At 69.8% G+C, this 55,292-nt stretch carries 56 protein-coding genes and 1 riboswitch (2 of these 57 running past the window's edge); of the genes, 28 read left to right on the top strand and 28 right to left on the bottom strand.

The window, feature by feature from the left end; genetic code table 11:
* A protein-coding gene (gene kstD, locus B116_RS0119585) for a 3-oxosteroid 1-dehydrogenase (protein WP_027661054.1) crosses the window boundary here: on the bottom strand, positions 1-290 show its 5' end (the start). It extends 1,360 nt beyond the left edge of the window; 290 of the gene's 1,650 nt are visible here — the first part of the coding sequence; its start codon is at positions 288-290; its stop codon lies beyond the left edge, outside the window.
* 278 nt (positions 291-568) lie between these two features.
* Between kstD and B116_RS0119590 the strand changes: the two genes are divergently transcribed.
* Positions 569-1,249: a PaaI family thioesterase gene (locus tag B116_RS0119590; RefSeq protein ID WP_018720022.1), complete on the top strand. Its 681-nt coding sequence runs from the start codon at positions 569-571 to the stop codon at positions 1,247-1,249.
* Positions 1,250-1,288: 39 nt separating this feature from the next.
* Here B116_RS0119590 and B116_RS0119595 read toward each other — a convergent pair whose 3' ends face one another.
* Positions 1,289-2,029 carry a hypothetical protein gene (locus B116_RS0119595; protein WP_018720023.1) on the bottom strand — a complete coding sequence of 247 codons (741 nt, stop codon included), beginning with the start codon at positions 2,027-2,029 and terminating at the stop codon, positions 1,289-1,291.
* 486 nt (positions 2,030-2,515) lie between these two features.
* Positions 2,516-3,133: a cholesterol catabolism transcriptional regulator KstR gene (gene kstR, locus B116_RS0119600; protein WP_033665115.1), complete on the bottom strand. Its 618-nt coding sequence runs from the start codon at positions 3,131-3,133 to the stop codon at positions 2,516-2,518.
* 148 nt (positions 3,134-3,281) lie between these two features.
* On the opposite strand from kstR, the gene B116_RS0119605 reads away from it, so the two are divergent.
* The 5 genes from B116_RS0119605 (at position 3,282) to pip (ending at position 9,162) form a co-directional block, all read left to right on the top strand.
* Positions 3,282-5,531 (top strand): acyl-CoA dehydrogenase, encoded by a 2,250-nt coding sequence (locus B116_RS0119605; RefSeq protein WP_027661055.1) that lies wholly within the window; start codon positions 3,282-3,284, stop codon positions 5,529-5,531.
* Positions 5,532-5,572: 41 nt separating this feature from the next.
* A complete protein-coding gene (locus tag B116_RS0119610) occupies positions 5,573-6,565 on the top strand; it encodes a bifunctional MaoC family dehydratase N-terminal/OB-fold nucleic acid binding domain-containing protein (protein ID WP_027661056.1) in 993 nt (330 codons plus the stop codon).
* Entirely contained in the window at positions 6,562-6,951 is a 390-nt protein-coding gene (locus tag B116_RS0119615; protein ID WP_018720027.1) for a hotdog family protein, read from the top strand. The genes B116_RS0119610 and B116_RS0119615 overlap by 4 nt, the downstream gene beginning before the upstream one ends.
* Complete coding sequence (locus B116_RS0119620; RefSeq protein WP_027661057.1) at positions 6,948-8,135, top strand: lipid-transfer protein; 1,188 nt, start codon at positions 6,948-6,950, stop codon at positions 8,133-8,135. Before B116_RS0119615 ends, B116_RS0119620 begins: the two co-directional genes overlap by 4 nt.
* 64 nt (positions 8,136-8,199) lie before the next feature.
* Positions 8,200-9,162, top strand: a complete 963-nt coding sequence (pip, locus tag B116_RS0119625) for a prolyl aminopeptidase (protein ID WP_027661058.1) — start codon at positions 8,200-8,202, stop codon at positions 9,160-9,162.
* Here pip and B116_RS0119630 read toward each other — a convergent pair.
* From B116_RS0119630 to B116_RS0119645, 4 genes are read right to left on the bottom strand one after another with little or no spacing between them, the layout of a single operon-like run.
* Positions 9,153-10,244, bottom strand: a complete 1,092-nt coding sequence (locus B116_RS0119630; RefSeq protein WP_027661059.1) for an acyl-CoA dehydrogenase family protein — start codon at positions 10,242-10,244, stop codon at positions 9,153-9,155. The genes pip and B116_RS0119630 overlap by 10 nt on opposite strands.
* The gene (locus tag B116_RS0119635) at positions 10,241-11,248 is read right to left on the bottom strand and encodes an acyl-CoA dehydrogenase family protein (protein ID WP_027661060.1); all 1,008 of its coding nucleotides are present in this window, start codon (positions 11,246-11,248) and stop codon (positions 10,241-10,243) included. The genes B116_RS0119630 and B116_RS0119635 overlap by 4 nt, the downstream gene beginning before the upstream one ends.
* A complete protein-coding gene (locus tag B116_RS0119640; protein WP_033667745.1) occupies positions 11,245-12,495 on the bottom strand; it encodes an acyl-CoA dehydrogenase family protein in 1,251 nt (416 codons plus the stop codon). Before B116_RS0119640 ends, B116_RS0119635 begins: the two co-directional genes overlap by 4 nt.
* A 14-nt stretch (positions 12,496-12,509) precedes the next feature.
* Complete coding sequence (locus B116_RS0119645) at positions 12,510-13,355, bottom strand: enoyl-CoA hydratase (protein ID WP_018720033.1); 846 nt, start codon at positions 13,353-13,355, stop codon at positions 12,510-12,512.
* 128 nt (positions 13,356-13,483) lie between these two features.
* Between B116_RS0119645 and B116_RS0119650 the strand changes: the two genes are divergently transcribed.
* Positions 13,484-14,644: an acyl-CoA dehydrogenase family protein gene (locus tag B116_RS0119650; protein ID WP_018720034.1), complete on the top strand. Its 1,161-nt coding sequence runs from the start codon at positions 13,484-13,486 to the stop codon at positions 14,642-14,644.
* Complete coding sequence (locus tag B116_RS0119655; RefSeq protein ID WP_027661062.1) at positions 14,641-15,435, top strand: SDR family oxidoreductase; 795 nt, start codon at positions 14,641-14,643, stop codon at positions 15,433-15,435. Before B116_RS0119650 ends, B116_RS0119655 begins: the two co-directional genes overlap by 4 nt.
* Before the next feature lie 100 nt (positions 15,436-15,535).
* On the opposite strand, the gene B116_RS0119660 is transcribed toward B116_RS0119655, so the two are convergent.
* Entirely contained in the window at positions 15,536-16,699 is a 1,164-nt protein-coding gene (locus B116_RS0119660; protein WP_027661063.1) for a steroid 3-ketoacyl-CoA thiolase, read from the bottom strand.
* A 112-nt stretch (positions 16,700-16,811) separates the two neighbouring features.
* On the opposite strand from B116_RS0119660, the gene B116_RS0119665 reads away from it, so the two are divergent.
* Positions 16,812-18,038, top strand: coding sequence for a cytochrome P450 (locus B116_RS0119665; protein WP_027661064.1), 1,227 nt, complete (start codon positions 16,812-16,814; stop codon positions 18,036-18,038).
* Positions 18,039-18,074: 36 nt separating this feature from the next.
* Here B116_RS0119665 and B116_RS0119670 read toward each other — a convergent pair whose 3' ends face one another.
* From B116_RS0119670 to B116_RS0119680, 3 genes are all read right to left on the bottom strand, one after another.
* Positions 18,075-19,706, bottom strand: a complete 1,632-nt coding sequence (locus B116_RS0119670) for a GMC oxidoreductase (RefSeq protein ID WP_027661065.1) — start codon at positions 19,704-19,706, stop codon at positions 18,075-18,077.
* Between the two features lie 191 nt (positions 19,707-19,897).
* A complete protein-coding gene (locus tag B116_RS0119675; RefSeq protein ID WP_027661066.1) occupies positions 19,898-21,052 on the bottom strand; it encodes an acyl-CoA dehydrogenase family protein in 1,155 nt (384 codons plus the stop codon).
* Complete coding sequence (locus tag B116_RS0119680; protein ID WP_027661067.1) at positions 21,049-22,254, bottom strand: acyl-CoA dehydrogenase family protein; 1,206 nt, start codon at positions 22,252-22,254, stop codon at positions 21,049-21,051. Before B116_RS0119680 ends, B116_RS0119675 begins: the two co-directional genes overlap by 4 nt.
* A gap of 58 nt (positions 22,255-22,312) precedes the next feature.
* Between B116_RS0119680 and B116_RS0119685 the strand changes: the two genes are divergently transcribed.
* Positions 22,313-23,446 (top strand): acetyl-CoA C-acetyltransferase, encoded by a 1,134-nt coding sequence (locus B116_RS0119685; protein WP_027661068.1) that lies wholly within the window; start codon positions 22,313-22,315, stop codon positions 23,444-23,446.
* Here B116_RS0119685 and B116_RS0119690 read toward each other — a convergent pair.
* The 4 genes from B116_RS0119690 to B116_RS0119705 form a co-directional block, all read right to left on the bottom strand.
* On the bottom strand, positions 23,424-24,491 hold the full coding sequence (locus B116_RS0119690; protein ID WP_027661069.1) for an NAD(P)H-dependent flavin oxidoreductase: 1,068 nt from the start codon (positions 24,489-24,491) through the stop codon (positions 23,424-23,426). The genes B116_RS0119685 and B116_RS0119690 overlap by 23 nt on opposite strands.
* Before the next feature lie 61 nt (positions 24,492-24,552).
* The gene (locus B116_RS0119695) at positions 24,553-25,284 is read right to left on the bottom strand and encodes a CoA-transferase subunit beta (protein ID WP_027661070.1); all 732 of its coding nucleotides are present in this window, start codon (positions 25,282-25,284) and stop codon (positions 24,553-24,555) included.
* Entirely contained in the window at positions 25,281-26,123 is an 843-nt protein-coding gene (locus B116_RS0119700; protein WP_027661071.1) for a CoA transferase subunit A, read from the bottom strand. The genes B116_RS0119695 and B116_RS0119700 overlap by 4 nt, the downstream gene beginning before the upstream one ends.
* A 30-nt stretch (positions 26,124-26,153) precedes the next feature.
* Positions 26,154-26,900: an enoyl-CoA hydratase family protein gene (locus tag B116_RS0119705; RefSeq protein ID WP_027661072.1), complete on the bottom strand. Its 747-nt coding sequence runs from the start codon at positions 26,898-26,900 to the stop codon at positions 26,154-26,156.
* A 245-nt stretch (positions 26,901-27,145) separates the two neighbouring features.
* Between B116_RS0119705 and B116_RS0119710 the strand changes: the two genes are divergently transcribed.
* The gene (locus B116_RS0119710; protein ID WP_027661073.1) at positions 27,146-28,654 is read left to right on the top strand and encodes an aldehyde dehydrogenase family protein; all 1,509 of its coding nucleotides are present in this window, start codon (positions 27,146-27,148) and stop codon (positions 28,652-28,654) included.
* A gap of 166 nt (positions 28,655-28,820) precedes the next feature.
* Here the strand turns inward: B116_RS0119710 and B116_RS0119715 are convergent, their stop codons facing one another.
* Both B116_RS0119715 and B116_RS0119720 read right to left on the bottom strand, forming a co-directional pair.
* Positions 28,821-29,747 carry an SDR family NAD(P)-dependent oxidoreductase gene (locus B116_RS0119715; protein ID WP_027661074.1) on the bottom strand — a complete coding sequence of 309 codons (927 nt, stop codon included), beginning with the start codon at positions 29,745-29,747 and terminating at the stop codon, positions 28,821-28,823.
* A 74-nt stretch (positions 29,748-29,821) separates the two neighbouring features.
* Complete coding sequence (locus B116_RS0119720) at positions 29,822-30,496, bottom strand: TetR/AcrR family transcriptional regulator (RefSeq protein ID WP_027661075.1); 675 nt, start codon at positions 30,494-30,496, stop codon at positions 29,822-29,824.
* A gap of 99 nt (positions 30,497-30,595) precedes the next feature.
* Here B116_RS0119720 and B116_RS0119725 point away from each other — a divergent pair, with 99 nt between their 5' ends.
* Positions 30,596-31,687: a Zn-dependent alcohol dehydrogenase gene (locus B116_RS0119725; RefSeq protein ID WP_027661076.1), complete on the top strand. Its 1,092-nt coding sequence runs from the start codon at positions 30,596-30,598 to the stop codon at positions 31,685-31,687.
* Between the two features lie 108 nt (positions 31,688-31,795).
* On the opposite strand, the gene B116_RS0119730 is transcribed toward B116_RS0119725, so the two are convergent.
* Entirely contained in the window at positions 31,796-32,821 is a 1,026-nt protein-coding gene (locus tag B116_RS0119730) for an LLM class F420-dependent oxidoreductase (protein ID WP_027661077.1), read from the bottom strand.
* Between the two features lie 236 nt (positions 32,822-33,057).
* On the opposite strand from B116_RS0119730, the gene B116_RS0119735 reads away from it, so the two are divergent.
* From B116_RS0119735 to B116_RS0119765, 7 genes are all read left to right on the top strand, one after another.
* Positions 33,058-33,621 (top strand): PadR family transcriptional regulator, encoded by a 564-nt coding sequence (locus B116_RS0119735; RefSeq protein WP_018720051.1) that lies wholly within the window; start codon positions 33,058-33,060, stop codon positions 33,619-33,621.
* Between the two features lie 138 nt (positions 33,622-33,759).
* Positions 33,760-35,352 (top strand): radical SAM protein, encoded by a 1,593-nt coding sequence (locus tag B116_RS0119740; RefSeq protein WP_018720052.1) that lies wholly within the window; start codon positions 33,760-33,762, stop codon positions 35,350-35,352.
* Positions 35,349-36,164 carry a methyltransferase domain-containing protein gene (locus B116_RS0119745; protein WP_027661078.1) on the top strand — a complete coding sequence of 272 codons (816 nt, stop codon included), beginning with the start codon at positions 35,349-35,351 and terminating at the stop codon, positions 36,162-36,164. Before B116_RS0119740 ends, B116_RS0119745 begins: the two co-directional genes overlap by 4 nt.
* Before the next feature lie 104 nt (positions 36,165-36,268).
* Positions 36,269-36,439: riboswitch (cobalamin riboswitch) on the top strand.
* Positions 36,440-36,468: 29 nt separating this feature from the next.
* Complete coding sequence (locus B116_RS0119750; RefSeq protein WP_027661079.1) at positions 36,469-37,149, top strand: energy-coupling factor ABC transporter permease; 681 nt, start codon at positions 36,469-36,471, stop codon at positions 37,147-37,149.
* On the top strand, positions 37,146-37,496 hold the full coding sequence (locus tag B116_RS0119755; RefSeq protein WP_018720055.1) for an energy-coupling factor ABC transporter substrate-binding protein: 351 nt from the start codon (positions 37,146-37,148) through the stop codon (positions 37,494-37,496). Before B116_RS0119750 ends, B116_RS0119755 begins: the two co-directional genes overlap by 4 nt.
* Position 37,497: 1 nt before the next feature.
* Complete coding sequence (cbiQ, locus tag B116_RS0119760; protein ID WP_027661080.1) at positions 37,498-38,238, top strand: cobalt ECF transporter T component CbiQ; 741 nt, start codon at positions 37,498-37,500, stop codon at positions 38,236-38,238.
* The gene (locus tag B116_RS0119765; protein WP_027661081.1) at positions 38,235-39,077 is read left to right on the top strand and encodes an energy-coupling factor ABC transporter ATP-binding protein; all 843 of its coding nucleotides are present in this window, start codon (positions 38,235-38,237) and stop codon (positions 39,075-39,077) included. Before cbiQ ends, B116_RS0119765 begins: the two co-directional genes overlap by 4 nt.
* Before the next feature lie 142 nt (positions 39,078-39,219).
* On the opposite strand, the gene B116_RS0119770 is transcribed toward B116_RS0119765, so the two are convergent.
* The 6 genes from B116_RS0119770 to B116_RS0119795 all read right to left on the bottom strand — a co-directional run bounded on the left by B116_RS0119770 (position 39,220) and on the right by B116_RS0119795 (position 44,609).
* On the bottom strand, positions 39,220-39,843 hold the full coding sequence (locus B116_RS0119770) for a copper resistance protein CopC (RefSeq protein WP_027661082.1): 624 nt from the start codon (positions 39,841-39,843) through the stop codon (positions 39,220-39,222).
* 16 nt (positions 39,844-39,859) lie between these two features.
* A complete protein-coding gene (locus B116_RS0119775) occupies positions 39,860-41,086 on the bottom strand; it encodes a Dyp-type peroxidase (RefSeq protein ID WP_027661083.1) in 1,227 nt (408 codons plus the stop codon).
* Positions 41,083-41,670 (bottom strand): copper chaperone PCu(A)C, encoded by a 588-nt coding sequence (locus tag B116_RS0119780; protein ID WP_027661084.1) that lies wholly within the window; start codon positions 41,668-41,670, stop codon positions 41,083-41,085. The genes B116_RS0119775 and B116_RS0119780 overlap by 4 nt, the downstream gene beginning before the upstream one ends.
* A 96-nt stretch (positions 41,671-41,766) precedes the next feature.
* Positions 41,767-42,549 (bottom strand): zf-HC2 domain-containing protein, encoded by a 783-nt coding sequence (locus B116_RS0119785; protein WP_027661085.1) that lies wholly within the window; start codon positions 42,547-42,549, stop codon positions 41,767-41,769.
* A gap of 56 nt (positions 42,550-42,605) precedes the next feature.
* Positions 42,606-43,166 (bottom strand): sigma-70 family RNA polymerase sigma factor, encoded by a 561-nt coding sequence (locus tag B116_RS0119790; RefSeq protein WP_018720062.1) that lies wholly within the window; start codon positions 43,164-43,166, stop codon positions 42,606-42,608.
* A gap of 174 nt (positions 43,167-43,340) precedes the next feature.
* A complete protein-coding gene (locus B116_RS0119795; protein ID WP_027661086.1) occupies positions 43,341-44,609 on the bottom strand; it encodes a MalY/PatB family protein in 1,269 nt (422 codons plus the stop codon).
* Between the two features lie 87 nt (positions 44,610-44,696).
* On the opposite strand from B116_RS0119795, the gene B116_RS0119800 reads away from it, so the two are divergent.
* The 6 genes from B116_RS0119800 (at position 44,697) to B116_RS0119825 (ending at position 50,285) form a co-directional block, all read left to right on the top strand.
* A complete protein-coding gene (locus B116_RS0119800) occupies positions 44,697-44,966 on the top strand; it encodes a hypothetical protein (protein WP_018720064.1) in 270 nt (89 codons plus the stop codon).
* Positions 44,967-45,079: 113 nt separating this feature from the next.
* Entirely contained in the window at positions 45,080-45,988 is a 909-nt protein-coding gene (locus B116_RS0119805) for an ABC transporter ATP-binding protein (RefSeq protein ID WP_018720065.1), read from the top strand.
* Complete coding sequence (locus B116_RS0119810; RefSeq protein WP_027661087.1) at positions 45,988-47,646, top strand: ABC transporter permease; 1,659 nt, start codon at positions 45,988-45,990, stop codon at positions 47,644-47,646. Before B116_RS0119805 ends, B116_RS0119810 begins: the two co-directional genes overlap by 1 nt.
* A 75-nt stretch (positions 47,647-47,721) precedes the next feature.
* Positions 47,722-48,603: a hypothetical protein gene (locus B116_RS0119815; RefSeq protein ID WP_026321327.1), complete on the top strand. Its 882-nt coding sequence runs from the start codon at positions 47,722-47,724 to the stop codon at positions 48,601-48,603.
* A gap of 75 nt (positions 48,604-48,678) precedes the next feature.
* Positions 48,679-49,569 carry a bile acid:sodium symporter family protein gene (locus tag B116_RS0119820; protein ID WP_027661088.1) on the top strand — a complete coding sequence of 297 codons (891 nt, stop codon included), beginning with the start codon at positions 48,679-48,681 and terminating at the stop codon, positions 49,567-49,569.
* Between the two features lie 122 nt (positions 49,570-49,691).
* Positions 49,692-50,285: a TetR/AcrR family transcriptional regulator gene (locus B116_RS0119825; RefSeq protein ID WP_018720069.1), complete on the top strand. Its 594-nt coding sequence runs from the start codon at positions 49,692-49,694 to the stop codon at positions 50,283-50,285.
* Positions 50,286-50,288: 3 nt separating this feature from the next.
* Here the strand turns inward: B116_RS0119825 and B116_RS0119830 are convergent, their stop codons facing one another.
* From B116_RS0119830 to B116_RS0119840, 3 genes are all read right to left on the bottom strand, one after another.
* Positions 50,289-50,534, bottom strand: coding sequence for a hypothetical protein (locus B116_RS0119830; RefSeq protein ID WP_188116051.1), 246 nt, complete (start codon positions 50,532-50,534; stop codon positions 50,289-50,291).
* 213 nt (positions 50,535-50,747) lie between these two features.
* Entirely contained in the window at positions 50,748-51,323 is a 576-nt protein-coding gene (locus tag B116_RS0119835; protein WP_027661090.1) for a flavoprotein, read from the bottom strand.
* A complete protein-coding gene (locus tag B116_RS0119840) occupies positions 51,320-52,645 on the bottom strand; it encodes a hypothetical protein (protein ID WP_027661091.1) in 1,326 nt (441 codons plus the stop codon). Before B116_RS0119840 ends, B116_RS0119835 begins: the two co-directional genes overlap by 4 nt.
* 419 nt (positions 52,646-53,064) lie before the next feature.
* Between B116_RS0119840 and amcA the strand changes: the two genes are divergently transcribed.
* Positions 53,065-53,229 carry a multiple cyclophane-containing RiPP AmcA gene (gene amcA, locus B116_RS28820; protein WP_317888973.1) on the top strand — a complete coding sequence of 55 codons (165 nt, stop codon included), beginning with the start codon at positions 53,065-53,067 and terminating at the stop codon, positions 53,227-53,229.
* Entirely contained in the window at positions 53,226-53,534 is a 309-nt protein-coding gene (locus B116_RS0119845; RefSeq protein WP_027661092.1) for a hypothetical protein, read from the top strand. Before amcA ends, B116_RS0119845 begins: the two co-directional genes overlap by 4 nt.
* 29 nt (positions 53,535-53,563) lie before the next feature.
* Here the strand turns inward: B116_RS0119845 and B116_RS0119850 are convergent, their stop codons facing one another.
* A complete protein-coding gene (locus B116_RS0119850) occupies positions 53,564-55,126 on the bottom strand; it encodes an FAD-binding oxidoreductase (protein WP_027661093.1) in 1,563 nt (520 codons plus the stop codon).
* A 49-nt stretch (positions 55,127-55,175) separates the two neighbouring features.
* Between B116_RS0119850 and B116_RS0119855 the strand changes: the two genes are divergently transcribed.
* Positions 55,176-55,292, top strand: the beginning of a protein-coding gene (locus tag B116_RS0119855) for a glycerol-3-phosphate dehydrogenase/oxidase (RefSeq protein WP_027661094.1). Its footprint extends 1,410 nt past the window's final position; only the first 117 of its 1,527 coding nucleotides appear in the window; its start codon is at positions 55,176-55,178; its stop codon lies off the right edge, out of view.

Here is a 55,292-nt window from a genome sequence, read left to right on the forward strand (position 1 = left end):
GGCCCGGCCGAGAGGTAGGCCTCCAGGCGGGTCGCGGGGACCTCGTCCCCGACGACCGCGTCCAAGTATTCGCTGGCCTTGGCGGGAGTGTCCGGCACTCCGGCATCGAGGAGCACCTCGTTGTTGGGTATCCAGATTCCGGCCCCGGAGCGGGCGGTGGAACCGCCGTAGACGTCGGCTTTCTCCACCACCACGGTCTGCAGGCCGCGTTTCGCCGCGGTAAGCGCACCCACCATGCCGGCCGCACCGGCTCCCACCACCACTACGTCGTACTCGACCACGGTCGTCATCGGACCCCCAGCCCAGCGGAAACAGATGGTGGAACACGTTACTGTATTTAGATCGGTGCCGGGAGGTATTGCATGTACGAACTTCAATTTGAACGTTGATCTTGATTGCGTCAACCGGTGGTCGCGGGGATGCCCGGTCCGGATCGCCGCGAGCGACACGGACGCGATCGAGCCGGCATCAGAACGGTGTCATGATGGCCGTCAACGGCTCAAGAACGAGGTGCACGACGGTGACGATGAGTAGGTCGAACCACGAGCGTTGGCGCAGCCATCACCCCATGCGGGAGCAGCGGGACGCCAGCCCCTCTCTGCTGGACCGGCGGGAGGCCATCGCGGAGTTGGGAGATGCCTTACGCGACCTGGTTGAGCAGGCGGTCACCACGGAGGTTCCGGCAGACCAACTCCGCCAGGTCACCGCCGACCTGCGCCGAGCGGCTCGTCCGTTGGCCACGCGCGAGCGGGAGGTTACCCGGATACCGAGCGCCGACGACCTGTTGGGTGGCGTCCGGATGTACAACCCGGTTACCGGCGTCGGCAGTGCGCTGGCCCCGCCGATGCGCATCGACCTGGTCGACGGGGTCGCGGTGGGCGCGTGCACCCTTGGGCCGGCCTTCGAGGGGCCGCCCCGGTACGCCCATGGCGGAGTCAGTGCCCAACTGCTGGACCAGCTACTCGGTTACGTGGCGAGTGCCACCGGCAACGCGGGGATGACCGTCCGGCTCGACACCCGGTATCGAGCACCTATCCCGTTGCGTACTCCGCTGCATCTGACGGCCCGCGTCACCGCCGTGGACGGCCGAAAGACCACCGCCCATGGCGGCATCGCGACCGCCGCCCACCCCGACGACCTGTTGGTCGAGGCGACCGGGGTGTTCGTCGCGCCACGACCGGAACAGTCCTGGCGGCTCTTCGGCGCGGCTCATTGGGACACCGTCGACCGAGCCGTCGAGTACGACTGACGCCGCCGCGGAGCCGCCGTGGTTTGTGGAGGCGGCCGGCTATGCCACGACCCCGGTGCGGCAGAGGAGCATGAGCTGCTGGAGGGTGAGCTCCTGCGTGTACGCCGCAGCGTGACTGCTGGCCCAGCTGAAGACAGTCTCGGCTGGCTGTTGGTTTGGCGTGCCCGGCGTCACGTCGTAGCCGTCGGAGGCGACGATCTTCTCGATCATCCTGGCGAGTTCGGCGGGACCACTGCCCGGGTAGCCGGTGCTGTAACCGGCGGTCTGCTTCTCGGGCAGGATATGCAGGGTGCCGCGGTCGGTGCGGGCCCAGACCATGTCGGCCTCTCGGTCGATGATGAGTGCGGCCAGCTGCTCGCCGTCGGGAAGTGCCAGGGGAGCGTAGGTGTGATGCTCCCAGTGCTCGTGGTTGCCAGTGACCGTCCGATAGTGGTGCACGGCGACGGGTAGCCAGGTGATCGGGTCACGGAAGGCTCGCCAGCACACGCAGCCGTCGCCCGCGACCGCGGAGGGGGAGTCGGGGTCGTCGTAGACGCAGGGATGCCAGAGCTGGGGCGCCTCGTCCGGGGTGAGGAGGGTGACGTGCAGGGCGTCCGGGGTGCAGGGCGTGAGTCGGTCCCGCCATTCGGACGCGTATCGGCTGGCGTAGGTATCGAGCTGCTGCCCCGCGTTGATGGCGCCACCGATGTACGCGGGTGGTTCGATGTAGAGCATGAAGTGCCAGTAGCCCCGCTCCGGGCTGTGGGCGAGATGCAGGTCCCGGTCGTGCTGATAGGTCATTGTGGGTGCTCTCCTGTCCTTCCCGGCGGATACCCTGCATCGGCAACGCCAGACCGGCTTCCTACCGGCGGATCCGACGTGACAGGCCCACCAGCGGAGAGCTCAGCCCGCTCGGCGCCGCCGTTGACGGCGGCGTCGCGGACGAGAAGAACGGAAACGCCGTCGTGGGCAACGATCGCATCATCCGGGTAGTCCCTCCCCGTCACATTGTTGACCCAGCCGGGAGTGTGGCCCGCATGGAGCCCGTGGTGCGCTTCCGACCTTCGCCCAGCACCGTAGGACAAGCCGAGTGACTGCGCCACCACCTAAGGTGAGTATCTATCGATTACTGGGAATCGACCCCTGGTCACCTTGTGGACCGGGGGTCGGTGTCGTCGCGACCCGAAGGTGGCGAGCCCAGGCTTCGCCGCCGTGGCCGACGATCCAGGCGTTCGCCGTCAGCCACGTCTCCGTCGATCCAGGCGTTCGCCGTCAGCCACGTCTCCGTCAGCGCAGCAACAGGCGGGCGGCGAGTTCGAGGTGCTCGTGCACGTCGTTGGCCGAGGCTCGCCGGGTCACCCAGGCGACCAGGCTGGATAGCCAGACATCGCCGATGACGCGGGCCTTGGCCCGGTCGTCCGCCGAGGGCTTGCCGTCGCGCATGGCCAGGATGAACATGTCTTCCATGAGTCGGGCGACGGCGTTGACCTCGGTGGCGGCGGTCGGGTCGGCGAACATGAACGCCCGGGTCATGGCTTCGGTGAGCATAGGGTCGCGCTGCATGGCGCGGGTGACCCGGCCGAGGACGAACGCGGTCCGCTCGTGTGCCGTCTCGCCCGGAATGGCGGTGCGACGGAGCCGGTCCTGCGTCCGCTCGAACTCTCTGGCCAGGGCGGAGACCAGAAGGTGGATTTTGGAGGGGAAGTAGCGGTACAACGTGCCGAGGGCGACGTTGGCGTGTTCGGCGACGGCGCGCATCTGCACCGCGTCGTATCCACCCCTGGAGGCCAGGACGAGGGTGGCGTCCAGGATGCGCCGTCGACGCTCACGCTGCGCCGCCGATCCTTGCTCGGCGTCGGTCAGGCTCCCCGCGCCCGGGCTTCTGGTGTGTGTTCTTGACGCCACCGTCTTGCCTTCCGTGATCTTGGTCGAATTGGCAGCGGTTTGCCACCCCAAGTCTAGCAACGGGTGGGACGCCGTGCGTTCAGGGCGGCTGGCGACACAGGGTAGAACATGTTCTACTAGCGTGAGATGTTCGGAGTGGGGAGGGTCGATGCCGATCGCGATGACCACCGACCAGTTGGCGCTCCAGGACGCGATCCAGCGGTGGGCTGTGGGGGCCAACGCCCTGGCCACCGTACGCGCGCTGGAGAACGGGCCGTCCGCGCAGGCCGATCGGCACTGGGCCGGCCTTGCCGGCCTTGGCTGCTTTGCCCTGGCCGTGCCGGAGCAGCTCGGCGGTGACGGTGGCCGAGTCAGCGAGTTGGCCGCCGTGCTGGAGCAGATCACTGTTGCCCTGGTCCCCGGCCCGATCATGCCCACCCTGCTCGCGACGCTGGCGCTCGCGTCTCCCGGGCCGATGCCCGCCGCGAAGAGCCTGCTGCCGGACCTCGCGGCCGGCAAGGTCTCGGTCGGGGTGGCGCTCACCCCAGGTGCGTTGACGGCCGTGCCGGCCGCCGGGGGCGGATACCGGGTGACCGGCCAGGTCAACGCCGTACTCGGCGCGGGGGGCACCAGCCACCTGATGCTGACCGCTGGCACCGGAACCGAAACGTTGTCGTTCGTGCTCGACTCGGAGCACGAGGGGGTTCGCCTCACCGCACGTACGCCGGTGGATTTCTCCCGGCCCCTGGCCGACGTGCGGTTGGCGGGAGTGCTCGTCAGGCCCGATCAGCTCCTGCCCACACCCGGGCCGGACCGACTCCGCGACTGCGCGGCGCTGCTGGCCGCGGTGGAGGCGGCAGCGGTGGCCTCCTGGTGCCTGCGCACCGCCACCGAGCATGCCAAGGTGCGGCGCCAGTTTGATCAGGCGATCGGATCGTTCCAGGCGGTCGGGCACCTCTGCGCCGGGATGCTCTGCCGGGCGGAACGGGCCACCGCGGTGGCCTGGGACGCGGCCCGCGCCTACGACCAGGCGCCGGAGGAGCTTCCCCTAGCCGCCGCCACCGCAGCCGCGATCGCCCTCGATGCAGCGGTGGACAACGCCAAAGACTGTATTCAGGTACTCGGGGGGATCGGGTTCACCTGGGAGCACGACGCCCACCTCTACCTGCGTCGAGCACTTGCCCTGCGACAGCTGCTCGGCGGCGGTGCCCAATGGCGGCAGCGTTGCGCGGAGCTGACGCTGGCCGGGTCGCGTCGGCACGTGTGGGCGGTCGGCGACGAGCTTCAGGCCGCAACGGAAGCGGCCCCACCGTCGTCCGGAGCCCGGACCGACACTGACTCCGCGGACCGGCTGGCGGTGCGCGCCCAGCTCCGGGCGATCGCGCAGCTTCCCGAGGCCCAGCGCCGTGCCCGGTTGGCGGCCGCGGGCTACCTCGCACCACACTGGCCGGCACCGTACGGCATCGACGCCTCGCCCGCCCAGCAACTGCTGCTCGACGAGGAGCTGGATCTGGCCGGCATCGTGCGCCCGGACCTGGCGATCGGCGGCTGGGCCGTCCCCACGATTCTGCACCACGGCAGTGCCGCCCAGCGGGATCGGTTCGCCGGCCCGTCCCTGCGGGGCGAGATCACCTGGTGTCAGCTCTTCAGCGAGCCGGAGGCCGGCTCGGACCTGGCCTCGCTGCGCACCCGCGCGAACCGGGTTCCGGGTGGTTGGCGGTTGTCCGGCCAGAAGGTCTGGACGTCGCTGGCGGCCGAGGCGGACTGGGCGATCTGCCTGGCCCGCACCGATTCCACGGCGAGCAAGCATCGTGGTCTGACCTACTTCCTGGTCGACATGCGCAGCCCCGGTATCGAGATTCGCCCGTTGCGCGAGATCACCGGGCGGTCGGTCTTCAACGAGGTCTTCCTGGACGACGTCTTCGTCCCCGACGAGGCTGTGGTGGGCGAACCAGGACAGGGCTGGCGGCTGGCCCGGGCGACGCTCTCCTACGAGCGGGTCGCGATGGGGCGCGGCCCCGGATTCGGTGCCGACGTGGACCGACTGGTCCGGATGGTGGGTGCCGGTGGACTCGCCAGCGAGCCGGGGATGCGGGAACGCCTGGGTGGCCACATCGCGGACGGTCTCGCTGTCTCCCTGGTGGAGTGCCGGGCCACGCTACGGCAGCTCGGTGCTGATCGAGGTGGGCCGGAGTCGGCGGTGGCCAAGTTGATTGGGGTCAGCCATCGACAGGCGGTGGCCGAGACGGCGCTGACGCTCTGTGGTCCGGACGGTGCCGCGGCCGACGGCGCGAGTCTGGAGCCGATCCACCACTTCCTCCTCACCCGATGCCTCAGCATCGCTGGCGGAACCACCCAGATTCTGCTGTCCCTGGTGGCCGAACGGGTGCTTGGCCTGCCCCGGGCAACCATGGGCTGAGTGCGGATCAGGCCAGCTACAGCGGGAGAAGGGAGGAGCCGATGGAGGGCACCATCCGCGCCGCCGCGGAGCGGATCCGGGCTGCCGGTGCGGGGCCGGCCCGGCCGGGCCGCGACCCGGTCAACCTACCGATGATCCGGAACTGGCTGGAGGCGATCGGCGACCGCAATCCGCGCTACGAGCAGGACGGCGTGGCGCCGCCAGCGATGACGCAGGTCTGGACGATGCGCGGCCTACATCCGGTCGTGGAGCCCGCCGATCCGCTGTCGGCCATGTCCGCCGTACTCGATCAGGCCGGGTTCACCTCGGTGGTGGCGACGAACTGCGAGCAGACGTACCACCGGTATCTGCGCGACGGTGAACGGGTCGAGGTGCGCAGCCGGCTGGTAGACGTGCGTGGACCGAAGCGAACAGCGCTCGGCGAGGGCTGGTTTGTCACCACCGACAGCACCTGGTACGTCGGTGCGGAGGCCGTGGCGTCGATGACTTTCCGGGTGCTCAAGTTCCGGCCGCCGGGCTCCACCGCGACCGCCCCGGCGTCCGAGCGGGCCCCAGCAGCAGCGTCCGAGCGGGTCCCGGCGGTGGTGTCCGAGCGGGCTTCGGGGGTGGCGTTCGAGCGGGCCGCGGCAGCGGTGGCGTCCGACGCGCTGCGGCCGGTCGTCACCCGGGACACCGCCTTCTTCTGGGCCGGCACCGCCGCCGGCGAGCTGCGCATTCAGCGGTGTGGCGGTTGCGGAGAACTGCGACATCCGCCGGGGCCGGTCTGCCGACAGTGCGGCGCCGACCGCCAGGACCACCTGGTCGCTCGCGGTACGGGTGAGATCTTCAGCTTCGTGGTGCACCGCCACCCGCCGGTGCCGGGGCGGCGGTTGCCGATCGTGGTCGCGTTGGTGGAGTTGACCGAAGGGGTACGGATGGTGGGCGAGGTGCTCGGAGCAGACCCGAGGCAGGTGCGGATCGGCGCCACGGTCCAAGTCGACTTCGTCCGCGTGGACACCGAGCTGACCCTGCCCGCATGGCGGCTGCTGCCATGAGCGTGGCGGTCGGCATCGTCCTGCCGGAACTGCGGATCCCGGTCACCCCGACCTTCGTGATCAGCACCGCTGTCGCCACCCGGGACTTCCAGGATGTGCACCACGATCGGGACCAGGCCGTTCGGCGGGGCTCGAAGGACATCTTCCTCAACATCTTGACCACGACCGGACTGGTGCAGCGGTACGTGACCGACTGGGCGGGAGCGACGGCGATGGTGCACAGCGTCGCGATCCGGCTCGGGGCGCCGTGCTACGCGTACGACACGCTCGTCCTGACCGGCCAGGTGACGCAGGCGTCGTCAACCGGATGCGTGGTGGCCGTGGTGGGACGGGTTACCGGGGGCGATCACGTCACCGGACAGGTTGAGGTCGGGAGGCTTCCGTGATCTCGGGGAGTGCGGCGATCGTCGGGGTCGGCGAGACCGAGTTCTCCAAGGACTCTGGCCGCAGCGAGCTTCACCTGGCAGCGGAGGCGGTCCGCGCCGCACTCACCGACGCCGGGCTGGCGCCGACCGATGTCGACGGCCTGGTGACGTTCACCATGGACAGCACCGCCGAGGTCGCCCTGGCTCGGGAGATCGGTGCGGGGGAGCTGCGTTTCTTCAGTCAGGTCGGCTACGGCGGCGGCGCGGCCTGTGCCACGGTGCAGCAGGCGGCCCTGGCGATCAGCGCCGGGGTGGCGCGGGTCGTGGTCTGCTACCGCGCGCTCAACGAACGCTCCGGCCGCCGCTTCGGCCGGGTGTCCCGGGACGTCTCGAGCGCACCGACCAGCTCCGGCGTCGACAATGGCTGGCACTACCCGATGGGGCTGGGTACCCCGGCCGCTACCGTGGCCATGGTCGCCCGGCGCTACCAGCACGTCTTCGGAGCCACCGGGGAGGACTTCGGCCGGGTGGCGGTGGCTGCCCGCCGGCATGCCGCGACCAACCCGCGAGCCTGGTTCTTCGACCGACCGATCACCCTCGCCGACCACCAGGCGTCCCGGTGGATCGCCGAGCCGCTTCGGCTGCTGGACTGTTGCCAGGAGAGTGATGGAGCGGTCGCCGTGGTGGTGGCCGGCGTCGAGCGCGCCGCCGACCTGCGGCAGACCCCCGCGGTGATTACCGCTGCCGCGCAGGGGAGCGGAGCGGACCAGTATGTTATGACCAGCTACTACCGCGACAACCTGACCGGGCTGCCGGAGCTCGGTGTGGTCGGGCGGCAACTCTGGCAGCAGTCCGGTCTCGTCCCCGACGATGTGCGGGTCGCGGTGCTGTACGACCACTTCACCCCGTACGTGCTGATGCAGTTGGAGGAGTTGGGGTTCTGCCCGCCGGGCGAGGCACGGCACTTCATCGCCGACGGTGCGATCGAACTGGGCGGACGGCTCCCGGTCAACCCGCACGGTGGGCAGCTCGGGGAGGCCTACATCCATGGGATGAACGGCATCGTGGAGGCGGTCCGGCAGGTCCGGGGAAGCTCGGTCAACCAGGTCGCCGGGGCGGGTCCGGTGCTGGTGACCGCCGGCACCGGCGTGCCCACCAGCGGCCTGCTGCTCGCGTCCTCGGGCCGCGGCTGGGTTGGGCGCTGAGTCAACTCCGGCTCCGGCTGGAGCCCGAGCGTGGGGTCAGCACTCAACTGGTTGAATCACCCGAATGACGCGTTTGTATCCCGAGATCGAACCCTTCGCAGCCGGCCTGCTCGATGTCGGCGACGGTCACCTCGTCTATTGGGAGAGCTGCGGCAACCCACTCGGCAAGCCGGCCCTGGTGCTGCATGGTGGCCCCGGTTCTGGCGTCAGCTCCGGCTGGCGGCGACTCTTCGATCCGGCCGTCTACCGGATAGTCCTGTTTGATCAGCGGGGGTGCGGGCGCAGCACACCGGACGCGGGCGACGTGCGAACCGACCTGTCGACCAACACCATGCCGCACCTGCTGGCCGACATCGAGAAGCTGCGGACACACCTGAACATCGACCGGTGGTTGCTGCTCGGCGGATCGTGGGGCAGCGCGCTCAGCCTCGGCTACGCCCAGCAGCATCCTGACCGGGTCACCGAACTGGTGCTGTTCAGCGTCGTCACCAGCACCCCGGCCGAGCATCGGTGGATCACCCGCGACCTTGGACGGATCTTCCCCGAACAGTGGGACAGGTTCCGGGATGCGGTGCCGGCCGCCGAACGCGACGGCAACCTGCCCGCCGCCTACGCCCGGCTGTTGGCAGACCCGGACGAGACGGTGCGGGACCGAGCCGCGCGTGCCTGGTGCGCCTGGGAGGACGCACTCGTCTCGAACCTGCCCGGCAGTGGACCCGACCCCCGGTTCGAGGACCCGGCGTTCCGGATGACTTTCGCCCGCCTCGTCACCCACTACTGGGCGCATGACGGTTGGTTCGCCGATGGTGAGTTGATGGCAGGTGCACACCGGCTCGCCGGAATTCCTGGCGTGCTGGTCCACGGCCGGCTCGATCTGGGCAGTCCGGTGGACGTACCGTGGCAACTGTCCAAGGTCTGGCCCACAGCGCGGCTGGAGCTGATTGCCGAGGCCGGTCATGGGGCCGGACACGGCATCGGGGACGCGGTCATCACCGCCTTGGACCGATTCGGCGCCTCCTACCGCTGAATGCCGAGGACCGCCTCCGCGAGGCGGGCGAGATGTGCCTGCGGGTGCCCGAAGAGGTGAGCGGCCCCGTGGGCCCGCTTGAAGTAGCGGTGCGCGTCGTGCTCCCAGGTGATGCCGATGCCCCCGTGTAGCTGGATCAGCTGCGCGGCGGCCTGCTCCAGTGCCTCGGCGCAGTGGACCGCGGCCCCGGCGGCGAGCAGGTGGGCGTCGGGTGCGTCCGAGTCGAGACTCGATACCGCGGCGTATGACAGGGAGCGAGCGCTCTCCACCGCGACGTGCAGGTCGGCCAACCGGTGCGCGATCGCCTGGAAGGCGCCGATCGGCCGGCCGAACTGCACCCGGGTCAGCGCGTACGCCACGGTCAGCTCCACCGCCCGGGTGGCGGCCCCGACCTGCTCGGCGCTGAGTGCGACGCAGGCGATGTCCCGGACCCGCTCCAGCGGGTTCACCTCGCCCAGCTGACGACCGGGCGCACCGTCGAGCACGACCACTCCCAGCCGGCGGGTCAGGTCCACGGTGGTGACCAAGCGTCGTTCCACGCCCGCGCCGCGGGGGTCCACCTCGAAGAGTCGGACCCCCACAGGGGTGCTCGCGGCGACCAGCAACACGTCGGCCGAGGGGGCATCGAGCACGTAGTGCGCCTCGCCGGAGAGCCGGCCGCCCTTCGTCGCCGCGAAGGCGGGTCGGTGTGGATCCCAGTCCCCGTGTTGGTCGGTCCAGGCGAGCGCGGCCAGCCGCTCCCCGCTGACCAGGTCGGGCAGGATCCGGTGGCAGGCCGCCTCGTCCCCGCTGTGCAGCAAGGCCTGGCCGGCGAGGACCGCGCAGCCGAGCATTGGCGCGGGACTGAGGGTACGGCCCAACTCGTCCAACACGATATGGGCCTCGCCCAGGCCGGCGCCGAGCCCACCGAACCGTTCGGGTACGGCGAGTCCCGCCACTCCGATCTGGCCACACAGCACCTGCCAGAGCTCGGCGTCATCTCCCGCCGTTGACTCGGTCACCTCGGCGATGGACCGGTCGGCGGTGTGCCGGGACAGCACACCACGGACGCTCATCCGAAGGGCTTGCTGCTCCGCCGTCATGTCAGATCTCCAGCGGCTAGTGCGGTCCGGATCCGATCGCGGTGCCAGGACTGGGTGCCCCAGGTCCGAGCTAGCGCCCAGACTCTGGTCAGCCAGGAGCCGAGGCCGGACTCCCGGGCGTACCCGATCGCCCCGTGCACCTGTAGGGCGGTGCGGGCGGCCCGCTGGGCGGCGTCGGCGCAGGCAATCTTCGCGGCGGAGACGTCGCGGGCAGCCGTGGACGGGTGGTCGGCGAGGGCGACGGCGGCGGCGTACAGCAGTGGCCGGGCGAACTCGAGGTCGATCGCCACGTCGGCGAGCTGGTGCTTGACCGCCTGGAACTGCCCGATCGGTTGGCCGAACTGGGTGCGTTGACCGGCGTACCGGAGGGTCGTCTCGAGCAGCGCGTGGCCCGCTCCGAGAAGCTGCGCCGCGCAGGCCAGCGCACCGGCGTTGAGGGCGTGGGCGACCGCCGGCCCGACGGCCGGGCCGCTCGCCAGCAGTGCTCCGTCGGCTACCTCGGCCACACGTCGGGTGTCGTCCACCGAGCGTCGTCGCGGCCCTGGCACCCCGAGGCGTAGCGTCCGCTCGTCCGCCCGGAGAACCAGGGACGCGACATCGGCGTCCGTCGCGTACGGCACGTGCGGTGCCACGGCGAGCGTCCCGAGCACCTCGCCGCTGGCGAGCCGGGGCAGCCAGGCGTCGCAGAGCGCGTCGTCGCCGAGCGCTGTGAACAACGCGGGCAGGGCGGCGATGGACTCGGCGGCCGGACCGGGCAGGGCGTGGTGCCCAAGCTCCTCGCACGCGACGACGACGTCCGCCGGGTGGGCGGTCAGGCCGCCCCACCGGGCCGGCACCGCCAGACCGGTTACGCCGAGCTCCGCCAGCCGGCGCCAGAGCACCTGCCCGGGAGCCGGGTCGTCGGCGGCCCACCGGCGGGCGACGGTGGGAGTGTCCGCCTCGGTCAACATCGCGTGGAGGGCGGCGGCGAACTGCTCCTGCTCCGCGGTCAGGGTCAGCTTCATCGTCGATCCCGGGGCAGGCCGAGTACCCGCTCGGCGATCACCGTGCGTTGGATTTCGTTGGTGCCGGCGTAGATCGGACCCGCCAGGGAGAACAGGTAACCGTCCAGCCAGGCGTCCGCGTCGCCGTCATCGGCCCCCCGGCCCGTCGGGTCAGTCCGGAGACCGCCGGTTTCGGCGTACGGCCCGAGCAGGTCCAGCGCCGCCTCGTGCAGGGCGACATCCAGTTCGGACCAGAAGACCTTGGTCATGCTGGCGGCGTGGTCACCGCCTCGCGACGTCGGCGAACCGGTCCGCCCGGGTCGATCGTCTCGGCCGGGGCGTGGCGGAGGCTCGGGTATGCGGTCGGCGGCTTCCTGGGTGGCCGTGCCGTAGCTGTGCAGCTGGTAGGCCCGGGCGGCGATCCAGCCATCAACGACGCGGTCGGACAGCGCCGGGTCGGCGTGCGGACCGGCCCGGCGCCACAGTCGCACGAGCCGCCCGGCGGCGGCGGTGAAGCGTCCGGGGCTGCGCAGCGACAGCCCGCGCTCGTGGCCCGCGGTGCTCATCGCGACGGTCCACCCCTGGTGCACCTCGCCGAGCACGTCGGCGTCGGGCACGAACACCTGGTCGAGGAAGATCTCGGCGAAGCCGGTCGCACCGCCCAGCTGGTGGATCGGCCGGACCGAGACGCCCTCGGCACGGAGGTCGAACATGAGGTAGGTCAGGCCGTGGTGGCGGTCCGCTCCGGTGCGGAAGAGCCCGAACGCCCGATCGGCCTGTGCCGCCCGGCTGCTCCAGGTCTTCTGCCCGGACAGGAGCCACCCGCCGTCGGCGCGTACCGCACGGGAGCGAATGCCGGCCAGGTCGCTGCCGGCCTCCGGCTCCGACCAGGCCTGCGCCCACACGTCGTCGGCCCGAGCCATCCGCGGGAGCAGGCGCGCACGCTGCTCGGCCGTGCCGTGCGTGAACAGGGTTGGGGCCAGGAGGAAGAGGCCGTTCTGGTTGATCCTGACCGGAGCCCGTGCGCGGTGGTATTCCTCCTCGAAGATCAGCCACTGCAGGGGGGAGAAGCCGCGCCCACCGTAGGCGGTAGGCCAGGCCACCACCGACAGCCCGGCCGCGGCGAGGTGCCGTTCCCACGCTCGGTGGGCCAGGTCACCCTCGGGGGTGTCAATGGGTGGCAACTGCGTGGCGGGCACGTTCGCGGCCAGCCACGACCGGACCTCCGCGCGGAATGCGCGGGTCTCGTCGTCGAGGTCGAGGTTCATCGTGCCGGCTGGTCTCACGAGCCGGACCTTGCCTTCATGCTTGCGGCGTCCATCCCGGCCAGCGGGTCGCCGGCAACCTCTGCGTTGTGGGCGTGGGCGAGGTGGTGCAGACCGAAGGCGGCGTCCATCGCCGAGCGCATTCCCATCAGGTCCTCCGCCTGGTTGACGGCCCGTTTGGTCAGGGCCAGTCCGAAGCGGGGCATTTCGGCGATTCGCTGCGCGAGACCGAGGGTGTGGGAGTGTAGCTCCGCGCGGGGGACAACTCGGTTGACCATGCCAACCTCGTACGCGCGCCGAGCATCGAATCGATCCCCGGTGAAGAGGATTTCCTTGGCGAAGCGGGGTCCCAGTGTCCACGGATGGGCGAAGTACTCCACGCCGGGAATACCCATTCGGACCACGGGGTCAGCGAAGTACGCGTCCTCGGCCGCGATGATCAGGTCGCAGACCCAGGCGAGCATGAGCCCGCCGGCGAGGCAAGCTCCCTGCACCATGGCAATGGTCGGCTTTGGAAGCTCCCGCCAGCGCCGGCACATGCCAAGGTAGACCTCCATCTCCCGGGCGTACCGTTGATCGGCGCCGGACCGGCCGACGTGGTCCCACCAGAGCACTGCCCGGCGCTCGAAGCTCTTCTCGACGTCTCGGCCGGGTGAGCCGATGTCGTGGCCCGCGGAGAAGTGCTCTCCGGCACCGGCGAGCACGATGACCGCGACCGAGTCGTCATTCACGGCCTCGGTGAAAGCGGAGTCGAGGGCGTAGGTCATCGCCGAGTTCTGGGCGTTTCGGTAGCGGGGCCGGTTCATCGTGAGCACCGCCGTTGCACCTTGGCGTTCGAGTCGTACCAACTCGTCCTGTGTCACTGCGCTGCCTCCTGCCGAAGCACCTGCTCAAGTGGTCTGTCGGTCGGGTCGTGCGGCGTGGTTTCCTGTTCGTACACAAGCAAGTGCTTGGTAGGGTGAGCCTACGCGGGCTTCGGGAGGTGACACCAGTGCACGACGATGAGTTCCGGCGGGCGGTGCGCGACTGGCTGGCGGAGAACGTCAGCGCCGAGTTGCGGGGGGTGGGCGGACCGGGCCGGGAGCACGAGGCATACCGCGAGCGGCTGGCCTTCAACCGTCGGCTAGCCACCGCCGGCTGGACCTGTCTCGGCTGGCCGGTCGAGCACGGCGGTCGGGGCGCAACGCTTGCCCAACAGGTTGCCTTCCACGAGGAGTACGCCCGTGCCGGCGCCCCGGCGCGCGTCGGATATCTGGGTGAGGAGCTGCTCGGCCCGACGTTGATCGCCTACGGCACGCCGGAGCAACGCCGGCGCTTTCTGCCCGGGATTCGGGCCGTCGAACAGCTGTGGTGCCAGGGGTACTCCGAACCGGGGGCGGGGTCTGATCTCGCCGCCGTGGCGACCCGAGCCCGACTCGTCGGTGACGAGTGGGTCATCGATGGACAGAAGGTGTGGACCTCCCTGGCGCACGTGGCGCATTGGTGCTTCCTCCTGGCCCGGACCGAGCCCGCCGGCACTGGGCCGCCCCAGGCGGGGCTCTCCTATCTGCTCGTGCCGATGCGGCAACCCGGCATTACGGTGCGGCCCATCCGCCAGCTGACCGGTACCTCGGAGTTCAACGAGGTTTTCTTCGACGGCGCGCGCACCTCGCGGGACATGGTTGTCGGCGAGGTCGGCCAGGGGTGGCGGGTGGCGATGGGTACCCTCGCGTTCGAGCGAGGCGCGGCGACGCTCGGCCAACAGGTCGGGTTCCAGCGGGAGCTGGACCGGCTGGTGGCGCTCGCTCGGCAAACCGGTGTCGCCGGCGAGCCACAGCTGCGCGACCGGCTTGCCCGCGCCGCTGTCGGGCTCTGGGCGCTGCGCGCACACACCCTACGGACGATGGCCGAGGCTGACCAGTCGGGTCCGGGGCAGACAGCGTCGGCGGTGAAGCTGCTCTGGTCGCGGTGGCATCAGCAGCTCGGCGAGTTGGCGATGCAGGTGCGCGGCGCCGCCGGAATGGTTGCCCAGGACGCCCCCTACGACCTGGACGACTGGCAGCGCCTCTTCCTGTTCAGTCGCGCGGACACGATCTACGGCGGGTCGGACGAGATCCAACGGGGCATCATCGCCGAGCGGGTTCTCGGCCTGCCGCGACAGGCCCGCGGATGAGGTCCCCGGGCCCGACGCCGCCGTTTCGCCCGGCCGGTCGCGAGCTGCTCGCGGAGAAGGTGGTGGTGGTGACCGCGGCGGCGGGATCCGGGATCGGGGCGGCCGTGGTGGAGCGCTGCCTGGACGAGGGCGCGTTCGTCGTGCTCAGCGACCGGCATGTTCGGCGGCTTGCCGAGAGCCACGAACGGCTCTCGGCTGACTATCCGGGCCGGGTTCGGTCGCTACCGTGCGACGTGACCGACGAGCAGGCAGTCGGGGCGCTGGTCAACGCCGCAGTGGCTGGCTACGGACGGCTGGACGTGATGATCAACAATGCCGGACTCGGCGGCACCGCGTCGGTCATGGAGATGACCGACGACGAGTGGTCGCGGGTGCTGGACGTGACTCTGACCGGCACCTTTCGCTGTACCCGGGCCGCGGTGCGGCAGATGCAGGTGCAGGGCCACGGTGGTGTCGTGGTCAACAATGCTTCGGTGCTGGGCTGGCGGGCCCAGGCCGGTCAGGCGCACTACGCAGCCGCCAAGGCGGGGGTGATGGCGTTCACCCGGTGCACGGCGCTGGACACGGCGCCCTACGGCATCCGGGTCAACGCCGTGGCGCCCAGCCTCGCCATGCACCCCAACCTGTCGAAGGTGACCGGTGCGGACCTGCTCGCCGAGCTGATCGACCAGGAGGCGTTCGGCCGGGCGGCGCAGCCCTGGGAGGTCGCGGCCGTCATTGCCTTCCTCGCCAGCGACTACGCCTCCTATCTCACCGGTGAGGTGGTGTCGGTCAGTAGCCAGCATCCCTGAGCGCCGCTGCGCCCAACCGCGGGCGCCGTGCCTAACGGCGGGCGTTGGGCCCAACGGCGGGCGTCGGGCCCAACGGCGGGCGTCGGGCCCAACGGGTGGGTCAGAGGCGCTCGATGATGGTCGCGGTGGACATGGCGCCGCCGGCGCACATCGTGATCAGTGCGGTGCGGGTGCCGGTCCGCTCCAACTCGTGTAGAGCGGTGGTGAGCAGCCGGGCCCCGGTGCTGCCCACCGGATGCCCGAGGGCGATCGCGCCACCGTTGACGTTCACCTTCTCCGGGTCGGCGCGGTGCACCGACAGCCAGGACAGCACGACGGCGGCGAACGCCTCATTGACCTCGAACCGGTCAACATCCTCGATCTTCATGCCGGCGCGGGCCAGCACGCGTTCGGTCGCCTGTACGGGGCCATCCAGGTGGTAGTAGGGCTCGGCGCCGATCAGGCACTGGGCGACGATCCTGGCCCGTGGGCGGAGACCGAGCGCGCGAGCCCGATCAGCCTCCATCAGCAGCACCGACGCGGCGCCGTCGGAGATCTGCGACGAGGTGCCGGCGGTGTGCAGCCCGCCCTCGACCACCGGTCGCAGTCGGTTCAGCGCCGCCAGGTTGGTGTCCCGCAGGCCCTGGTCCCGCTCCACCGTGCGGGTGGCCCCGGTCGGCTGCCCCTCGGTGTCGAGGACTGGCGCGGTCACAGGTACGACCTCGCGGTCGTAGTGCCGCTGCGCCCAGGCCTGAGCTGCCCTGGCCTGCGAGCGTACGCCGAACTCGTCCACCGCTGTGCGGGACAGTCCTCGTCGGGCGGCGATTCGTTCGGCGGCGACATACTGGTTGGGTAGGTCGATCTCCCACGATTCCGGCCGGGGTGTGCCGGCGTCAACGCCGAGATTCGCGCGCAGCGGCACCCGGCTCATCGCCTCGACCCCACAGGCGATGCCGACCTCGATGGCGTCGGTGGCGATGAGCCCGGCGACCAGATGGGCGGCGTGCTGGGATGACCCGCACTGGGCGTCGATGGTGAGGCAGCCCGTCCGGTACGGCAGGCCGGCGTGTAGCCAGGCGGTGCGGGTGATGTTGTTGGACTGCTCGCCGCCCTGGGTGACACACCCACCGATGACCTGCTCGACCGTGTCCGGGTCGAGGTCCGCGTGGGTGACGAGGGCGCGTTGTGCCGCGCCGAGCAGCGCGGCGGCGTGTAGCCCCGCCAGCCAGCCGCCGCGCTTGCCGATCGGCGTGCGAACCGCGTCAACGATCACCGGAGTGCCCATCGCACCGTCCCTTCGGATTGAGAACGTGTTCTCCGCGCCGGAGCTCACGCTGCGTTGTCGAAACAACATTTGATCTGTTTGAATATTAGAACAGGTTACAGTAGGAGGTTCGATGACTGAGCCGCGTATTCCAGCGGGATTTGATTTCACCGACCCCGCCGTCTTGGAGCGCCGTGTGCCTCGGGAGGAGTTCGCCGAGCTTCGCCGGACGGTCCCGGTCTGGTGGAACGTCCAACCGAGGGGCGCAGCCGGCTTCGACGACGACGGGTACTGGGTGGTCACCCGATACGCCGATGTCATGGCGGTCTCTCGGGACAGCGAAACCTACTCGACCCGGGAGAACACCGCGATTGCCCGATTCCAGCCGGGCACCACCAAGGCGGACCTCGAGATGCAGCGGGTCATCATGCTCAACGTCGACCCGCCGGAGCACACCAAGCTACGGGCCATCGTGTCCCGCGGCTTCACGCCCAGAGCGATCAACGCGCTGCGCGGGTCGCTGGCGGAGCGGGCCGAGCGCATCGTGCGGGACGCGGCAGTGCGTGGCACGGGTGACTTCGTCACCGATGTCGCCTGCGAACTGCCGTTGCAGGCGATCGCGGAGCTGATCGGGGTGCCACAGCATCACCGTCGCAAGGTCTTCGACTGGTCGAACCAGTTGATCGGCTACGACGATCCGGCGTACGGCGTGGATCCGTTGGCCGCCGCCGCCGAACTGCTCGCGTACGCGATGGAGATGGCGAACGAGCGACAGCGCAACCCGAGCGACGATCTGGTGACCAAACTGGTCAACGCGCAGATCGACGGTGAGCACCTGACAACTGACGAGTTCGGCTTCTTCGTGATGCTCTTGGCGGTTGCGGGCAACGAGACGACCCGGAATGCGATCACCCACGGCATGTTGGCCTTCCTCGAGCACCCAGATCAGTGGGAACTGTTCAAGGCCGAGCGCCCCCGGAGCGCGGTCGAGGAGATCATCCGCTGGGCGACCCCGGTGAACGTCTTCCAACGCACCGCGTTGGTCGACACCACCCTGGGCGGGCAGGCGATTTCCGCCGGCCAACGGGTCGCGCTCTTCTACGGGTCGGCCAACTTCGACGAGTCGGTCTTCGAGGAGCCGGAACGGTTCGACATCACCCGTAGCCCCAATCCCCACCTGGGGTTCGGTGGTAGTGGTGCGCACTTCTGTCTGGGTGCGAACCTCGCCCGCCTGGAGATTGAACTGATCTTTAATTCGATCGCCGACCATATGCCGGACATCCACAAGGTGGCCGAACCGCAGCGGCTGCGGTCGGGCTGGATCAACGGCATCCGAGAGATGCCGGTGCGGTACCGCTGAACGGGGGCCCGGCTTGCGGCCGGACCCCCGTACGGGTCAGGAGTGCGCGGCGAGGAACCGGTCCATGCAGCGTTCGGCGTTGGCGGTGATGGTCAGGGAGGGGTTGGCCAGGCAGGCCGTACCCGGCAGGATTGATCCGTCGATGCAGAAGAGGTTGGGGTAATCGACGCAACGACCGTCGAAGTCGGTGGCCTTGCCCATGACCATGCCGCCCAACGGGTGCCAGGTGTTCGCCGCGCCGAGCCCGGTGCCGACACCCCGGGCGTAGGTTGGCAGACCGTGCAGGAGGTACCCCTTGCGGCCCTCGGTCTCCCACCACAGTCGGGTAACCAGGTTGACCGCCGCCTTCTCGGAGGTGGTCTCCAGCACCCCGTACGGCCAGTGCACCTTCCCGGTCCCGGTATCCGGGTCGTAGCGAATCTCGCCTCGTTCCGGAGTCATACTGGTTACCAGGTGGGCCGTGGTACGTGGCATCCAGCGGGGGACCGGTGCCGCCTCCCACGCCATCGAGGTGGGCGCGTACGGGTTGTCCTCGTCGATGTACTTGACGTTGCCCGGACCACCCTGGGCGTAGCCGACGTCCTTTCGCAGGTTGATCCGGGTTACCAGGAAGTCGCCGTTGTTGCCCCAGCCCTTGCCCACCTCCTGGTTGACCAGGCGGGGAAGCCCGCCCCTGGCCCGGGAGGTGAGCAGCAGCGAGGTGGTGTAGACGGAGCCGGCCGCCATGAACAGGTAGTCACAGACGAAGGTCTTGGTGGACAGGACCGTGCCGTGCTCGTCGATTTGGCGGCACCGGATTTCGAACTTGTCCTGGCCGGACACCTCATGAATTTCGGTGACCTCGTGCAACGCCAGTGTGGTCACGTTGCCGGTCGCAGTGGCCCAGGCGAGGTAGTTGCGGTCCACGCTGTTCTTCGCCCCGGAGTTGCTGCCGTACGGTCCTTCGCCGATCGTGTGGCATGGCACGGCGTCACCGGCGAGTTCGGCACGGATCACGTCCCAGTCCACGGCGAACGGAATGGGCAGGGGGGTCTGCTTGAACTCCGACAGGTAGTTGAGCCAAGCCCGGGCTCCCCGGTAGGGGCCGGTGCTCTGCACATCATCGGGAATTGGCGTGGCGCCGAGCCGTTGCCGGGCCCGCGGCCAGTAGACATTGTTCATTTCGTCGTATCCGACCTCGCTCGGATACACCTGCTCCCACTCACTGCGCCGCGGCTGCGGTAGGAACATCCCGATGGCGAGGGAGCCGCCACCAACTCCGGTTCCGCTCAGCACCGAGATTCCATCGCCGTCGTGTCGGGCGATCAACCCAGCACGTTCCTCGATTCTTGAGCCGAGGTTGATGCCCAGTGGCGGGCGGTCCAGGAACCAGCCGCATCGCCAGTCCGGCTCATTGATGCCGCAGAACGTGGTGCCCGAGCCGTCCACATCCCAGCGACGACCTCGCTCTAGCACGGTGGTAGCCACACCGGCCTGGCCGAGTCGGTAGGCGGCGACCGCCCCGCCGAAGCCACTGCCAATGACCACGGCGGTCTTTCCCGCCAACGCGGGTACCGGACCACCCGCCTGGGCCGCCTGCTGGCCTAGGGCGGCCCCGGCGACGGCGGCGCCGGCGCCGAGCGTGGTGGCCCGTAATAGGCCACGTCGGGAAAAGCTCGTACCTGTCATGCTCGGCCCCTTCAGTCGCTGGTCGTAATCGGTGTTCGAGGCCGACTGGTCGCACCGGTCTTGCCGGCCGTCCCTCGGCTCGGAACCCCCGCTGGTGGTGACTGGCGTGCATTGTTTTGGCTCAGTCGCGACGGTTGTCCACGCAGTTCGGCTCGGACGCGGTGATTCCGCTTATATTCATGAATATCAATCTATTGCGTACTCTTCGCGTCGTCAACGCCTCGTGGCTCAGACCCATGGGGCAGTTGGTCGTTGCCCCCCGCGGCGAGGGCAGCCCCGATCACCCGTAGTTGGGCCGTGGCGCTACCCAACCGGAACTCGTGGTGCTTCGCGGCGAGAAAGTAGCGGTGCAGTTGGTGGTCAAGGTCGATTCCTACTCCACCGTGGAGGTGGATGGCGGTATGCGCGACCCGATGTCCGGCGTCGGCGGCCCAGAACTTGGCCGTCGCCACCTCGGTTGGGCAGGGTAGCCCTTCGGCGAGTCGCCAAGCCGCCTGCCAGAGCGTGAGCCGGATCGCCTCGACATCGACGTACGCGTCAGCTAGCCGCTGCGCCACCGCCTGGAAGGTGCCGATCGGACGACCGAACTGGATCCGGGTGCGGACGTACTCGGCGGTCAGCTCCAGCGCCCGCTCGGTCACCCCGAGTTGGGTGGCGCAGGATCCGATCATGGCCCGGTTGGTAAGCCAGCTGGCGATGGTTCTGCCGTCCGCGACGGTGCCGAGCAGTCGGTCGTCGGGAAGGGGCACCCGGGCCAGGTCCAGCCAGCCGGCCCCCTCGCCCCCCGCCACCTGCTGCGGCTCCACGGTTACCCCGGGGTCGTCGGTGCCGACCAGGAAGACCGCGACCGTGCCATCAACCTCGGCCGGCACCAGTACCAGGTCGGCGTCCGGTGCGGCTGGCACGGTCGTCTTCGCGCCGGTCAGCACCCAGCGGCCGGTGACGCGTTCGGCCCGTACCGCACCCTCCGCGAGGGCGGCGGTCAGGATCATGGCCCCGTTTCGGGCGGGAGTAACCCAACGCGTGAGTTGTCCCTCGTCGCCGAAGGTGGCCAGGCCAGCCGCCGCGGTGACGATGCTGGACAGGTAGGGCACGGGGGCGACACTCCGACCCACCTCGACCAGGATGCCGCACTGCGCCAGGAGACCGAGCCCGTCACCGCCCGCCCGGCGGGGCAGTGCAGCGGCGAGCACTCCCGCCGTGGCGAGTTCCTGCCAGAGCGGTCGGTCCAGGCGGATTTCCTTCGCCTCGATGTCCCGGAGCCGGTCGGCGGTGACCCGGTCGGTGAGGATCTGCCGGGTTAGCAGGGCGAGGTCGCGGTGACTTTCGTCTGGGGTGAATCTCATGACTGCTCCTGCCGTTGACGGCGCCGGCGGGCCGCCGGCAGACCCAGGCCGACGGTGGCGATGATGTCCCGCTGCACCTCGTTCGTGCCGCCGCCGAAGGTGAGGATCAGGGCGGAGCGGTGCAGCCGCTCCACTCGTCCGCGTAGCAGGGCGCCGCGGGACCCCTGCCGCACCGACGCGTTCGTGCCGAGCACCTCCATGAGCAGCCGGTACGCCTCGATGGCGAACTCGGTGCCGTAAACCTTGGTCGCCGAGGCGGCGGCCGGGTCGAGGCCGGTGGCGGACTCGGTGGCGAGTCGCCAGTTGTAGATCTTGAGGAATTCGGCCTTGGCGTGCACTCGAGCCAGGTGCAGTTGGACCCACTCTTGGTCGATGACCCGCTGCCCGGTTGGCAGGGTGGTGGCGAGGGCCCAGTCCCGCACCTCGCGTAACGCGTGTCGAATCGGGGCTGCCGAGGTGAGGGCGACCCGCTCGTGGTTGAGCTGGTTCGTGATCAGCGGCCAGCCCTGATTCTCCGCGCCGACCAGGGCGGAGCGCGGCACCCGGACATCTGCGTAGTAAGTGGCGCTGGTGGTTGGTCCCGCGACCGTACGCACGGGAGTCCAGGAGAAGCCGCTCGCGTCGGTGGGCACGATGAGGATGGAGAGGCCTTCGTGCTGGGGTGCCTCCGGGTCGGTGCGGCAGGCCAGCCAGACGTAGTCCGCGTACTGGATGAGGCTGGTCCACATCTTCTGACCGTTGATCACATAGGTCTCACCGTCGCGGACTGCGGTGGTGCGTAGGGCCGCCAGATCGGTGCCCGCCTCCGGCTCGGAGTAGCCGATCGAGAAGTGCAGCTCACCGGCGGCGATCCGGGGCAGGTAGTCGGTGCGTTGCTGCTCGGTGCCGAAGCGCATCAGCGTCGGCCCGATCGTGTTGATGGTCAGGAACGGAACCGGCACCCCCGCGACAGCCGCCTCGTCGGTGAAGATGAGCTGATCCAGCATGGACCGGTCGCTGCCGCCGTACTCCCGGGGCCAGCCGAGTGTCAGCCAGCCATCCCGGCCCAGGCGTCGCACGACGTCCCGGTAGACCGTGCCATCGCCGTATTCGCCGCCGGTCATCGCGAGCGCCTCGCGGACCTCCGGGTTCATCAGCTCCGCGAAGTATGCCCGCAGCTCAGAACGAAGTTGTTGCTGATCGACCGAGTAGGTGAGGTACATGGCGCTGCCCCGTTCGGCTAGATTTAGAACGTGTTCTAGCATACTGGAGGAGGCGACAATGAGCGAGGCGTACCTTGTCGACGCGGTGCGCAGCCCGGTGGGGCGGCGCGGTGGTGGGCTGGCCGGGGTGCACCCCGCAGACCTTGGCGGTCAGGTCATCGCGGCCCTGTTAGACCGAGTGGGGGTTGATCCGGCGGCGGTTGATGACGTCGTCTTCGGCTGCGTGGACACTGTGGGCCCCCAGTCCGGTGACATCGCCCGGACCTGTTGGCTGGCGGCCGGCCTCCCGGAGGACGTGCCCGGAGTGACCGTCGACCGACAGTGTGGCTCGTCCCAGCAGGCGGTGCACTTCGCTGCCCAGGCTGTCCTGGCCGGCACGGCGGACCTCGTGGTCGCCGGTGGGGTTCAGAGCATGAGTCAAGTGCCGATCGCGAGTGCGATGGCCCCGCACGGCCCGTACGCCGGCTCCGTCGGATGGGCGGCTCGCTATGGCGAGGAAGAGATCTCCCAGTTCCGCAGCGCAGACCTCATCGCCGCCCGGTGGGGGATCACTCGTCCTGAGATGGAGCAGTATGCGTTGCGTAGTCACGAGCGGGCGGTCCGCGCCCGGGAAGCGGGCCGGTTCGCCGCTGAGATTGTGCCCTGCGCGGGCTGCACGGTCGACGAGTGCCCGCGACCGGATACCTCCCTGGCGGCGATGGCCACCCTTGCTCCACTACGTCCCGACGGGACAACCACCGCGGCCCTCGCCAGCCAACTCGCCGACGCGGCCAGCGTTGTGCTGGTCGCCTCCGAGCGGGGACTACGGGTGCATGGGCTGTCGCCCCGGGCCCGCGTCCACCACCTCAGCGCCCGGGGCGACGATCCAGTGCTGATGCTGACCGCGCCGATTCGGGCAACCGAGGTCGCGCTGCGGCGGGCCGGCATGACGCTCGACCAGATTGACCTGATCGAGATCAACGAGGCGTTCGCCAGTGTGGTGCTTGCCTGGCTGCGCGAAACCGGTGCGGATCCGGATCGGGTCAATGTCAATGGCGGGGCGATCGCCCTTGGGCATCCGCTCGGCGCGACCGGCGCGCGACTGATGACCACCCTGCTGCACGAGCTGGACCGCACCGGCGGCCGGTACGGGTTGCAGACGATGTGCGAGGGGGGCGGCCAGGCGAACGTCACTGTTGTGGAGCGGCTGTAAGCCGGGAAAGGCAGCCCTCTGCCTCGACCACGATTCGGTCGATGAGCTCCACACACGAGGGGAGATCGTTGATCAGTCCCACCACCTGGCCGGCAGACATCACTCCGAGGTCGGCTCGGCCGTCCACCATCGCCGCCCGGAGGAGGACCGGGGTGTTGGCGGCCATCAGCGTCTGGGACCAGGAGAGCTCACGACCGCGTCGGGCGGCGAAGCCGTCCCGGATCAGCGTTGGCCAGGGCATTTCGGTGTGTCGGCGCAGCGCGAGGACCCGACCGAGCGAATTGATCAGGGTGCTGATCCGTCCCGATCGTTCGAGCCGGTCAACGAACCGCGTCCGGAGAACCCGGTGCGGTACGCCATCGACCTGTGTGGTGACCACCGTGTCGGTAGGGCCGCTGTCGAGATAGGTCTGTTTCACCGCTGACCCGACCGGGCTGTCACTGGTCAACAGGAATCGGGTACCCATGGCGATTCCCGCCGCGCCGTAGGCGAGGGCCGAGACCAGGCCGCGACCGTCGAAGAAGCCGCCGGCCGCGACCACCGGAATGTCGACCGCGTCCACCACCTGGGGGAGGAGCAGGCTGGTGGGGACCGTTCCCGTGTGCCCACCACCCTCGCCCCCCTGGACCAGGACGGCGTCCGCGCCCCAGGCGGCCACCTTCTCCGCATGCCGGAGGGCGCCGACCGACGGGATGGTGATCACCCCGGCGTCGCGGAGTCGGCTGATGAGGTCGCGACGCGGCGCGAGCGCGAACGAGACGACCCGGACCGACTCCGCGATGACCAACTCGACCCGCTCCCGCACGTCCGTTGCGTCCGCGCGCAGGTTGACCCCGAACGGCGCGGAGGTACACCTGCGCACCTCGTGGATCGCCGCGCGCAACTCATCGAGGTTCATCGTGGCTGAGGCGATGATGCCGAGACCGCCGGCCTTGGCCGTCGCCGCGGTCAACCGGGCACCGGAGACATAGCCCATGCCGGTCTGCACGATGGGGTACTGGACGCCGACCAGCTCGGTCAGCTGGGTGTGCAGTGCTGGGTGCATGGTTGACTCCCTGCTGTCGGCACCGGAGCGGGCTCGGCTTACCGGTGAGGCGCGGCGGGATTCACCGACCTAGCTCGCGATCTCGCAGCCCGGCCGGGTCCAGTTGGTCGCGGATGAGCCGCTGCTCACGATCGCTGGGGGTTCTGGTCTCCGGCAGCTCATCCGGCAGATGTAACGGGAAGCCAGTCGCGGCCACGACCTCGTCAACGCTGACGCCAGGGTGTACCGAGCGCAACCGCATCCCGCGATCCGCTGACTGGAAGTCGAGGACCGCCAGGTCCGTCACCACCACGCGGATTTCGTGGAACCGGTTGCCCGGGGAACCGAGGACGGCGGCCCGGTCGTAGCCGATGCCGCAGATCAGGTCGACCCGGTCCACGAAGACCCGCCGACTGTGGCGGGGCACCCAGTAACTGGTCGGGTGGTTGATGGTGTTTCCCGGGGCGCCGCGCACCCCGAGCAGCTGGGTGGTGGGTTGTGCCCAGGAGCCGATGCAGGAGATGTTCTGGTTGCCGTGCCGGTCCAGCTGGCTGGCGCCCATCATGACGTGGCGACGGCCAGCGGCGACGATGCCGAACACCGCGCGGTAGGGAAGCCACCCCTCCGCTCCGTCGTCGCCGACCAACTCGGCCTCGCCGTCACTGAGCACCAGGTCGGGAGCGAAGGTACGGCGAGCAAGCTCGGCGCCCAGGCGGGGGATCAGTCCCATGCCGCTGGCCAGGATCTCCCCGTCGCCACGCCACGCCTCGGCGCAGGCGACGATGCAGACCTCGGCGCGGCTGGCCCCGGTCACGATACGGCCCGCTGGTAGTGGGCCTCATCCCCGTCGAGGTATCGAGCCCGGAATCGGCTCCAGGCCTGTGGGCTGGCAGCGGATTTCGCGTACTCGCGCTGAAACGCCTCGTCGCGGTCGTAGTCCGGCACGCAGCTGGTGAAGTGCGCACCGTGTGGGGTCTCGATGACGCCGTTGACCATCATTCGGCTGATCAGCAGACTCTGCGCGGGACCGCCGACGCGCAGCTCGGCCGGGTCGACCAACCGTTCGCAGGAGATGAAGCTCCTGGCGGCGGCGAGGCAGAAGAGGTCGTCGAAGTACGGGTCCGGACCCAGGTACTGCCCATTGCCCTGGCGGTCGGCCCGGTTCAGGTGCACGAACGCAACATCCAGGGTGAGGGCCGGCATCGCCACCAGCTCCTCACCGTCGGAGTAGGGGGACCGCACCGTACGGAGTTCGGGGTTGACTCGCAGGACATCGGAGCCCAGCCCGGCGCGGATCGGCAGGTAGGGAAGTCGCCGCGCGGCGGCGAGCAGCCCCCAGTGCAGCATTCCCTCGTCCAGCTCGGTCAGCTCGATGGCGCCCAGCTGTCGGGCTCGTCGAAAGTGGGGTTCGAGGGCGATGCTGTCGAGGGAGACGAAACCGGTCACCACTCGCCGCACCCGCCCCGCCGCCACCAACAGGCCGACATCAGGTCCGCCATAGGAGACGACGGTGAGATCCGTCAGGGCGGACCGGGCGATGGCCCGGACCAGCGCCATCGGTTTACGTCGTGATCCCCAACCTCCGATGCCGACTGTCATGCCGGAGCGTAACTCGCCGACTACCTCCGCGATGCTCATCACCTTGTCGGCCATGGGGGCAGGCCACTCTCCTTCGTCGTCGGTTCAGCGCTTGCCTCGGTCGAAGAAGCTCCCTCTGGCCCGGTCGGACACGCCCGCGAGGTTCAGCTCGAAGGTGAAGCCCTGCTCGTAGCGGTAGGATCGCCGGAGGTCAATGGGGTCGATTCCGTTCAGTGACTCCTTTGCCCGGCGAATGATGACTGGGTCCTTGGCCGCGATCTCCTCGGCCACCCGGCGAGCGGTGGCGGCCAGTCGTTCCCGTGGCACCACGTCGAGCACCGAACCGAAGTCCCGCAACTCGGGTGCGGTGATCCGCCGGCAGGTGTAGACCATCGCCCGCATGAGTTGCTGTGGCACCAGTCGGGACAGGTGCGTCGCACCGCCCAACGCGCCCCGGTCCACCTCCGGTAGGCCGAAGGTGGCATCGTCGGTGGCCACCACGATGTCGGCGCTGCCGGCGAGGCCGACGCCGCCACCGAGGCAGAAGCCGTGTATGGCCGCCACGACCGGCACCGGGCACTCGTAGATGGCGGCGAAGGCGGCAAAACAGCCCCGGTTGACGCCGATCAGCGCCGCGTGGTCGGCGCTGTGCTGGAGCTCCTTGAGGTCCACGCCGGCGCAGAATCCTCGCCCCTCGGCGGTGAGGATTACGGCCGCCGCAGCGGGGCTGGCGGCAGCGGTCTGGATGGCATCGGCCAGCGCGAACCAGTCGTCGCTCGCCAGGGCGTTGACCGGGGGGATGGCGATGACCACCTCAATGATCCGTCCGTCGCCGCGAATGTCGATGCCCATCGTTGATGCCTCCAGATCCACCGGATGCTCCGCAACGGAGCTGACCGGATGCTCGCAACGGAACCGACCGGATGCTCTGCAACGGATAGAGATACGCCGTGGAACCTAGCGCTTGCTTGGCAGGAATCTATCACGAAGGCCGAGCAGGTATCGATGCCCACCTTGGAACCTGGCAGTGCTCACGGGTTCGGCGTATTCTGCCGAGAAATAGAACAGGTTATACCTGGTCGGCCGTGGAGGTGGGCATGGTTCTCTCGATCAAGTCACGACGGGACGCGGTAGGACTGACCCGGGGGGAACTGCTCCTCGCGGGTGACTGGCGGTCATCGCGGGACGACCGTACGTGGGTGCACCTGCATCCGGCGACGGGCGAGGAGGTGGGGGAGTTCGCGGTCGCGGACGCCGCCGACGTGGACACCGCCGTCCGAGCCGCCCGAACTGCTTTCGACGAGGGGCCCTGGCCCCATAGCCGGGCGAAGGAACGCATTCGGGTGCTGCGGCGGACCGCTGACCTCATCCGTGAGCACGCCGACGAACTGCTTGCGCTTCAGGCGCTCGACAACAGCGTTCCGTTGAGCTTTGGTGACACCTATGCGGTGTCGGCCGAGTGCGCGGCCGACATTTTCGATCACCACGCCGGCTGGGTCGACAAGCTCAGTGGCGAGACGCTGTCGCCCTACCAAGGGGGTGAGCACATGGTGTTCACCCTGCGTGAGCCGATTGGGGTGGTGGCAGCGGTCATCCCGTGGAACGCGCCCCTCCTGCTGGCGGCGCAGAAGCTCGCGCCGGCATTGGCCACCGGGTGCACCGTGGTGCTGAAACCATCCGAGTACGCCACCTTCGCCGTACTGCGACTGGTGCGGATTCTCGAGGAGGCCGGCGTCCCGCCAGGTGTGCTCAACGTGGTGACCGGGCCCGGGGAGACGACCGGTGAGGCGCTGGTCACTCACCCGCTGGTAGACAAGATCACCTTCACTGGCAGCCGTGCGGTGGGCCGGCGGATTTTGCATGCGGCGGCGGACAGAATCACCAGGGTGAGCCTGGAGCTCGGGGGGAAGAGCCCATCGATTGTCTTCGCCGATGCCGACATCTACGCCGCGGCGGCATTGACCATGGGGACAGTCACGGTGGGACTGTCGGGCCAGGTCTGTGTGGCCCATACTCGAGCGCTGGTCCAGCGAGAGGTCTATGACGACTTCCTGTCAATCGCCGCCGGTGCGACCGCCCTGGTGCACTACGGAGATCCCTTCGACGCCGAGACCACCGCCTCACCGCTGATCAACGCGCGGCAGCTGGACCGCGTGCTCGGCTATGTCGGGAAGGGGCAGGCGGAGGGGGCCCGCCTGGTCTGCGGCGGTGAGCGGGTTGGCGGGGAGCTGGCTGCTGGTAACTTTGTGACGCCGGCGCTCTTCGCCGACGTGGCCGGCGACATGACCATCGCCCGGGAGGAGATCTTCGGCCCGGTGCTCGGGGTGACGCCGTTCACCGACGAGCAAGAGGCGGTACGCCTGGCGAATGACACCGAGTACGGACTCGCTGCCACGGTATGGACTAGCGATGTGAAGCGGGCCATGCGTCTGACTCGAGCCGTGCGGGCGGGCACCGTCGGCGTCAACGGCTACCAGGTAGAGCCCCATGCGGCCTTTGGCGGATTCGGCCAGTCCGGTCTCGGGCGGGAGGGCGGCCGCGGCTCGGCGGAGTCATTCACCGAGGTGAAGACGGTCCTACTCCCCACCACGGATGAGCTTATGTAGGTGGCGGGTCGTCGTCGCCGACCGGGCGGAGTGTCCTGGTCGGCGACGGGCGGCCGCCGCAGACCTGGCGTCCGGCGGCCAGCGGCGGGTTGCGGTGCCCGGTGCCCGGCGGCGTCCGCGGCGGCGACCGTCGGTCTGCCGCCGCCGTGACCTCACCCGGGACTGGCTACCGGCTCTCGCCGAACGTGGTCGCAGCCAGCGGCAAGGTGGCCTCGCAGGCGAATCCGGCTCCGGAGGCCTGCTCGCCGAAGAGGGGTCCCAGGGCGTCGTGTAGGGCGGTAGGCGACCAGGACTCACCATCGGTGTGGAAACTTGCGCGCACGGTGGGTGGGGCCAGCACCGCGGCCACACCACCATGGATCACGAAGACCTCGCCGTTGATCGGATCGCCGGCCGGACTGGCGAGGTACCGCACGAGCGGTGCGACGTGCGTTGGGGACAATGGATCGGTCGTCTCCTCCGGGGAGGGTCCCATGAGCTCGCTGGTCATTGCCGTGCGCGCGCGGGGGCAGATGGCATTGGCCCGGACGCCGTACCGGGCGCAGCTCCGCGCGGTCGCGACGGTGAGCGCCACGACGCCGGCTTTCGCGGCGGCGTAGTTTGGCTGGCCGGGTGAGCCGAGCAGAAACGCCTCCGAGGAGGTGTTGATGATTCGGCCGTACACGGGGGCGCCGAGCGCCTTGCTGCGGTTGCGCCAGTAGGCGGTGGCGAAGCGGGTGGTGATGAAGTGACCCCGCAGGTGCACCCGCAGGACGAGGTCCCACTCCTGCGCCGACATCGTGAAGACCATCCGGTCGCGGAGGACGCCGGCATTGTTGACCAGGATGTCCAGTTGGCCGTATCTGTCCAGGGCCGCGCCCAGAAGGGACTCACCGGTCGACCAGTCGCCGATGTCGCCCGGGCACACCGTCGCCTCGCCGCCCGCCGCCGCGATCTCGGCAGCCACCGCCGTGATGGCGTCGCCGGGAAGGTCGTTGAGGATGAGCCGGGCCCCATTCGCGGCCAGTTCGAGGGCTTCCGCGCGCCCCAAGCCGTTTCCCGCCCCGGTCACGATCGCGACCGCGCCATCCAGTGTGAACTGCTGATCTGTCATTGGTGCTCCCTCGTCCGCGGGCAGTCGTAGCTCCGCCGGGCACATCGGTGACCAATCGCTTGCTTGGTAGCGTATCAGCTTCTCGTCGGCTTCGCCCGAGGCGAGCGAGTCGCCCGTGACCCCCCAGCTGACCTGCTGTCCGGGGCGAGAATGCCATCGAAGATCAGGCGAAGGACCGCGTCAGCGATCTGTTCGGCATCCCAGCCGTTACTGCCGTTCTGTCCCCACCGGGTCGGTATCCACAACACGTCCCGCAGTAGTCGGTAGGTCAGTTTGGCGTCCAGATCGGAGCGAAAGAGCCCGCGCTGCTTTCCCCGCTCCAACTGGTCGACCCAGAGGTGCTCGATCTCCCGGGTGGCGGTGCGCAGATAGTCGAAGCGGGGTACCGCGCGGAAGTGGTTCCAGTCGTTCTGCAGCATGGTCAGGGCGGCGCGATGCCGGGCCAGCGTCGCCGCGCTAGAGCGTACGAACTGCTCGATCGTGCGGCGTGGGTCGTCCGTGTCCGCAGCCGCCTCGCGATATCCGGTAAGCACCTCGTTGAGGAAGCCGGAGAGGATTTCGTCCCCGATCGACTCCTTGGAGTCGAAGTGGTGGTAGAGGCTGCCGGAGAGGATGCCGGCCGCATCGGCGATCTCACGCACGGTGGTGGCTCGGAACCCCTTCTCGGCGAACAGTTCTCCGGCGAGGCGTACGAGATGGGTGCGACGCTCCGACGGCAGGCTCGCGCTACTGGCTTTCTTTGTGGTCACGGTCGAATTATGCCGGTCGCCCCGGCCGCACCCCAGCTGCTTGCCCGGGCCCTTGTCGACCCCTAGGCTAGAACAGGTTTCACTTTCGGAGGTGATCTCGTGCGGGCGGCGATCTTTTACACAGCGGGTGACGACAAGGCCGAGATTCGCGATGACGTGACGGTGATCGGGCCGGGTGCGGGGGAGGTCCGGATTCGGGTTCGAGCGGCCGGGGTGTGCCACTCCGATCGCTCAACACGCGATGGGGTGCTGCCGCACCCGATGCCCGTGGTGCTGGGGCACGAGGCAGCCGGCGATGTCGTCGCGGTCGGCGATGGCGTGGACGACCTGGCCGAGGGGGAGCGCGTGGTGGTCAACTGGCTACCGGCGTGTGGGTCCTGCCCCTCCTGCGCGCGGGGGGAGTCCTACCTGTGCTTGACCAACGTGCTGGCCGGCTATGCCCAGCCGCGGTTCCTGGTCGGCGAGACTCCGGTCTTCGCGATGGCCGGGTGTGGCGCCTTCGCCGAAGAGATCGTGATTCCCCGTGCCGGCGCCGTGAAGGTGGCCCCCGATGTGCCGTACGAGGTGGCCGCGCTGGTCGGCTGTGGCGTGATGACCGGCGTCGGTGCTGTGATCAATACCGCCCGGGTCGAGCCGGGTGCCGCGGTCGCGGTGATCGGGTGCGGCGGCGTGGGTATTGCCGCGATTCAGGGAGCGCGGCTCGCCGGCGCCGCCGTCATTGTCGCGGTCGACACGGTCGAGGCCAAGCAGCAGACCGCGCTGCGCTTCGGGGCAACCCACGGGTGCGGCCCGGAGGCTCTGGGTGAGTTGTCAGCTCAGCTCACCGATGGTGAGGGCTTCGACACCGTCTTCGACGTGGTGGCTGTGCCGCAGACGCTGCGGGCGGCGTGGACTGCGGCACGTCGGGGCGGGACGGTGGTGGTCGTGGGTGCCGGTCGCTCCGACCAGCAGGTCACGTTCAGCCCCTTCGAGCTGTTGTTCGAGGGGAAGAGCATTACGTCCTCGCTCTACGGTGCGTCGCAGGCGCCGCGAGATTTTGACCGGATGTTTGACCTCTGGCGGGCCGGCCGACTCGATCTGAGTGAGATGATCACGCACCGCCTGCGGCTGGAGGAGATCGGGGACGCCCTCGCCGCTCTCGGTCGCGGCGACGTGATTCGGCAGGTCATCTGTTACGACGGCGCCAGCTGACCCGCCGATCTGGATTGACCCGGCGATTCCGGTGGCCCACCACCTGACTGCGGCGCGGGCCGCAGTCAGGTGCGCCAACCAGGGTCGGGCGATCGGCTGGACGGGTGCTCAGCCCACCACTTCGACGATCTGGCGTAGCTGCTGGGCGTTGCCCTGAACGAGCAGCGTGGTGACCACGGTCTCGCGCCATCGTTGCAGTTCATCGCGGACCTTGGCGACCGGGCCGATCAGGGCGATGTCCTCCACCAGCGCGGTCGGCACGGCGGCGACGGCCCGCTTCTTGTCGCCCGCCAGGTACGCCTCGGTGATGACGTCGCACTCTTTTTCGTAGCCGAGGCGGGCGAAGACATCCCGGTGGAAGTTGACTGACTTGGCTCCCATGCCGCCCACGTAGAGCGCGACGAAGGGTCGGAGCCGGTCCGCCGCCCGCTCGATGTCGTCGTGGACGACGATCGGTACGGTCGCGGCGACCTCGAAGTTGTCCAGGTCGTGGCGGGCGCCAGGGCGGGCGAAGCCCTCGGCCAGCGCGGCCCGATAGAAGCTGTCCGCCTTGGGGGAGAAGAATATCGGTAGCCAGCCATCGGCGATCTCGGCGGCCAAGGCTACGTTCTTCGGCCCCTCGGCACCGAGGAAGATCGGAATGTCGGCGCGCAGCGGGTGAACGGTGGACTTCAGCGGCTTACCGAGGCCGGTGCCGCCGCGATGCGGCAGTTGGAAGAAGTCGCCGTCGTGTGTGACCGGCCCGGACCGGGCGAGGACGGCACGGATGATCTCGATGTACTCCCGGGTGCGGGCCAGCGGTCGCGGGTACGGCTGGCCGTACCACCCCTCCACGACCTGCGGGCCGGAGACGCCGAGCCCGAGGACGAACCGGCCGCCGGAGAGGTGATCGAGGGTGAGCGCGGCCATCGCCGCGGCCGTCGGAGTGCGGGCCGACATCTGCATGATGTTGGTGCCCAGGCGGACGTTGGAGGTGCTCGCTCCCCACCAGGCGAGTGGGGTCAGGCAATCCGATCCGTATGCCTCGGCGGCCCAGATGGAGTCGAAGCCGAGCCGGTCGGCTTCGGCGATGGCCGCCGTGACGCCCTCGGGTGGCCCGGAGGACCAGTAGCCGGTCGTGTAGCCAAGCTTCATGGGGTGTCCTTCCAGGTCCCCGGGGGTCCCGGGCGCGGGAGAAGCCGGTGGAGCCGCCTCGTTCCGCGTGGTGACGGTGGGCAGGGTGCCGGTGGCCAGGATCAACGGTCAGGAGGACTGCCACCGGTAGTCCTCAACAGGAATAGTCATATCATTGAGTATGGTTCGGGGGAAGGGCCGGCGACGCGGTGCCGGCCCGCCGAACTCCGTCCTCACCCGGAGTGGGAGGTGTGACCATGGCACTGCGGCACGCGGTGTTGGCGGTGCTGCTCGATGGGGAGTACAGCGGCTATCAGCTGGCCAAAATTTTCGACGTTTCCTGCTCCAACTTCTGGTACGCGGTACCCCAGCAGCTCTACGCCGAGTTGACCAAGCTGGAACGGGCGGGGCTCATCGCCGGTCGCCAGGTCATCCAGCACGACCGCCCCAACAAGCGGCTGTTCACGGTCACCCCCGCCGGCCTCGCCGAACTGGCCGCCTTCGCCGCCGTGCCGTCGAAGCCGTCGTCGATCCGGGAGGACCTGCTCGTCATGGTCCAGGCCGTAGACCGGCTCGATCCGGCACCGGTCATCGCTCAGCTCGAAGAGCGGGCGGTCATCGCCGCCGCCAAAGTGGAACTCTTCGACCGGATGCTTCGGCAGCTGCGCGGTGACCTGACCGAGGAGACGTTCCTGCGCGAGAGCGACCGGATCGGGCCGTACCTCACCTGCCTGCGGGGGCGTGGCTTCGAGCAGGAGAATCGCGAATGGTGCGAGCGGGTGGCGGCCCTGCTCCGCGCTCGCGCGCCAGTGTCCAGCTGACCCGCCAGCGCCGGGTTGCTCTTCCACGGCCCAGCCGCCAGCGCGGGGCCAGGACCTTGCTGATCCGGTCAGCCCACGCCGGGCGGTATTCGACCAAGCCGGCGTGCCGGGGCGGCGCGTCGTGGAATGGTGAGAGCCATGAAGCGGGACCGGGATGAGGTGTTCGTCGAGTACACAAAGTCGATCTGCCCGGTCTGCAAGATCGTTGTCGACGCGCAGGTCAACCTCCGCGACGACAAGGTCTATCTCCGTAAGCGCTGCCCTGAGCACGGTCAGTTCGAGGCGTTGGTGTACGGCGACGCGCAGATGTACCTCGACAGCGCGCGATTCAACAAGCCCGGCACGATCCCACTGACCTTCCAGACCGAGGTGCGCGACGGCTGTCCGGCGGACTGTGGGCTGTGCCCGGAACACAAGCAGCACGCCTGCCTGGGCATTATCGAAGTCAATACCGGCTGCAACCTCGACTGCCCGATCTGCTTCGCCGACTCCGGTCATCAGCCCGACGGGTACGCCATCAGCCTCGCCCAGTGTGAGCGGATGCTCGACGTCTTCGTGGCGAGTGAGGGCGAGGCCGAGGTGGTGATGTTCTCCGGCGGAGAGCCCACCATCCATCGCCAGATCCTGGATTTCGTTGACGCCGCACAGGCCCGCCCGATTCGGGCGGTCAACCTGAACACCAACGGAATCCGGCTCGCCAGCGATCGCGCATTCGTGGCAGCGCTCGGCGAGCGGAACCGGCCGGGCCGGGCGGTCAATATCTACCTGCAGTTCGACGGGTTCGACGAGCGAACACACCGGGAGATCCGGGGTCGGGACCTACGCAAGATCAAGCAGCGGGCGTTGGACAACTGTGCCGAGGTCGGCCTGACCGTCACCCTGGTGGCCGCGGTCGAGCGGGGGCTCAACGAGCACGAACTCGGTGCCATCATCAGCCACGGCCTCGCGCACCCGGCGGTGCGCAGCGTCTCGTTCCAGCCGGTCACCCACTCCGGCCGACATACGCCCTTCGATCCGTTGACCCGGCTGACCAACTCCGACATTATTCACCTCGTCGCGCGGCAGCGGCCCGACTGGTTCCGGGCAGAGGACTTCTTCCCGGTGCCGTGCTGCTTCCCGACCTGCCGATCGATCACCTATCTGCTCACCTCGGGCACGCCCGGCGCCGAGGACTTCGCGGTGGTGCCGATTCCCCGGCTGCTCGATGTGGCGGACCACCTCGACTACGTCGCCAACCGGGTGGTGCCCGACCCGGCCATCCGGGAGGCGTTGGAGAAGCTCTGGTCAGCCTCGGCTTTCATGGGCACCGACACGACCAGCGCACGCCTCGCCCAGGCCGCCGCGGCGCTGGACTGCGCCGATGCGTGCGGCGTCAACCTACCGGAGGCGGTCGCGGACCTGACCGACCGAGCCTTCATGATCGTGATCCAGGACTTTCAGGACCCGTACACCCTGAACGTGCGGCAGCTGATGAAGTGCTGCGTTGAAGAGATCACTCCGGACGGCAGACTGATCCCGTTCTGCGCCTATAATTCGGTCGGCTACCGGGAACAGGTCCGCGAACAGATGTCCGGGGTACCGGTCGCCGACGTGGTGCCCAACGCACTCGCGCTGCGCGCGATGATCACCGACTCCCCGTACGGGTCGAAGGTCGCCCAGCGTTCCGACGACGCTGCCGCCCGGCGGCGGGTAGCACCGGACGCCACGAACGTCGGGCGGCGGATCCGGTGACGTCGAGGAGCGAGCCAGCGGCGTCTCCGAAGAGTTGCTGCGCCGCGGTCTACGGCTCGGACCTGGTCGCCCTCCTTCTTGGCGAGGCATACCATCCCGGGGACTCGTCGCTGACCCGCCGGCTCGCCGCCCGAACGGCGCTGACCAGCGGTGAACGCGTACTCGATGTGGCGAGTGGACGGGGCGCCAGCGCGCTGCTACTGGCGTCCGAGTACGGCTGCACGGTGACCGGGGTGGACCTAGCCGGTCCCAACGTCGCGGCGGCTACCCGGGAGGCCCGGTCGGTTGGGCTCGCCGACCGAGTGCGGTTCCGGCAGGGAGACGCCGAGCGGCTCAGCGTCGACTCGCACTCGGTTGACGTGGTGGTCTGCGAATGCGCCTTCTGTACCTTCCCCGACAAGCCCACGGCAGCGGCGGAACTGGCCCGGGTGCTGGTCCCGGGCGGCCGGCTGGGGATGGCCGATGTCATCGCCGTCCCGGACCGGCTGCCACCCGAACTTACTGGATTGGGAGCGTGGATCGCCTGCGTTGCCGATGCGCGTCCCCTCGACGAGTACGTCGCCCTGCTGGCCGGCGCGGGGTTGACGACAATCCATACCGAACGGCACGACGCCGCGGTCACCACGATGATTGATCAGATCGAGGCGCGCCTGACCGTGCTGCGGTTGACCGCTGCGGACCAGGCCGCAGCGCTCGGCCTGGACTTCTCCCTCGCCCCGGCGGTCCTGGCCGCGGCGCGCGCCGCGGTCGCCGACGGTGTACTCGGCTACGCCATCCTGACAGCCAGGAAGTCGGGTTCTGGCCTGCGCTGAACCTCTCGGCTCGCGGCCGAACGGGGCAGCGGTTCGTTGTAGCTGACCGACCCGCGCGCGTCGATTGACGGGAAGCGACAGCTTGCCGTCCGGGCGGGCGCCCGATAACCTCTCGCCGTCAAGGTGCACGGGAAGCCGGTGGAAGACCGGCGCGGCCCTCGCCACTGTGACCGGGTAGTGATCTCTGACTATGCCACTGGGCCAACCAGGCCTGGGAAGGCTGGAGTGAACGTCGATCCGGAAGCCAGGAGACCGGCCTTGACACGGATCTCATCCACGAGGTGCTGGAAGGGAAGGTCATTCGATGCATATCGCCGAGGGGTATCTCCCTCCGGAACAGGCTGCGGCATGGTTCGTCGTATCCGCGCCATTCGTCGTCCACGGTAGTCGGGCCCTGGTCCGGCAGGTCCGTGCAGATCCTGACTCGAAACTGCTGCTCGGAGCGGCCGGCGCCTTCACCTTCGCGCTATCCGCATTGAAGATCCCGTCGGTGACCGGGTCGAGTTCCCACCCGACCGGCACCGGGCTGGGGGCGGTGCTGTTCCGACCGCCGGTCATGAGTGTGCTGGGCGGCATCGTCCTGCTATTCCAAGCCCTGCTGCTGGCCCACGGTGGGCTGAGCACGCTGGGCGCGAACGTCTTCTCGATGGCGATCGTCGGCCCCTGGGTGGCGTATGGGAGCTACACCATGGTGCGTCGTGTCGGTGGTGGCCTGGACCCGGCGGTGTTCGCCGCTGCGACCCTGGGCAGCCTGGCGACGTACAGTGTCACCGTCGCCCAGCTGGCCCTGGCGTTCCCCGACCCGATGTCGGGCATCGTCGGTGCGCTGGCGAAATTCGGCGGGATCTTCGCCGTGACCCAGATCCCGCTGGCGATCAGTGAGGGACTGCTGACCGTTCTGGTGGTCCGCCTGCTGGGTCGGACCAGCGGGGATGACCTGCGTCGGCTCGGCCTGCTGCGTCCGGCTGCGGAGGTACGGGCATGAAGCGCTTCTCTCGGGTGAATCTGTTGCTGCTGCTCGCGGTGCTGCTCCTGGCGGTGGTGCCGCTGGCGTTCGGCCTCGGGTCGGGGGAGGAACCCTTCTCCGGTGCGGACGCCGTTGCCGAGCAGGCCATCGTGGACGACCACCCCGACTACCAGCCGTGGTTCTCGCCGATTTACGAGCCGCCGTCAGCCGAGCTGGAGTCGGCCCTCTTCGCTCTCCAGGCCGCGCTCGGCGCCGGCCTGCTCGGCTACTACTTCGGCGTTGCCCGGACCCGGCAGCGGCAGCGCGACGCCGCCAGTCGGCAGTGGCAGGGGCAGCGCGACGCCGCGAGTCGGCAGCGCGGCTAGCGTGTTCGCCCTCGACATCGCCGCGCACACCGGCCCCTGGCGGACCCGGCACCCCGCCGAGAAGGCACTGCTCGCGCTCGGGCTGCTGGTCTGCGCGGTGGCCCTGCCCACCTGGCCCAGCGCACTCCTGTCCGGTGGTGCGGCGGCGGTGCTGCTGGCCGCCGCACGGGTGCCGCCGGTCGTGGTGCTGCGGGCGGCCCGGGTGCCGTTGCTCTTTGTGGCCACATCGACGGTCCCATTGCTGGTGTCGATGCCGGCTCCAGCCCGGCTGGCCATTGATCCCGCGGGCCTGCCGGTGGCGGTACAGACCGCGGGCCGGTCCGTGGCGGCGTTGACCTGCCTGCTGCTGTTCACCGCCACCACGCCGTTGTCGGATGTCCTGCCCCGACTGCACCGGCTGGGGATCCCCCCGGCGGTCACCGAGGTTGCCGCGCTGACGTACCGGATGCTCTTCTTGCTGGTGCAGAGCGTGCGTGCGGTCCGGCAGGCGCAGGCGGGCCGGCTTGGCTTCCGTACCTGGCGAACCACCTACCGGTCCCTGGCCGGTCAGGCGGGGGCGGTGTTCGTCCGGGCGTTGCACCGGGCACGGCGGCTGGAGGAAGGACTGGCGGTGCGGGGCTACACCGGCTCGCTCGCCGTGCAGGTGGCGGCCCACCGGGTATCGGTGCCGTTCGTCGCGGCGACCACGGCGTTGCTCGGCGCGATCGTCATAGCCAGCACCGGGGTGGTGTCCCCTTGGTGAGCGCCCCACTGCTGGAGTTCGACGAGGTGGGCTTCGCCTACCAACCGGGTCGGCCGATCCTGACCGGGGTCAACCTTCGGGTCGCCCCGGGGCAGCGGTTAGCCGTGCTGGGCCCGAACGGTGGCGGGAAGACAACGCTGTTCCGGCTGGCGGCCGGCTCGCTGCGGCCCGCCACGGGCCAGATCGCCGTCGCCGGCACCCGGGTGCGGTACAACCGGGCCGGCCTACGGGAGCTGCGGCAGCAGGTACAACTGGTGGTGCAGGACCCGGACGATCAGCTCTTCTCCGCCAACGTCCGGCAGGATGTCTCCTTCGGGCCGGTCAACCTTGGGCTACCGGCCGAGCAGGTACGGCGACGCTGCGAGGCGGCGCTGGCGGCGCTCGGGGTGTCGGGGGTCGCCGATCGACCCACCCATCTGCTCTCCTACGGCCAGCGCAAGCGGGTGGCCATCGCCGGCGCGGTCGCGATGCACCCGCGGCTGCTCATTCTCGACGAACCGACCGCCGGGCTCGATCCGGCTGGGGTGGAAGCACTGCTGCGGACCCTGTACGACCTGCACACCGCGGGTACGACGGTGGTGCTCTCCACCCACGATGTCGACCTCGCCTTCCGCTGGGCGGACGCGGTGGCGGTGGTCTCCGGCGGTGGCGTGCGGACCGTAGCCACGGCGGATGGCCTTGCCGACGGCGGGCTGCTCGCGGCGGCACACCTGGTGCCGGCGTGGGCGCCGCTGGTGCACCGGCTCCTGGACCGGATTCCGGATCTGGCGGGGGCCCGCCCGCGCGCGGTGACCGAGCTCGCTGAGCTGCTCAACGACGCTGCGCCAGAGGAACGGTGAACACCGCCCGGCGTAGCGCCGCATCGGGGAAGCCGTCGAAACCCGGCGGGCAACACGGTCGTATCAGCGGCGCTGGTCTCGCTGGGGTAGGGCGCTCAAAGGGGGTCGGGGCAGCGCTCAGCACCGCCCCGACCCCCTTTGGTCAGGTCGTGCTGCGTCGGCGGCGTAGTAGCACCACCAGGCCGCCGGCTACCAGGACCAGCAGGATCCCGCCGCCGATCACCGCCGGCGCGCCGATCCCGTCTCCGCCGCCGTCGTTGTCGGTCGCCGCCACCGGGCTGGCCGACCCGGGCTCCGTCGGCGCCGTGGTGGGCTCGGCCGCGGGGGACGACTCCGCCGGCTCCGGGGTCGGCGCCTCGGCACCAGCGGGGTCGGCGACAGTGAACGCGTACGAGCCTTGGACCGGGTGCCCGTCGGCGGAGACGACCCGGTAGGCGACGGTGTAGGTGCCGTTCGCCAGGGTTCCGTCGATACTTATCGTGCCTTCTGCCCCGGTAACCACTGGTTCACTGGTCGGAACTTTCTGCTCCGCAGCATCGGAGAGGACGATGGTGGTGAACGCCGGATCCAGCTTCTGGAGGAACTTCAATGTGATCTCGGTCGGCGCCATGTCCAGCTCGGCGTCCTTGGCCGGTGTGGTGGCCGTCAGGGAATTGTGCGCGGCGGCCGGGGAGGCCGGCACGAGCAGCAGCGCGGCGGCGGCGAGGGCGGCGGCGAGGGCGGCGGCGAGGAAGCCGGCGGGTCTCGGGCGGGTGTTGGTCCGCATGGTTCTCCTGTCGAGGTCAGCCGAGCAGTTGCTGGCCGATCCAGCCGCCCTCGGGGCAGCCGGGTGGGATCGCGAAGACGGCAGAGCCGATCGGGGTGGTCCACTCGTTGAGTAGGTCCCGTTCGGCCAGTCGTCGTTGGATGGGTAGGAACTGACGGGTGACGTCGGCCTGGTACGAAGCGAAGATCAGGCCGCTGTCTGCAGTCCCGTCGGCGCTGGGTACGCCGTCGTAATTGTAGGGGCGGCGCAGAATCCGGAGCCGGTCCTCGGTGACGTGGGAGCGGGTCAGGTGCGAGAAGTCCGGGATGACGGTGAGCCCGTTCGACCCGAGGGCGTTGAAGTCGGGCTCGTCGTGTTCCTCCGCGCCCGTCAGTGGCGCGCCGGTGTCGAGCCGGCGGCCGACGGACAGCTCTCGGTCGGTGCGGCCGAGCAGGTCCCATGTCTCCAGGTTCATGCTGATCCGCCGGACGACCAGGGTGGTGCTGTCACGCAGCCACGCCGGCCCGTCCGGTACCCACACCGCGGTCTCCAGGGGGGCGCCTGGCTTCGGGTTGGCGGTGCCGTCGAGTTGGCCGAACAGGTTCCGCTGGGTGCGACCCGGCTCGGCCCCGGCCGCGCGTCGGAAGCCTTGCTGCACCCAGGCGACGGTGGCGAAGGGTCGGCTGTCCTTCACCAGCACCCGCTGGGCGTGCGCGACGGTCAGCGGGTCGTCGGCGCAGATCTGCAGCAGCAGGTCCCCGCCGGACCAGTGGGGGGAGAGCCGGTCGATCCGGAACGCCGGGAGGGCGGCCACCGATGGTGGCCGCCGCTCGTCGAGGTTGGCCGCCTGGTAGAAGCCGGGACCGAAGCCAAAGGTTACGGTCAGCCGGGCTGGCAGCAGCCCGAGCTCCGGCTCGGTGTCGGCCAGGGCGGGACGGCCTTGGGTGAGGCGGGCGGCGTCGTCAGAGAGCAGTCGCAGCATCCGCCCCAGCGTCTCTCGGTCCGTCTCCGGCCGGAGGGCGAGGGCGACGAACGCCGCATATGCCTGCGGTTCGGTGGCGACCCCAGCTTGACGGGTCCCGTGGAACGGTTCGACGGCGAGCCCGATCTCCGCCACCGGTGTTGTCTTGGTGGGGCGGGTCGCGGATTCATCGGAGCCGACGGCGGTGACCGCCACGGCGGCACCGAGCGCGCCACCGGCAGCCAGGGCACCGCCAGCGAGTAGACCGCGTCGGCTCACCGCGCGGGGACCGCTCCCAGTCATGACGCTGCGCTGGGGCTCATGGACATGTCCGGCATGCTGTGCTCGGGGTTGTAGCTCTCCTCCGCGCCGGTGAACGGCTTCGCCACCGCCGTGAACGACTGGGTCCGCCCGTCGGCGAAGGCGAGGGTGAAGGTCAGCTCATCCCCGGCCTGCACCGGCTGCTGCAGATCCAGCATCATGAGGTGGTCGCCGCCGGGCTCGAGCGTGTGGCTGCTCTTCGCCTTGATCACGATGCCGCCCCGCTTGGCCTGCATGACCATTTCCCCATCCTTCATGGCCATCTCATGCAGCTCCATCGGTGACACCTCGGTGCTGACGCCGGTCAGGGTCACATCGGCGTCGCTCTCGTTCACCAGGGTAGCGAACGCCGAGGTCATCCCCTGGTCGGCGGCCTTCACCCATGGGTCGTTGATCACGACCACACCGGCGGGGGCATCCGCCGACGGGGCGGCCGTCTCCGACGGGGGTGGGTTGGTCGCCGACGAGTCGTCGGACGAGCCACAGCCGGCCATGGCGGCGGTCAGCAGGGCGGCGGCGACCAGGGCGGCCGGGCGTAGGTGCCGACCGGTGATGTTGCGTGGCATGTAGACCTCTCTGAGTTCGGTGTTGACTGTTGGTCGGTTTGTCGGGGCGGGAAAGTTCCCGGTGATTCGGTTAGCAACATCACCGGCGTCGAGCGCTCAGGCCGCAGCGCTGTCCCGGTGGCGTGCCGAACCCGGAACCGGCGGGGGCACGAGCCGCAGACCCGGCGCGGGCGGCTCATCCTCGGCCGGGATGCGCCAGCGGGGCCGATCACTGTGCCGGTCGGCGGGTGGGCCACCCGGGTGCAGGCCCGGCCGGGACATGGCCACGACGATCGCATAGCCAACGAAGAGGAATCCGTGGCTGACCAGCCGGGCGGTCTCCACCCGGCCGGTCATCAGGTCGTTGACCGACAAGAGCACCAGCGTGCCGACGAAGGCGCTCAACATGGGCAGCAGCCCGGTCGGCGGGGTGCGGCGGGCGGCCACGAACAGGAACCCGGCGCCGACGGCGATGTTCCACGCCGCTGCCTCGTGCCACAGGTGGCCCGAGGCCAGTGGCCCACCGGCGTGGATGTGCGGGCCCGCTGCCGCCTGACCGACCTGGGTCAGACCCAGCATGACCTGCAGCGCCCCGGTAAGCCCGAGTGCTGCGCGCAGGGCGATCACCAGCCGCTGCCGCCACGGCGGCCGCGTCGATGACCCCGCCGGGGCTGCTGCCGGGGTCGTCGTGGGGAGCGCGGCCAGGACCGCATCGGTGAGGTCGGGGCCGATCACACTGACCGACAGCCGGGCTCGGCGGGTGATCGCCGCCGCCTGGTCGAACCACGTCCGGCACGCGTCGCAGCCGGCCAGGTGGGAGTCGGCTGCCGCCCGCTCGGCCGGGGTCTCCTCCCCGTCCAACTGCGCCGACAACACCTCGCGCCACTGCTCACACCCCATGCTCCGGTAGTCGGACCGGGGCCGGTGTTGGTTCCCGCGCAACTCGGGAAGGGGCGTTAGCCAGCTGCGGTGTGCCGGGCCGATCCGCCGGAGTGGGTCTGAAGCGCGACAACCAGGTCTTCCCGAGCCCGGGACACTCGGGACCTGATTGTCCCGACCGGGCAGCCGCAGACCTGTGCGGCCTCGGCGTAGGAGAGGCCGAGAACCTGGGTGACCACGAAGGCCTCGCGGCGTTCGGTCGGCAGCGCCGCGATGATCTGTTCCAGGTCGACCTGCCGGTCGAAGCCGCTCTCGTCGGTGTCGGTGATGTCGTGGGAGTCCGTCATCGGGACTGTCCGCGGACGGGACGTGGCGGTCCGCACATGGTCCACCGCGACCCGTCGGGCGATGCTGAACAACCAGGTACGCGCCGAGGAGCGGCCGGCGAACGAGGGCAGCGACCGCAGTGCGCGCAGGTAGGTCTCCTGCGTCAGGTCATCCGCCTCGGCCGGAGAGATCAAGGCGGCCAGGAAGCGCCGGACTTGTTGCTGGGTCGCCCGGATGAAGGCGGCGGCAGCCGCCTGGTCACCGCGTCCCGCGTCGAGAGCCCACGAGGTGACATCGGTGTCATCGGTCACGGGGGTACCTCCGGGTCGCCGTTCGGAGCGAACGACGGGCACAAAATGCCCGTACGAGACGGCTGAGCATCGTGCTGAACGGTAGCGTACGACATTCCCGGCGCGCCGGTCTCTCGCCGGTCCGGGACCGCTAAATCGCGCGATCCAGGTCGCGGTGTCATCGTCGGCCCGGCATCAGTTCGGGGCGGTGGCTTCCGCCTCCCGGGCAGCCCGACCCATGCGGGCGACGGCGTCGGTGAGAATGGCGGGGGAGGTGGCGAAGTTCAGCCGAACCCAGCCCGCTCCACCGGTGCCGAAGGCGTGCCCGGAGCTGACGGCCACCCGCGCGCGTTCCAAGAACAGCTCGGCTGGACCGGCGCTGACCTCGCCGGGTGCGCTGTCGGCCGGACCGGGTGCGCGGCCGGATTGATCAGCGTGCGGGCCGAGTCGCCGGCAGTCCAGCCAGGCCAGGTAGGTGCCTTCGGGGCGGTGGTAGCCGACGGTGGGCAGGTGCTCGGCCAACAGCGTCTCAAGCCGGGCCCGGTTGGCGTGTAGGCCGTCGAGGAGGTGGTCGAGCCACTCGCCGCCCGCCCGAAGGGCAGCGGTCTGCGCGACGACACCCAGGTGGCTTGGTCCGTGGCTGACTTCCTCCGGCATCCGGGCCAGGTCGGCCGCGGCGCGCGGCCCCGCGATCGCGAGGGCCGCCTTCAAGCCGGCGAGGTTCCACGCCTTGGAGCCGGAGATCACCGCGAAGGCATCCTGGGTGCCGGTGACGGTCAGGTACGGGGTGAGGTCTGCCCCCGGCAGCGCCAACGGAGCGTGGATCTCGTCGGAGATCACCCGTACGCCGTGCCGGTTGGCCAACTCGGCGACGGCCTCGAGTTCCGCGCGGCGGTGTACCACCCCGGTGGGGTTGTGCGGGTTGCACAGCAGGAAGGCCGGCCGTTCGCTGCGGGCACGGGCGTGCCGGAAGGCCTCGTCGAGGGCGGCGAGGTCGATCCGTAGGTCGGCCCCGAGCGGGGCCTCGACCACCTGCCGTCCGGCATGCCGGACGAATGCGTAGAAGGGCGGGTAGACCGGGGAGCAGACGACCACGGCGTCGCCGGGGCTGGTCACCAGCCGGAGTACCTCGACGACGCCCAGCATCACGTCGGGTACCACCGCGGTTCGGCCGGGGGAGAAGTCGGTCCAGCCCCAGCGTTCGGCGACGAATTCGCCGAACGCCTCCGCGTACCCCGCTGGGTGGGCGTAGCCGGTGTCACCGAGTGCGATGGCGCGCTGTAGCGCGTCGGTGATGGCGGGAGCGAGGGGGACATCCATCTCCGCTACCCAGAGCGGAAGCACGTCCGGGGCGTAGTTGCCCCACTTCATGCTGGTACGTCGCCGGAGTTGTTCCAGCGTGAGCTGGGTGAGTGGGTTCGGTGTGGCGGTGGGGTGACCGCCAGAGGGCGTGGAGCGGGACATCCGCCCACCCTAGGCCGTCCGGCGGCGGATGGACTCTCGGGCGGTATGCGCTTGCCCAACTATTGAACGACTGTTTAATGTAGCGGAGTGGCATCGGTTGGCGGGGGTTTCGAGACTCGGGTTGGCGGCTTCGTCACCACGGGTATCTGCCCGGCTGCCGCGATTGACGGATCAGGTCGCACGGCCGGGTCTCGCCCCGGCACCGAGGGGATCGCGGCGCCGGCCGTCGAACGTTTCACCCAAGGGCTGCACGTCAATCGCGCGATGCTTGACGACTATCTGATGTACGTCCCAGATCCGCCCGTGGCGGGCGACGCCGAAGGCACTGCGCACCGGCTGTCACGCCCCCCGGCGTGAACTTCTCCGCGGCGGCTCACCGACTTCTCGTGGGCTTCGCCGTGATCGACGACATCGGACCAACCCCGGGGCTTCACCCTGCCCGGGTCTTCCCTCGAACGAGGTCTACGACCATGACCACGGCAATCGACATTCACCACATCGACAAGCACTTCGGTCGCATCAAGGCACTGGACGGTCTCGACTTGCAGGTCGAGACCGGCACCGTGCACGGCTTCCTCGGCCCCAACGGCGCCGGCAAGTCCACCACCATCCGGATCCTGCTGGGGCTGCTCCGCGCAGACCGTGGCCGGGTTCGGCTGCTCGGTGGTGATCCATGGGCCGACGCGGTGCGGCTGCACCGCCGGCTCGCCTACGTCCCCGGCGACGTGGAGCTATGGCCCAACCTGACCGGCGGCGAAGCGATCGACCTCTTCGCCCGCCTGCGTGGCGGGACCGACCCGGTTCGCCGCGACGAACTGTGCCAACGCTTCGACCTCGATCCCCGCAAGAAGGGGCGGACCTACTCGAAGGGCAACCGGCAGAAGGTAGCCCTGATCGCGGCGCTGGCCAGCGACGTGGACCTGCTTCTACTCGACGAGCCGACCGCCGGGCTGGACCCGCTGATGGAGGCGGTGTTTCAGGAGTGCATCCGGGAGGCCTGCGCGGCCGGCCGGACCGTCCTGCTCTCCAGCCACATCCTCGCCCAGGTCGAGGTGCTGGCCGACCAGATCTCGATCATTCGACAGGGGCAGATCGTCGAGACCGGCTCCCTGACCGACCTGCGTCACCTGACCCGGACCTCCGTGGACGCGATCGTTGACCAATCGGCCGCCGCGCTCGCCACCCTGGCCGGCGTACACGGGCTGCAGGACACCGACGGACACGTCCGCTTCGAGGTCGACAGCGATCACCTCGCCGTCGTCATCCGGCGGCTGGGCGAACTCGGCGTACGCGGGCTGACCGTGCGGCCACCAACCCTGGAACAGCTGCTGCTGCGGCACTACGGCGATGAGCCGGCGCGCCACGGGGCGGTGGCGTGATGGCGACCGTGATGGTGAACCGGCCGGTGGTCGCGGCCCCCAGCCAGAGCGGCGGCACGGTCACCGGGACCGGCACCCTGCTGCGGTTCATGCTGCGCCGCGACCGGATCCGCTTCCCGGCGTGGACCCTCGGTCTGGGACTGCTGATGGGGTACTTCGCCACCGCGCTGGAGACCTTCGTCGAGAGTCCGGCGGACCTGGAGGGGCTGACCGCCTTCTCCGGTAGCCCGGCCGGTGCGCTCTTCGGCGGCCCGGGATTCGGCTTCGACGACCTGACGATCGAGCGCTTCCTCGCCGGGCAGTACGGCCTCTACGTGGCTATCGGTGCCGGCCTGATGGGGCTGCTGACAGTCGTGCGGCACACCCGGGCCGAGGAGCGCTCCGGTCGGGCCGAGCTGATCCGCGCCAACGTGGTCGGCCGGCACGCCCAGCTCACTGCCGCGTTGGTGCTCGTCGCCACGATGGCCACGGTCGTCGCCATCCTGATCGGCGGCCTGATGGCCAGCCGGGGCTACGACCTCGGCGGGTCGTTGCTGTTCGGTGCATCGGTCGGCGCGGTAGCGCTGGTGTTCGCCGGAGTAGCGGCGGTCACCGTTCAGCTGTCGGAGTATCCGCGGGCCGCCTCCAGCACGGCCGGGGCCCTGCTCGGAGCCGCGTTCGTGCTGCGCGGACTGGGTGACATGGCGGCGGTGCAGGGCAGCGGCGCGTCGTGGCTGTCCTGGCTGTCGCCGGTCGGCTGGTCTCAGCAGACCGCGCCGTACGTACATGACCGCTGGTGGCCGCTGGCGATCTCGTTGGCCGTAGCGGTGATCGCCGCCGCCGGCGGCTACGCGCTGGCTACCCGCCGGGACTTCGGCGCCGGGCTCGTGCCGCCCCGACCTGGGCCGGCCCGGGCGGTGGCCTGGCTGGACGGGCCGCTCGCGCTCGCGTTCCGGCTGCACCGGGCCAGCCTGATCGGGTGGAGTGTGGGACTGCTCGCCGCCGGCCTCGCCTACGGTTCGTTCACCGAGCCACTGCTCGACGGCTTCACCGACGCGCCCGAGGACATGGTCGCCATCATGGGGGGCGCGGAGAACCTGCTGGACGGCTACCTCGGCACCATGGGTCTGACCATGGCGCTCGCCGTCGGGGTTTACGCGGTGCTCGCAATGCAGACGTTGCGCGCCGAAGAGACCGAGGGGCGGGCCGAGTCGGTCCTCGCGACGTCCGTGAGCCGTTCGGCCTGGATCGGCAGCCACCTCGCGGTGACGGCGGTCGGCGTACCGTGGCTGTTGCTGGTCGCCGGCGCCGGTATGGGCGTCGGGGCGGCGGTGAGCACCGGCGACGCCGGGTCCTTCGGTGGCCTGCTGCTCGGCCATGTGGCGCACACTCCGGCGGTCTGGCTCCTCCTCGCCGCCGCCGCGGTGCTGTATGCGGTGGCGCCTCGGGTCCTACCGCTGATCTGGGTGGTGCTCGGCTACGGGCTGATCGTCGGGTACTTCGCCCCGATCCTTGAGATTCCCGCCAGCGCCGTGTGGCTGTCCCCCTTCGCGCACGTCGGCGAACATCCGTTGGAGGAGGTCAGTGTGGTCGCGGTCCTGGTGTTGACCGTGCTCGCCGCGGTGACCGCCCAGGTGGCTCGCCTGGTGTTCCGGCGGGACGTGGTCGGTCGAACCTGACCGGGTGGCCCGTGGGGCGGCGAGAGATCGTCGCCCCACGGGAACCTTCCGGCGCCAGGCCGCGTCTAATCCGACATGACCAATAGTCGACTCCGCTGGACGGCGCCCGCCGTGTCGCTGCTCCTGCTCGTCACCGCCTGCGGCTCGCAGGGCGAGGCGGCCAACGCTGACGATCCCGGCCAGCCGGAGGGAGCCCACCCGCCCGACGCGGTGGTGTTCCAGATGACCTCCGTCGGCGGCTTCGCGATGCCGTCGGCGCTGGCCAGCCGCATCCCGTCGATCAGCGTCTACGGAGACGGGCGGGTGATCAGCGAAGGCCCCACGACCCTGATCTACCCTGGGCCCGCACTGCCCAATCTCCAGGTCCACCCGATCGCCCCCGAGGATGTGTCAACGCTGCTGGAGTCGGCGCGGGCCGCCGGTGTGGACGGCGCGGTGGACTTCGGCACTCCGGCGCTCGCCGACGTGCCGACAACCCGATTCACGGTTCGCGGCCCGAACGGCACCGAGCAGATCGACGTCCCGGCCCTCACCGAGGCGGGCGGCGACGCGTCCGGCCTCACCCCCGACCAGCGGGCGGCTCGGACGCAGCTGCGGGCGTTTGTCACGTCGCTCACCAGTGATTCGGGTCCGCTGGCGCCGACCCAGGGCGCCAGCGCGCAACCCTACGTGCCCACCATGCTCGCGGGCATCACGGAACCGTACACCGATCCGGAGGGCCTAGGTCAGCCCGAGGTGGCCTGGCCCGGGCCAACGCTGCCCGGTGAGCCCCTCGGCACCGCCAACGGGCCGGGCTGTGTGACCGTCACCGGCGATGCGTTGCAGACGCTGCTCGCAGCGGCGGCGGAGGCCACCGCGGCGGCGCCGTGGACCTCGGACGGCAAGAGCTGGTTGGTGCAGCTGCGACCGTTGCTGCCGAATGAGACGAGCTGCGGGGACCTCCTGTCCAACGGCTGACGCCGGCCCAGGCCGCGCAGCGCGAGCCAGCCGGGGGATTGCGGCGGCGAACGTGAGGGTTGACCATGTGCTGCCATGGACTCGGCATTGACCCTGATCGGATTGCCCGTCGCACTCGGCATCATCATGCTCGGCCTGGGCCTCGGGCTGACCGTGGCGGACTTTCGTCGGGTGGCGCGCTACCCGAAAGCCGCCCTCATCGCCCTGGTGTGCCAGGTGCTGGTGCTGCCGGCGCTCTGCTTCGGACTGGTGCTCGCCTTCGACCTGGCCCCGGAACTTGCCCTCGGGATGATGCTGCTGGCCGCATCCCCCGGGGGCACCACCGCCAACCTTTTCAGCCATCTGTTCGGCGGACACGTCGCCCTCAACATCACCCTGACCGCCATCAATTCGGTGCTGGCCGTGGTCACCCTGCCGATCGTGGTCAACCTCTCGGCCGCGTACTTCCTCGCCGACGAGGGGAGCCTGGGCCTTCAGTTCGACAAGGTGCTGCAGGTCTTCGCCATCGTGCTCATCCCGGTCGCGATCGGCATGCTGATCCGGGCCCGGGCGCCCCACGCCGCCGTACGCCTGGACCGGCCGGTCCGGATCCTATCGGTCGTGGTGCTCGTCGCGGTGGTCGTCGGCGCGGTGCTGAACGAACGGGAGAACCTCGCCGACTACTTCGTCTCGGTCGGGCTGGTGGTGTTGGCGTTCAACGTGCTCAGCCTGGCGGTCGGATACGGGGTGCCCCGGCTGGCCGGGGTGGATCGGGGCGCCGCGACCGCGTCCGGATTCGAGATCGGCATCCACAACAGCACCCTGGCGATCACCGTCGCGCTCAGCCCGGCGTTGCTCAACAGCACCCGGATGGCCATCCCCGCCGCGGTCTACGGCATCGTCATGTTCTTCACCGCCGCGGCTTTCGGCTTTCTGGTGACCCGTAGCGGTTCCCAGCCGAAGGGGCCGGTTGGCCAGAATCCGTAGCCGACTCCCCGGCGATCCTGGGCCGGTCGACAGTAAACCGGGCCAACGGCATCGCGGTGGGTGCTCCACGACGGTGCCGGTCGGCTCAGATTCCGCGGCAGAGGGGATGGTAGACATTCGGCGTGGTGGAGTGGAGCCGGACCGGTGAGCGTGGCATCGAGGACGCGGTTCTGGACGCCGCCCGTGACTGTGTCCTCGCTTACGGCGTACGTCGTACGACGGTGACTGACGTGGCGCGTCGTGCCGGGGTCTCCCGGATGACCGTCTACCGGCGCTGGCCGGACGTGCAGTCACTGATCGGTGATCTGATGACCCGGGAGTGGCAGCAGGTGCTGCTGGCCACGGCGACCGACGAGGGCGCCGGGCACGCCCGGTCCCGCCTGGTAGCGCGGGTGGTGGCGGGCGCGCGGGTGCTACGGGAACACCCGTTGCTGTGCAAGATCCGCGACGTTGATCCGGAGGTGCTGATCCCGTACCTCCTCGACCGGCGCGGCGCGGGCCAGGAGGAGATGCTGCGGTTCTTGGTGGACGCCGTCGCCCACGGCCGGGCTGACGGGTCGGTCCGGCCCGGTGAGGCCGAGACCATGGCCCGGGTTGTCCTGCTGACCACGCAGTCCTTCGTGCTCTCCGCCCGGACCGTCACCGACGGCCTCCCCGCCGCCAGCCTGGACCGAGAACTGGCCCGGTTGGTGGACGGCTACCTGCGGCCAGACTAGAACTCATCCCCCGCTGATCTCCCGCATGGTCCCGTCCGGGCCCATCCGGAAAGTCCGCGGCTGCCCCATGACGCGCCTCGCCTGCTCATGGGCCGCCTCGCGGGCTGCCTGTTCCTCGCCCGTTGGGTCAGCGACGTGGAATCCGTGCATGTGAACGGCGTCTGCGTCGATGTCGTCCGGTTTCGGGAGTCCTTCGAGGATGAAGCCGAACAAGGCGCGTAGGGCCATGCCATCCCCGATCTGTCGCAAGTGCACGCACTCTACTCGGGCAGGCCGTCCGGTTCGCGCTGGACCAGGGCAAGCCCAGCTTAGGGGAGGGCATCCTGGTTGGCCGGTATGTCAGCACCGGAGTTTGGCCGGTACCGGCACCGAGTTGCAGGACAAGGATGTGGTGGTGGCCCCCAGGTCGTGAGTTCGGTGGCGGCATTCGCGCCGAGAGGTGGCCGGTGACGGCATTCGTGGTCAGAGGTGGCCGATAGCAGGCGGTCGAGGTTCGTGGGCGAGCCGGACCGCTGTGGTGAACGCTGTTGTCCAGGGGAAGGCCTTCTGCCGCTCATTGCCGCTGCCGGGCGGGTGTGGTTCCCATTGGTCGCCGGGGCCGAGTAGGACATGTATCCCCTCGTCGCGGAGGCTGGCCACGGCGTGCTGGAACGGCGCCCGCGCGGCGAGGGCGGCGTTGACGAACGGGACGATGACGGTCGGTACCTGCCTGCCGATCAGCTCGGCGACTGAGGTCATGGCGTAGTTGTCGGCTAGACCGAGGGCGATCTTGTTGATCGAGTTATAGGTCGCGGGGGCGATGACCAGGGCGTCGGTGGCGGGAAGTGACCGGCGGGTGCCGCGTGACGGTTGGTAGGTCGACCGGACTGGATGGCCGGTGAGGCTTTCGAGTGGCTGCGGTTCGATGAAGTTCATCGCGCTCGGGGTGGCGGTGACCGTCGCTGTCCAGGATCGGTCCTGTGCGGCCTTGACCAGCTGGGCTGCGTTGGTGGCCGGGCCGGCGCCGCAGACGACGATCTGGAGGTGACCGCCGGTCACAGTGCGATCCCGGAGCTTTGGGCGAAGTCGACAGCGGCGGTACGGGTGGAGCCAATGGCGAGGACGGCGAGGTCGCTGGCGATGCGCTGGACCGCCGGTCGGCAGCGGATCTCCTCGGGTGCCACCTCATAGGCGGTGCGCAGCGCGCCGAGGCCGTGTTCGTAGCGGCCCCACTGGGTGTAGGCGCGTGCCAGGTCCACGTACAGCGATGCCCGGCGTTCGACCAGCGTCACCTTGCCCAGCGCAACGGTGCGGGCGATCGCGATAGCGGTGCCGGCATCGCCGAGGGCCAGGGCGATGTTGACCTGGTGCAGCAGGACGTTGACGGCGCCGAAGCCGGTCCACCGATCGTTGCCGTCGTAGCCGAGGCGGGCCGCGGCGCGCGTTGCTCCATCGAGCATCGCGTAGGCGGTGTCCCGGTCGTCTCGGCGGGCGGCGGCGATGGCCCCTCGAAGGACGAGGGCACCGTAGACGGCCACCGCATCGGTCGACACGAGGCGGGTGTCTCGGTCGAGTGAGTCGGCCGCTTTCGCGGCGAGGGTGACTGCCTGGTCGTCGTGGCCGTTGCTCATCAGCGCATGGGCCATGATCCGGGCACTCGCGGCAATCGCCACCGGGTCCTGGCTCAGGGCAGCGGCCCGGGTGCTCCGTTCGGCCGCTACCAGGGCCGGCCCGCGGTCGCCCACTTTCAGCAGGACGCTGCCGACGACGTGGTACAGGTCAGCGGCCAGGACCTCGACCCGTTGCCGTTGTTCACCCGTCGCACCTGACCGCACCGCTTCGAGGCAGGGCAATAGCGTCGCGAGTCCGTTGAGTACCCGCCCATACCGGCAGGCCTGATAGTCGACCTTGGCGGCGGCGACGGATCGGGAGAACTGCGGAAAGGTGAGAGCCGCATCCGCTGCGGGAACGGGCGAGAAGAACGCGTCGAGCAACGGAGCGACGTTGGGCGTGGCAGCGACGCCGATCGCTGCTCCGCGTAGGAGGGCTCTCCGTCGCACGTCACCCCCCGAATCCGAGTCGCGGTCTCCGCCATCGCCAGTATCCGCGTTCCCGCCGGCCTCCGGCCATGCGGCACCGCTGGTGCCCACCGTGCGCAGGGCCTCGAAGCGTGTCCGTGCCTCGGGTGTGGCTCGGGACAGCACGGTGTCCAACGCGGCCTGCATGTCGGCGCGGGGAAGCACCTTGTCGCCCTGGCTGCTCCACTTGGCCACGGTCCGCCGCGCCGCGCCGAGGTGCTCGGCGAATCCGGTCATGCTCATCCGTAACGCATGTCGTAGTGCGTTGGCGTCCCGGCCGGTCCAGGTCGTCACCGTCGTCATCGCACGTCCTTCCGGAACGGACAGTCATCGGTGGAGGTGATGCTAGCCGCACGTGGGGTGACGGTAGGTGCACTGCGGGTGCATCGCCGAGACATTCCGGCCGTGCGCCGTCTAGGCCAGCCTGGTTGTGCCGACGCAACCGATCCAAGCGGTGCGCCGGTGGGCCAGCGGCAACCTTACGGCAGGGAGATCCAGATGGACGTGTCGATCGGTGACAGGTCGGAATGCGACCCAAACCACCGGCCAGGGCTAGTGCCGGGCACTCCGTCGACCGCACGGGTGATTCCCCATTCGCGTACCGCCAGCAGGGCTGCGTGGGTGGGTGACCGGCGGTCTGCTCCCAGCCGCCGGCCGACGGCGGTGGGCTTGCCAGCTTGCCGGCAAGCCCACCGCGCACCCGCGTCGTCCGGATGTCGGCGATGACGACGTATGTGTCTCGGTACGCTGCGACCGGCCAGCTGACAGCAGACCGCATAGCGTCGATCCCGGCATCGACGCGGCCGTTCTCAGCTGATCCGCCACTGCTGACGCACGTATGGCGGATCGTGTTTGAGCGTCAGGCGCGGGACAGCGAGCGTCGATGAGCAGGCATGACGTGCCTCCTGTTGCGGTCGGCCCGAAGATGCCGTCGGAGCACCTGCCGCTGCGTCCACTCTGGCTGTGCCGCCGATGCGGGCAGCCATGGCCCTGCGGCGCGGCGAGGCTTGCCCTCCTGGATGAGTATCGAGAAGTGTCGGTGAGCCTGTTCCTCTACCTGGCTGGCTGCCTGCACGACGCGATCGACGACCTGCACCGGCTCAACCCGAGCGTCACGAGCAGCGCCTCCGACCTGTTCGACCGGTTCCTCGGCTGGCCTGCCCGAGTGGCGTGCCCACCTCGCGCTGATTAGCCGGCTCGGTGTGCCCAGCACCGGTACGGCTATGGCACCAGGATGCCGGGGTTGAGAATGCCGGCCGGGTCCAGGTGCCGCTTGACCGTCCGGAGCAGGTCAACGGAGAGGTCCCCGATCTCGGCCGCGTACCAGTCGCGGTGATCCGTGCCGACTCCGTGATGGTGGGTGATCGTGCCCCCGGCGCTGGCGATCGCGTCGCTGGCCGCCGCCTTCGCGATGCGCCACCGGTCGATCGGGTCGGAGCCGGGGGAGCAGATCACGGTGAAGTACAGCGAGGCGCCGGTCTCGTAGACGTGGGAGACGTGCGCCAGCACGAGTGCGCCCTCCGGCAGTGCGTCGAGGATCGCCGCCCGGACCCGTTCGTGCACCTCGGGCAGGCGGGACCAGTATGCCGCGGTCTCCAGCGTCTCCGCGAACGCTCCCGCGTCCAGCAGCGCGTCGCGCAGGTACGGAGCGTCGAAGCGGTGCCGTTGCCAGTGCCGTCCCGGCTCGGCGCCCAGCGGTTGGCCGCCCTGCGCTGCCAGTACCGCGGCGGCCATCTCGGCGGTGGCGTGAACCTGCTCGCCGTCGTACCCGACGACCAGTAGGCAGCCCCCGTCGGATCGGCCCTGACCAGCCGCCCCGATCAGGGTTTCGACCTCGTCGGAGAGTCGCAGTACGGTGGCCTGCGGCCCTTCCTGCGCCAGCCTCCGTACGGCGTGCAGCCCGGCGGGGAAGGAGTCGAACCGCCAGCCCTCGTAGTGTGTCTGCGCCGGGATCGGTCGCACTCGTACCGTCACGTCGGTGATAACGCCCAGCGTCCCTTCGCTACCCAGGAAGAGCTGTCGCAGGTCGGGGCCGGCGGCGGAGGCGGGGGCGCGTCCCACCCGGATGGTGCCGCGGGGGGTGGCGACGGTCAGCGCGGTCACCAGTTCATCGAAGCGGCCGTACCCGGTTGACGCCTGTCCGCAGGAGCGGGTGGCGGCGAAGCCGCCGATGGTGGCGTACTCGTAGGACTGGGGAACGTGGCCGAGGGTGAGCCCGTGCTCGGCGAGCAATTTCGCGGCGCGGGGGGTAGGTAGCCCCGCTTGGAGGGTCGCGGTTCGGGAGACGGCGTCAACGGCGAGGATCCCGTCCAGCCGGCTCAGGTCGATGGTGAGGTGTGCGGGCGCGGTCGGTGTCAATCCGCCGACGACCGAGGTGCCACCCCCGAAGGGGACCACGGCCACCCGGTGCCGGGAGCAGAGTTCGAGAATGGCGAGGACCTCGGCGTGGTTGGCGGGGCGGACCACCGCCTGCGGGGCTTGGTGGAGCGTGCCGCGGCGCCGTCGTAGGAGCTCGGGTGTGGACAGGCCAGTTGCGTGGCGGGCCCGGATCGGCCGGGAGGTCAGTACGTGGTCGGTGCCGACGGCGGCCCGGAGCGCGGCCAGGACCGCGCCGTCGGGTTGGGCTGCGGGCATCGCGATGTCGGGCAGGGGCACGGCCGGAGGCGCGGGTTTCAGCTCCAGTAGCTGCGCCAGTAGCTCCGAGGCGGAGTCCGGTAGGGGCCGTGCTCCCGAGGCCAGCCCCCAGCGGGTCCATCGGTCGGCGTCTTCCCCATCTCCATTCATGTGTGACACAGTGACATTCAGTGTCACTTTTCGGCAAGGGGGTGTGCGCATGGATGCCACGCTGACTGGGCCACGCCGGGACCGGGAACTCGCCGAGCTGGCCGAGGGCGGCGCCGTTGACCTCCTCGTCGTCGGGCTCGGCGTCACCGGCGCGGGCGTGGCGCTG

This window comes from Salinispora fenicalii, from assembly GCF_000514815.1.
GTDB classification, from domain to species: Bacteria; Actinomycetota; Actinomycetes; order Mycobacteriales; family Micromonosporaceae; genus Micromonospora; species Micromonospora fenicalii.

What these genes read in the sequence shown, in the direction of transcription:
- B116_RS0119740 (WP_018720052.1), top strand. Translation starts at nt 33,760, where the DNA reads ATGAAGCGGGACCGGGATGAGGTGTTCGTCGAGTACACAAAGTCGATC.
- B116_RS0119655 (WP_027661062.1), top strand. Translation starts at nt 14,641, where the DNA reads ATGAGGTCCCCGGGCCCGACGCCGCCGTTTCGCCCGGCCGGTCGCGAG.
- B116_RS0119640 (WP_033667745.1), bottom strand. Translation starts at nt 12,495, where the DNA reads ATGAACCTCGACCTCGACGACGAGACCCGCGCATTCCGCGCGGAGGTC.
- B116_RS0119780 (WP_027661084.1), bottom strand. Translation starts at nt 41,670, where the DNA reads ATGCCACGCAACATCACCGGTCGGCACCTACGCCCGGCCGCCCTGGTC.
- B116_RS0119595 (WP_018720023.1), bottom strand. Translation starts at nt 2,029, where the DNA reads ATGACCTATCAGCACGACCGGGACCTGCATCTCGCCCACAGCCCGGAG.
- B116_RS0119590 (WP_018720022.1), top strand. Translation starts at nt 569, where the DNA reads ATGCGGGAGCAGCGGGACGCCAGCCCCTCTCTGCTGGACCGGCGGGAG.
- B116_RS0119750 (WP_027661079.1), top strand. Translation starts at nt 36,469, where the DNA reads ATGCATATCGCCGAGGGGTATCTCCCTCCGGAACAGGCTGCGGCATGG.
- B116_RS0119810 (WP_027661087.1), top strand. Translation starts at nt 45,988, where the DNA reads ATGGCGACCGTGATGGTGAACCGGCCGGTGGTCGCGGCCCCCAGCCAG.
- B116_RS0119705 (WP_027661072.1), bottom strand. Translation starts at nt 26,900, where the DNA reads ATGGGCATCGACATTCGCGGCGACGGACGGATCATTGAGGTGGTCATC.
- B116_RS0119755 (WP_018720055.1), top strand. Translation starts at nt 37,146, where the DNA reads ATGAAGCGCTTCTCTCGGGTGAATCTGTTGCTGCTGCTCGCGGTGCTG.
- B116_RS0119630 (WP_027661059.1), bottom strand. Translation starts at nt 10,244, where the DNA reads ATGACGGCGGAGCAGCAAGCCCTTCGGATGAGCGTCCGTGGTGTGCTG.
- B116_RS0119685 (WP_027661068.1), top strand. Translation starts at nt 22,313, where the DNA reads ATGAGCGAGGCGTACCTTGTCGACGCGGTGCGCAGCCCGGTGGGGCGG.
- B116_RS0119680 (WP_027661067.1), bottom strand. Translation starts at nt 22,254, where the DNA reads ATGTACCTCACCTACTCGGTCGATCAGCAACAACTTCGTTCTGAGCTG.
- amcA (WP_317888973.1), top strand. Translation starts at nt 53,065, where the DNA reads ATGACGACGTATGTGTCTCGGTACGCTGCGACCGGCCAGCTGACAGCA.
- B116_RS0119805 (WP_018720065.1), top strand. Translation starts at nt 45,080, where the DNA reads ATGACCACGGCAATCGACATTCACCACATCGACAAGCACTTCGGTCGC.
- B116_RS0119700 (WP_027661071.1), bottom strand. Translation starts at nt 26,123, where the DNA reads ATGGCCGACAAGGTGATGAGCATCGCGGAGGTAGTCGGCGAGTTACGC.
- B116_RS0119635 (WP_027661060.1), bottom strand. Translation starts at nt 11,248, where the DNA reads ATGAAGCTGACCCTGACCGCGGAGCAGGAGCAGTTCGCCGCCGCCCTC.
- B116_RS0119845 (WP_027661092.1), top strand. Translation starts at nt 53,226, where the DNA reads ATGAGCAGGCATGACGTGCCTCCTGTTGCGGTCGGCCCGAAGATGCCG.
- B116_RS0119690 (WP_027661069.1), bottom strand. Translation starts at nt 24,491, where the DNA reads ATGCACCCAGCACTGCACACCCAGCTGACCGAGCTGGTCGGCGTCCAG.
- B116_RS0119610 (WP_027661056.1), top strand. Translation starts at nt 5,573, where the DNA reads ATGGAGGGCACCATCCGCGCCGCCGCGGAGCGGATCCGGGCTGCCGGT.
- B116_RS0119770 (WP_027661082.1), bottom strand. Translation starts at nt 39,843, where the DNA reads ATGCGGACCAACACCCGCCCGAGACCCGCCGGCTTCCTCGCCGCCGCC.
- B116_RS0119715 (WP_027661074.1), bottom strand. Translation starts at nt 29,747, where the DNA reads ATGACAGATCAGCAGTTCACACTGGATGGCGCGGTCGCGATCGTGACC.
- B116_RS0119735 (WP_018720051.1), top strand. Translation starts at nt 33,058, where the DNA reads ATGGCACTGCGGCACGCGGTGTTGGCGGTGCTGCTCGATGGGGAGTAC.
- B116_RS0119815 (WP_026321327.1), top strand. Translation starts at nt 47,722, where the DNA reads ATGACCAATAGTCGACTCCGCTGGACGGCGCCCGCCGTGTCGCTGCTC.
- B116_RS0119665 (WP_027661064.1), top strand. Translation starts at nt 16,812, where the DNA reads ATGACTGAGCCGCGTATTCCAGCGGGATTTGATTTCACCGACCCCGCC.
- B116_RS0119820 (WP_027661088.1), top strand. Translation starts at nt 48,679, where the DNA reads ATGGACTCGGCATTGACCCTGATCGGATTGCCCGTCGCACTCGGCATC.
- B116_RS0119730 (WP_027661077.1), bottom strand. Translation starts at nt 32,821, where the DNA reads ATGAAGCTTGGCTACACGACCGGCTACTGGTCCTCCGGGCCACCCGAG.
- B116_RS0119605 (WP_027661055.1), top strand. Translation starts at nt 3,282, where the DNA reads ATGCCGATCGCGATGACCACCGACCAGTTGGCGCTCCAGGACGCGATC.
- B116_RS0119710 (WP_027661073.1), top strand. Translation starts at nt 27,146, where the DNA reads ATGGTTCTCTCGATCAAGTCACGACGGGACGCGGTAGGACTGACCCGG.
- B116_RS0119795 (WP_027661086.1), bottom strand. Translation starts at nt 44,609, where the DNA reads ATGTCCCGCTCCACGCCCTCTGGCGGTCACCCCACCGCCACACCGAAC.
- pip (WP_027661058.1), top strand. Translation starts at nt 8,200, where the DNA reads ATGACGCGTTTGTATCCCGAGATCGAACCCTTCGCAGCCGGCCTGCTC.
- B116_RS0119615 (WP_018720027.1), top strand. Translation starts at nt 6,562, where the DNA reads ATGAGCGTGGCGGTCGGCATCGTCCTGCCGGAACTGCGGATCCCGGTC.
- B116_RS0119775 (WP_027661083.1), bottom strand. Translation starts at nt 41,086, where the DNA reads ATGACTGGGAGCGGTCCCCGCGCGGTGAGCCGACGCGGTCTACTCGCT.
- B116_RS0119850 (WP_027661093.1), bottom strand. Translation starts at nt 55,126, where the DNA reads ATGAATGGAGATGGGGAAGACGCCGACCGATGGACCCGCTGGGGGCTG.
- B116_RS0119675 (WP_027661066.1), bottom strand. Translation starts at nt 21,052, where the DNA reads ATGAGATTCACCCCAGACGAAAGTCACCGCGACCTCGCCCTGCTAACC.
- B116_RS0119670 (WP_027661065.1), bottom strand. Translation starts at nt 19,706, where the DNA reads ATGACAGGTACGAGCTTTTCCCGACGTGGCCTATTACGGGCCACCACG.
- B116_RS0119660 (WP_027661063.1), bottom strand. Translation starts at nt 16,699, where the DNA reads ATGGGCACTCCGGTGATCGTTGACGCGGTTCGCACGCCGATCGGCAAG.
- B116_RS0119785 (WP_027661085.1), bottom strand. Translation starts at nt 42,549, where the DNA reads ATGGGGTGTGAGCAGTGGCGCGAGGTGTTGTCGGCGCAGTTGGACGGG.
- B116_RS0119840 (WP_027661091.1), bottom strand. Translation starts at nt 52,645, where the DNA reads ATGACGACGGTGACGACCTGGACCGGCCGGGACGCCAACGCACTACGA.